This is a genomic window from bacterium (assembly GCA_016789445.1).
Taxonomy (GTDB): Bacteria; Patescibacteriota; Minisyncoccia; order Phycocordibacterales; family UBA2100; genus UBA10103.
The window spans coordinates 94,204-146,362 of sequence record JAEUQT010000003.1 but is presented as its reverse complement, the minus strand read 5'-3'; the positions used below and the strand labels follow the sequence as shown (position 1 = coordinate 146,362).

Annotated in this window: 72 protein-coding genes (2 of these 72 running past the window's edge); 51 read left to right on the top strand and 21 right to left on the bottom strand. The window is 55.4% G+C overall.

What is annotated here, in order from left to right; genetic code table 11:
* Together obgE and JNK62_04520 are read left to right on the top strand one after the other, a co-directional pair.
* A protein-coding gene (gene obgE / locus JNK62_04525) for a GTPase ObgE (GenBank protein MBL8158771.1) crosses the window boundary here: on the top strand, window positions 1-342 show its end. It extends 621 nt beyond the left edge of the window; 342 of the gene's 963 nt are visible here — the last part of the coding sequence; its start codon lies off the left edge, out of view; it ends in the stop codon at window positions 340-342.
* A 57-nt stretch (window positions 343-399) separates the two neighbouring features.
* Complete coding sequence (locus JNK62_04520; protein MBL8158770.1) at window positions 400-696, top strand: hypothetical protein; 297 nt, start codon at window positions 400-402, stop codon at window positions 694-696.
* A 371-nt stretch (window positions 697-1,067) separates the two neighbouring features.
* On the opposite strand, the gene JNK62_04515 is transcribed toward JNK62_04520, so the two are convergent.
* A complete protein-coding gene (locus JNK62_04515) occupies window positions 1,068-1,343 on the bottom strand; it encodes a hypothetical protein (protein ID MBL8158769.1) in 276 nt (91 codons plus the stop codon).
* Between the two features lie 99 nt (window positions 1,344-1,442).
* On the opposite strand from JNK62_04515, the gene JNK62_04510 reads away from it, so the two are divergent.
* A complete protein-coding gene (locus tag JNK62_04510; GenBank protein ID MBL8158768.1) occupies window positions 1,443-2,126 on the top strand; it encodes an RNA pseudouridine synthase in 684 nt (227 codons plus the stop codon).
* 40 nt (window positions 2,127-2,166) lie between these two features.
* Here JNK62_04510 and JNK62_04505 read toward each other — a convergent pair whose 3' ends face one another.
* The 3 genes from JNK62_04505 to JNK62_04495 form a co-directional block, all read right to left on the bottom strand.
* The gene (locus JNK62_04505; GenBank protein ID MBL8158767.1) at window positions 2,167-3,132 is read right to left on the bottom strand and encodes a hypothetical protein; all 966 of its coding nucleotides are present in this window, start codon (window positions 3,130-3,132) and stop codon (window positions 2,167-2,169) included.
* Window positions 3,133-3,421: 289 nt separating this feature from the next.
* Window positions 3,422-4,042 carry a DUF4189 domain-containing protein gene (locus tag JNK62_04500; protein MBL8158766.1) on the bottom strand — a complete coding sequence of 207 codons (621 nt, stop codon included), beginning with the start codon at window positions 4,040-4,042 and terminating at the stop codon, window positions 3,422-3,424.
* Between the two features lie 112 nt (window positions 4,043-4,154).
* A complete protein-coding gene (locus JNK62_04495; protein ID MBL8158765.1) occupies window positions 4,155-4,388 on the bottom strand; it encodes a hypothetical protein in 234 nt (77 codons plus the stop codon).
* Between the two features lie 128 nt (window positions 4,389-4,516).
* Between JNK62_04495 and JNK62_04490 the strand changes: the two genes are divergently transcribed.
* The 4 genes from JNK62_04490 (at window position 4,517) to JNK62_04475 (ending at window position 7,977) form a co-directional block, all read left to right on the top strand.
* On the top strand, window positions 4,517-5,869 hold the full coding sequence (locus JNK62_04490) for a hypothetical protein (GenBank protein MBL8158764.1): 1,353 nt from the start codon (window positions 4,517-4,519) through the stop codon (window positions 5,867-5,869).
* Window positions 5,870-5,939: 70 nt separating this feature from the next.
* A complete protein-coding gene (locus JNK62_04485) occupies window positions 5,940-6,584 on the top strand; it encodes a hypothetical protein (protein MBL8158763.1) in 645 nt (214 codons plus the stop codon).
* A 92-nt stretch (window positions 6,585-6,676) separates the two neighbouring features.
* Window positions 6,677-7,243, top strand: coding sequence for a sigma-70 family RNA polymerase sigma factor (locus JNK62_04480; GenBank protein ID MBL8158762.1), 567 nt, complete (start codon window positions 6,677-6,679; stop codon window positions 7,241-7,243).
* The gene (locus JNK62_04475; protein MBL8158761.1) at window positions 7,240-7,977 is read left to right on the top strand and encodes a hypothetical protein; all 738 of its coding nucleotides are present in this window, start codon (window positions 7,240-7,242) and stop codon (window positions 7,975-7,977) included. Before JNK62_04480 ends, JNK62_04475 begins: the two co-directional genes overlap by 4 nt.
* On the opposite strand, the gene JNK62_04470 is transcribed toward JNK62_04475, so the two are convergent.
* The gene (locus JNK62_04470) at window positions 7,966-8,583 is read right to left on the bottom strand and encodes a lactate utilization protein (GenBank protein MBL8158760.1); all 618 of its coding nucleotides are present in this window, start codon (window positions 8,581-8,583) and stop codon (window positions 7,966-7,968) included. The genes JNK62_04475 and JNK62_04470 overlap by 12 nt on opposite strands.
* 122 nt (window positions 8,584-8,705) lie before the next feature.
* Between JNK62_04470 and JNK62_04465 the strand changes: the two genes are divergently transcribed.
* Window positions 8,706-9,035 carry a helix-turn-helix transcriptional regulator gene (locus JNK62_04465; GenBank protein MBL8158759.1) on the top strand — a complete coding sequence of 110 codons (330 nt, stop codon included), beginning with the start codon at window positions 8,706-8,708 and terminating at the stop codon, window positions 9,033-9,035.
* Window positions 9,036-9,068: 33 nt separating this feature from the next.
* Here the strand turns inward: JNK62_04465 and JNK62_04460 are convergent, their stop codons facing one another.
* Together JNK62_04460 and JNK62_04455 are read right to left on the bottom strand one after the other, a co-directional pair.
* Entirely contained in the window at window positions 9,069-9,428 is a 360-nt protein-coding gene (locus tag JNK62_04460; protein MBL8158758.1) for a hypothetical protein, read from the bottom strand.
* 98 nt (window positions 9,429-9,526) lie between these two features.
* On the bottom strand, window positions 9,527-9,883 hold the full coding sequence (locus JNK62_04455; GenBank protein ID MBL8158757.1) for a hypothetical protein: 357 nt from the start codon (window positions 9,881-9,883) through the stop codon (window positions 9,527-9,529).
* Window positions 9,884-9,978: 95 nt separating this feature from the next.
* On the opposite strand from JNK62_04455, the gene JNK62_04450 reads away from it, so the two are divergent.
* Together JNK62_04450 and JNK62_04445 are read left to right on the top strand one after the other, a co-directional pair.
* Window positions 9,979-10,653: a hypothetical protein gene (locus tag JNK62_04450; GenBank protein ID MBL8158756.1), complete on the top strand. Its 675-nt coding sequence runs from the start codon at window positions 9,979-9,981 to the stop codon at window positions 10,651-10,653.
* 9 nt (window positions 10,654-10,662) lie between these two features.
* Entirely contained in the window at window positions 10,663-11,073 is a 411-nt protein-coding gene (locus JNK62_04445; GenBank protein MBL8158755.1) for an SRPBCC domain-containing protein, read from the top strand.
* Between the two features lie 36 nt (window positions 11,074-11,109).
* On the opposite strand, the gene JNK62_04440 is transcribed toward JNK62_04445, so the two are convergent.
* Window positions 11,110-11,637, bottom strand: a complete 528-nt coding sequence (locus JNK62_04440) for a hypothetical protein (GenBank protein MBL8158754.1) — start codon at window positions 11,635-11,637, stop codon at window positions 11,110-11,112.
* Between the two features lie 123 nt (window positions 11,638-11,760).
* Between JNK62_04440 and JNK62_04435 the strand changes: the two genes are divergently transcribed.
* The 12 genes from JNK62_04435 to JNK62_04380 all read left to right on the top strand — a co-directional run bounded on the left by JNK62_04435 (window position 11,761) and on the right by JNK62_04380 (window position 21,691).
* A complete protein-coding gene (locus JNK62_04435; GenBank protein ID MBL8158753.1) occupies window positions 11,761-12,033 on the top strand; it encodes a hypothetical protein in 273 nt (90 codons plus the stop codon).
* A 64-nt stretch (window positions 12,034-12,097) separates the two neighbouring features.
* Window positions 12,098-12,676 carry a hypothetical protein gene (locus JNK62_04430; GenBank protein ID MBL8158752.1) on the top strand — a complete coding sequence of 193 codons (579 nt, stop codon included), beginning with the start codon at window positions 12,098-12,100 and terminating at the stop codon, window positions 12,674-12,676.
* A gap of 101 nt (window positions 12,677-12,777) precedes the next feature.
* Window positions 12,778-13,263: an NYN domain-containing protein gene (locus JNK62_04425; protein ID MBL8158751.1), complete on the top strand. Its 486-nt coding sequence runs from the start codon at window positions 12,778-12,780 to the stop codon at window positions 13,261-13,263.
* Between the two features lie 362 nt (window positions 13,264-13,625).
* A complete protein-coding gene (locus JNK62_04420) occupies window positions 13,626-15,209 on the top strand; it encodes a type I restriction-modification system subunit M (GenBank protein MBL8158750.1) in 1,584 nt (527 codons plus the stop codon).
* Window positions 15,210-15,211: 2 nt separating this feature from the next.
* Window positions 15,212-16,420 carry a restriction endonuclease subunit S gene (locus tag JNK62_04415; protein MBL8158749.1) on the top strand — a complete coding sequence of 403 codons (1,209 nt, stop codon included), beginning with the start codon at window positions 15,212-15,214 and terminating at the stop codon, window positions 16,418-16,420.
* Entirely contained in the window at window positions 16,410-19,472 is a 3,063-nt protein-coding gene (locus JNK62_04410) for a type I restriction endonuclease subunit R (protein MBL8158748.1), read from the top strand. The genes JNK62_04415 and JNK62_04410 overlap by 11 nt, the downstream gene beginning before the upstream one ends.
* A 95-nt stretch (window positions 19,473-19,567) precedes the next feature.
* The gene (locus tag JNK62_04405) at window positions 19,568-19,837 is read left to right on the top strand and encodes a hypothetical protein (protein MBL8158747.1); all 270 of its coding nucleotides are present in this window, start codon (window positions 19,568-19,570) and stop codon (window positions 19,835-19,837) included.
* Between the two features lie 33 nt (window positions 19,838-19,870).
* Complete coding sequence (locus JNK62_04400; GenBank protein MBL8158746.1) at window positions 19,871-20,122, top strand: hypothetical protein; 252 nt, start codon at window positions 19,871-19,873, stop codon at window positions 20,120-20,122.
* A 12-nt stretch (window positions 20,123-20,134) separates the two neighbouring features.
* A complete protein-coding gene (locus tag JNK62_04395; protein ID MBL8158745.1) occupies window positions 20,135-20,596 on the top strand; it encodes a hypothetical protein in 462 nt (153 codons plus the stop codon).
* 58 nt (window positions 20,597-20,654) lie between these two features.
* Window positions 20,655-20,903 carry a type II toxin-antitoxin system RelB/DinJ family antitoxin gene (locus JNK62_04390; protein ID MBL8158744.1) on the top strand — a complete coding sequence of 83 codons (249 nt, stop codon included), beginning with the start codon at window positions 20,655-20,657 and terminating at the stop codon, window positions 20,901-20,903.
* A 7-nt stretch (window positions 20,904-20,910) separates the two neighbouring features.
* Window positions 20,911-21,198 (top strand): type II toxin-antitoxin system YafQ family toxin, encoded by a 288-nt coding sequence (locus JNK62_04385; GenBank protein MBL8158743.1) that lies wholly within the window; start codon window positions 20,911-20,913, stop codon window positions 21,196-21,198.
* Window positions 21,199-21,208: 10 nt separating this feature from the next.
* Window positions 21,209-21,691, top strand: coding sequence for a VOC family protein (locus JNK62_04380; GenBank protein ID MBL8158742.1), 483 nt, complete (start codon window positions 21,209-21,211; stop codon window positions 21,689-21,691).
* Between the two features lie 14 nt (window positions 21,692-21,705).
* On the opposite strand, the gene JNK62_04375 is transcribed toward JNK62_04380, so the two are convergent.
* On the bottom strand, window positions 21,706-22,344 hold the full coding sequence (locus tag JNK62_04375; GenBank protein ID MBL8158741.1) for a hypothetical protein: 639 nt from the start codon (window positions 22,342-22,344) through the stop codon (window positions 21,706-21,708).
* 81 nt (window positions 22,345-22,425) lie between these two features.
* On the opposite strand from JNK62_04375, the gene JNK62_04370 reads away from it, so the two are divergent.
* Window positions 22,426-23,115 (top strand): hypothetical protein, encoded by a 690-nt coding sequence (locus tag JNK62_04370; protein ID MBL8158740.1) that lies wholly within the window; start codon window positions 22,426-22,428, stop codon window positions 23,113-23,115.
* Window positions 23,116-23,530: 415 nt separating this feature from the next.
* On the opposite strand, the gene JNK62_04365 is transcribed toward JNK62_04370, so the two are convergent.
* A complete protein-coding gene (locus tag JNK62_04365) occupies window positions 23,531-23,773 on the bottom strand; it encodes a hypothetical protein (protein ID MBL8158739.1) in 243 nt (80 codons plus the stop codon).
* Window positions 23,774-23,875: 102 nt separating this feature from the next.
* Between JNK62_04365 and JNK62_04360 the strand changes: the two genes are divergently transcribed.
* The 8 genes from JNK62_04360 (at window position 23,876) to JNK62_04325 (ending at window position 28,804) form a co-directional block, all read left to right on the top strand.
* A complete protein-coding gene (locus JNK62_04360; GenBank protein ID MBL8158738.1) occupies window positions 23,876-24,274 on the top strand; it encodes a response regulator in 399 nt (132 codons plus the stop codon).
* Window positions 24,275-24,335: 61 nt separating this feature from the next.
* Window positions 24,336-24,710, top strand: coding sequence for a hypothetical protein (locus tag JNK62_04355; GenBank protein MBL8158737.1), 375 nt, complete (start codon window positions 24,336-24,338; stop codon window positions 24,708-24,710).
* Window positions 24,711-24,818: 108 nt separating this feature from the next.
* The gene (locus JNK62_04350; protein MBL8158736.1) at window positions 24,819-25,676 is read left to right on the top strand and encodes a hypothetical protein; all 858 of its coding nucleotides are present in this window, start codon (window positions 24,819-24,821) and stop codon (window positions 25,674-25,676) included.
* 105 nt (window positions 25,677-25,781) lie between these two features.
* Window positions 25,782-26,822, top strand: coding sequence for a ParB/RepB/Spo0J family partition protein (locus JNK62_04345; GenBank protein MBL8158735.1), 1,041 nt, complete (start codon window positions 25,782-25,784; stop codon window positions 26,820-26,822).
* A 66-nt stretch (window positions 26,823-26,888) separates the two neighbouring features.
* On the top strand, window positions 26,889-27,380 hold the full coding sequence (locus JNK62_04340) for an MgtC/SapB family protein (GenBank protein MBL8158734.1): 492 nt from the start codon (window positions 26,889-26,891) through the stop codon (window positions 27,378-27,380).
* 34 nt (window positions 27,381-27,414) lie between these two features.
* A complete protein-coding gene (locus JNK62_04335) occupies window positions 27,415-27,921 on the top strand; it encodes a hypothetical protein (protein MBL8158733.1) in 507 nt (168 codons plus the stop codon).
* 58 nt (window positions 27,922-27,979) lie between these two features.
* The gene (locus JNK62_04330) at window positions 27,980-28,249 is read left to right on the top strand and encodes a hypothetical protein (protein MBL8158732.1); all 270 of its coding nucleotides are present in this window, start codon (window positions 27,980-27,982) and stop codon (window positions 28,247-28,249) included.
* 96 nt (window positions 28,250-28,345) lie between these two features.
* The gene (locus JNK62_04325; protein ID MBL8158731.1) at window positions 28,346-28,804 is read left to right on the top strand and encodes an SRPBCC domain-containing protein; all 459 of its coding nucleotides are present in this window, start codon (window positions 28,346-28,348) and stop codon (window positions 28,802-28,804) included.
* A gap of 36 nt (window positions 28,805-28,840) precedes the next feature.
* Here JNK62_04325 and JNK62_04320 read toward each other — a convergent pair whose 3' ends face one another.
* The 3 genes from JNK62_04320 to JNK62_04310 all read right to left on the bottom strand — a co-directional run bounded on the left by JNK62_04320 (window position 28,841) and on the right by JNK62_04310 (window position 29,718).
* A complete protein-coding gene (locus tag JNK62_04320; GenBank protein ID MBL8158730.1) occupies window positions 28,841-29,038 on the bottom strand; it encodes a hypothetical protein in 198 nt (65 codons plus the stop codon).
* A gap of 101 nt (window positions 29,039-29,139) precedes the next feature.
* Window positions 29,140-29,331, bottom strand: coding sequence for a hypothetical protein (locus JNK62_04315; GenBank protein MBL8158729.1), 192 nt, complete (start codon window positions 29,329-29,331; stop codon window positions 29,140-29,142).
* A gap of 99 nt (window positions 29,332-29,430) precedes the next feature.
* A complete protein-coding gene (locus tag JNK62_04310; protein MBL8158728.1) occupies window positions 29,431-29,718 on the bottom strand; it encodes a hypothetical protein in 288 nt (95 codons plus the stop codon).
* A 374-nt stretch (window positions 29,719-30,092) separates the two neighbouring features.
* On the opposite strand from JNK62_04310, the gene JNK62_04305 reads away from it, so the two are divergent.
* From JNK62_04305 to JNK62_04290, 4 genes are all read left to right on the top strand, one after another.
* Window positions 30,093-30,935, top strand: a complete 843-nt coding sequence (locus tag JNK62_04305; protein ID MBL8158727.1) for a hypothetical protein — start codon at window positions 30,093-30,095, stop codon at window positions 30,933-30,935.
* Window positions 30,936-30,970: 35 nt separating this feature from the next.
* A complete protein-coding gene (locus JNK62_04300; GenBank protein ID MBL8158726.1) occupies window positions 30,971-31,135 on the top strand; it encodes a hypothetical protein in 165 nt (54 codons plus the stop codon).
* 150 nt (window positions 31,136-31,285) lie between these two features.
* Window positions 31,286-31,864, top strand: coding sequence for a peptidylprolyl isomerase (locus tag JNK62_04295; protein ID MBL8158725.1), 579 nt, complete (start codon window positions 31,286-31,288; stop codon window positions 31,862-31,864).
* A 14-nt stretch (window positions 31,865-31,878) separates the two neighbouring features.
* A complete protein-coding gene (locus JNK62_04290; protein ID MBL8158724.1) occupies window positions 31,879-32,217 on the top strand; it encodes a TfoX/Sxy family protein in 339 nt (112 codons plus the stop codon).
* 19 nt (window positions 32,218-32,236) lie between these two features.
* Here the strand turns inward: JNK62_04290 and purB are convergent, their stop codons facing one another.
* Window positions 32,237-33,637 (bottom strand): adenylosuccinate lyase, encoded by a 1,401-nt coding sequence (gene purB, locus JNK62_04285; GenBank protein ID MBL8158723.1) that lies wholly within the window; start codon window positions 33,635-33,637, stop codon window positions 32,237-32,239.
* 74 nt (window positions 33,638-33,711) lie between these two features.
* On the opposite strand from purB, the gene JNK62_04280 reads away from it, so the two are divergent.
* The 4 genes from JNK62_04280 to JNK62_04265 all read left to right on the top strand — a co-directional run bounded on the left by JNK62_04280 (window position 33,712) and on the right by JNK62_04265 (window position 37,829).
* Entirely contained in the window at window positions 33,712-34,236 is a 525-nt protein-coding gene (locus JNK62_04280; GenBank protein MBL8158722.1) for a M48 family metallopeptidase, read from the top strand.
* 154 nt (window positions 34,237-34,390) lie between these two features.
* A complete protein-coding gene (locus JNK62_04275; protein MBL8158721.1) occupies window positions 34,391-35,020 on the top strand; it encodes a DUF1211 domain-containing protein in 630 nt (209 codons plus the stop codon).
* Window positions 35,021-35,539: 519 nt separating this feature from the next.
* Entirely contained in the window at window positions 35,540-36,376 is an 837-nt protein-coding gene (locus JNK62_04270; GenBank protein ID MBL8158720.1) for a hypothetical protein, read from the top strand.
* A gap of 235 nt (window positions 36,377-36,611) precedes the next feature.
* Window positions 36,612-37,829 (top strand): MFS transporter, encoded by a 1,218-nt coding sequence (locus tag JNK62_04265; GenBank protein ID MBL8158719.1) that lies wholly within the window; start codon window positions 36,612-36,614, stop codon window positions 37,827-37,829.
* Here JNK62_04265 and JNK62_04260 read toward each other — a convergent pair.
* Both JNK62_04260 and JNK62_04255 read right to left on the bottom strand, forming a co-directional pair.
* The gene (locus tag JNK62_04260; GenBank protein MBL8158718.1) at window positions 37,807-38,358 is read right to left on the bottom strand and encodes a phosphatase PAP2 family protein; all 552 of its coding nucleotides are present in this window, start codon (window positions 38,356-38,358) and stop codon (window positions 37,807-37,809) included. The genes JNK62_04265 and JNK62_04260 overlap by 23 nt on opposite strands.
* Window positions 38,345-38,710: a diacylglycerol kinase family protein gene (locus JNK62_04255; GenBank protein ID MBL8158717.1), complete on the bottom strand. Its 366-nt coding sequence runs from the start codon at window positions 38,708-38,710 to the stop codon at window positions 38,345-38,347. Before JNK62_04255 ends, JNK62_04260 begins: the two co-directional genes overlap by 14 nt.
* Before the next feature lie 110 nt (window positions 38,711-38,820).
* On the opposite strand from JNK62_04255, the gene JNK62_04250 reads away from it, so the two are divergent.
* From JNK62_04250 to JNK62_04240, 3 genes are all read left to right on the top strand, one after another.
* Window positions 38,821-40,017: a hypothetical protein gene (locus JNK62_04250; protein ID MBL8158716.1), complete on the top strand. Its 1,197-nt coding sequence runs from the start codon at window positions 38,821-38,823 to the stop codon at window positions 40,015-40,017.
* A gap of 108 nt (window positions 40,018-40,125) precedes the next feature.
* On the top strand, window positions 40,126-41,175 hold the full coding sequence (locus tag JNK62_04245; GenBank protein ID MBL8158715.1) for an AI-2E family transporter: 1,050 nt from the start codon (window positions 40,126-40,128) through the stop codon (window positions 41,173-41,175).
* Between the two features lie 41 nt (window positions 41,176-41,216).
* Window positions 41,217-42,443 (top strand): aminopeptidase, encoded by a 1,227-nt coding sequence (locus JNK62_04240; protein ID MBL8158714.1) that lies wholly within the window; start codon window positions 41,217-41,219, stop codon window positions 42,441-42,443.
* Between the two features lie 123 nt (window positions 42,444-42,566).
* Here the strand turns inward: JNK62_04240 and JNK62_04235 are convergent, their stop codons facing one another.
* The 3 genes from JNK62_04235 to JNK62_04225 all read right to left on the bottom strand — a co-directional run bounded on the left by JNK62_04235 (window position 42,567) and on the right by JNK62_04225 (window position 43,698).
* Complete coding sequence (locus JNK62_04235; protein MBL8158713.1) at window positions 42,567-42,779, bottom strand: hypothetical protein; 213 nt, start codon at window positions 42,777-42,779, stop codon at window positions 42,567-42,569.
* Window positions 42,780-42,957: 178 nt separating this feature from the next.
* Window positions 42,958-43,302, bottom strand: coding sequence for a hypothetical protein (locus tag JNK62_04230; protein ID MBL8158712.1), 345 nt, complete (start codon window positions 43,300-43,302; stop codon window positions 42,958-42,960).
* A 105-nt stretch (window positions 43,303-43,407) separates the two neighbouring features.
* The gene (locus JNK62_04225) at window positions 43,408-43,698 is read right to left on the bottom strand and encodes a hypothetical protein (GenBank protein MBL8158711.1); all 291 of its coding nucleotides are present in this window, start codon (window positions 43,696-43,698) and stop codon (window positions 43,408-43,410) included.
* 138 nt (window positions 43,699-43,836) lie between these two features.
* On the opposite strand from JNK62_04225, the gene msrB reads away from it, so the two are divergent.
* Window positions 43,837-44,226 carry a peptide-methionine (R)-S-oxide reductase MsrB gene (gene msrB / locus JNK62_04220; GenBank protein MBL8158710.1) on the top strand — a complete coding sequence of 130 codons (390 nt, stop codon included), beginning with the start codon at window positions 43,837-43,839 and terminating at the stop codon, window positions 44,224-44,226.
* On the opposite strand, the gene JNK62_04215 is transcribed toward msrB, so the two are convergent.
* On the bottom strand, window positions 44,189-45,016 hold the full coding sequence (locus JNK62_04215) for a ZIP family metal transporter (protein MBL8158709.1): 828 nt from the start codon (window positions 45,014-45,016) through the stop codon (window positions 44,189-44,191). The genes msrB and JNK62_04215 overlap by 38 nt on opposite strands.
* A gap of 61 nt (window positions 45,017-45,077) precedes the next feature.
* Here JNK62_04215 and JNK62_04210 point away from each other — a divergent pair, with 61 nt between their 5' ends.
* From JNK62_04210 to JNK62_04175, 8 genes are all read left to right on the top strand, one after another.
* Window positions 45,078-45,476 carry a transcriptional repressor gene (locus JNK62_04210; GenBank protein MBL8158708.1) on the top strand — a complete coding sequence of 133 codons (399 nt, stop codon included), beginning with the start codon at window positions 45,078-45,080 and terminating at the stop codon, window positions 45,474-45,476.
* 15 nt (window positions 45,477-45,491) lie between these two features.
* A complete protein-coding gene (locus JNK62_04205) occupies window positions 45,492-46,571 on the top strand; it encodes a YibE/F family protein (GenBank protein ID MBL8158707.1) in 1,080 nt (359 codons plus the stop codon).
* A 7-nt stretch (window positions 46,572-46,578) separates the two neighbouring features.
* Window positions 46,579-47,004: an MliC family protein gene (locus JNK62_04200; GenBank protein MBL8158706.1), complete on the top strand. Its 426-nt coding sequence runs from the start codon at window positions 46,579-46,581 to the stop codon at window positions 47,002-47,004.
* Between the two features lie 18 nt (window positions 47,005-47,022).
* Window positions 47,023-48,483 (top strand): lysine--tRNA ligase, encoded by a 1,461-nt coding sequence (lysS, locus tag JNK62_04195; GenBank protein MBL8158705.1) that lies wholly within the window; start codon window positions 47,023-47,025, stop codon window positions 48,481-48,483.
* A 26-nt stretch (window positions 48,484-48,509) separates the two neighbouring features.
* Complete coding sequence (locus tag JNK62_04190; GenBank protein ID MBL8158704.1) at window positions 48,510-49,427, top strand: DMT family transporter; 918 nt, start codon at window positions 48,510-48,512, stop codon at window positions 49,425-49,427.
* Entirely contained in the window at window positions 49,424-49,960 is a 537-nt protein-coding gene (gene msrA, locus JNK62_04185; GenBank protein MBL8158703.1) for a peptide-methionine (S)-S-oxide reductase MsrA, read from the top strand. The genes JNK62_04190 and msrA overlap by 4 nt, the downstream gene beginning before the upstream one ends.
* Before the next feature lie 15 nt (window positions 49,961-49,975).
* Window positions 49,976-50,368 carry a metallopeptidase family protein gene (locus JNK62_04180; GenBank protein MBL8158702.1) on the top strand — a complete coding sequence of 131 codons (393 nt, stop codon included), beginning with the start codon at window positions 49,976-49,978 and terminating at the stop codon, window positions 50,366-50,368.
* Between the two features lie 511 nt (window positions 50,369-50,879).
* Window positions 50,880-52,127, top strand: a complete 1,248-nt coding sequence (locus JNK62_04175) for a tyrosine--tRNA ligase (GenBank protein ID MBL8158701.1) — start codon at window positions 50,880-50,882, stop codon at window positions 52,125-52,127.
* Window positions 52,128-52,142: 15 nt separating this feature from the next.
* On the opposite strand, the gene JNK62_04170 is transcribed toward JNK62_04175, so the two are convergent.
* A protein-coding gene (locus JNK62_04170) for a hypothetical protein (protein ID MBL8158700.1) crosses the window boundary here: on the bottom strand, window positions 52,143-52,159 show its 3' end. 190 nt of this gene lie beyond the right edge of the window; the window shows 17 of its 207 coding nt (coding positions 191-207); its start codon lies beyond the right edge, outside the window; the stop codon is at window positions 52,143-52,145.

Below are 52,159 nucleotides of genomic sequence, written 5' to 3'. Positions count from 1 at the left end.
CTTATCGAAGGCGCTTCGGAAGGAAAAGGGTTGGGAGACAAGTTCCTCCGCCACATCGAGCGCACCAAGAGCATCTTCCATCTCGTATCCGCGGAGAGCGATGATGTGGTGCGCGACTACGACATCGTCCGCAAAGAACTCGAAGCGTTCAATCCCGAGCTTCTGGATAAGCCGGAGCAGCTCTTCCTCTCGAAGATGGACATGGTCTCCGAAGCGGATCTCAAGGATCAGCTGAAGAAGCTCAAGAAAAAGAACACAAACGTGATCGCGATTTCGGTCATCGATGACGCGAAGATGGAGGAAGTGAAAAAGATACTCAATGCGATCAAGGACGGGAAGTAGTTTGACGCAGGCCTTCGGGGCAGGCAGAATGGCCGTCTCGTTCTTTTGGAGGGTGTAATGGCAAGTTACTCACGCGTGATCGTCTCGGCGATGTTCGCTGCGGCGATCCTTGTCTACGTCGACATGCCGAAGATCGAAGCCGGATGTCTGGAGACCATCAATGGTCAGCTGGCGCTGGTGGCGTTCAACCTCTACGCACTCGGTTTCCTCATCGCCTTCGTGACCAATGATCCGATGCAGGGTCTGGCCGCGGGATTCTTCGCGACCGTCATCAGTCTGGTGTTGGCGTACAACATCGGCGTTACGGAGAGCGTGATCCAGGTGTGGAGGATGATAACCATGGCGGGCCCGTAGGGCCCGCCTTTTTTGTGCTCATGCAGGATTCATGCACCGGGGATAGCTTGATTGACGGGCTCGGACGGGCAGAGTATGCTCGTGGCGTTTGACGTGAGGCTGCATTCAGGGAGGAATTCATGCAGCATGAAGGGAAGTCTGATCTTTCGGCACCGCAGATGCAACAGGGAATGGATGAGCCGGTGATGCTACCGTGCATCAAGGTCCGTTCAGATGACGATGATGACGGCTATGCCGTACATCACGCCAGCCAACAGCGTCGGCGGAGGGACGAAGACTAGCGTCAACACGTTTCTATGCTCGAAAGGCCGCAGCTTGCTGCGGCCTTGTTTTTTACGAAAAATCGCCCGCCGGTTTGCACCGGCGGGCATTCAGCCTATTTCCCAGTTCTCGATCGTCGCGAGTTCCCGTATCTGAGCGGCGGTCACGAAGAATTCGATTTCCGCCAACGGGGCTTCGGGGCCGTAGTCTCCTCGCGGATAGCGAAGCGATGCGACCCGTACGAACTCACGGATTTCCGGAATCCAGGTCAGCGTCCTCTCCTTCGGTATCCAATTCCAGAGCACTTCTGAATACACGCACAGAGGAACCGCTTCGTCCGGGGTCTCGTCCGGCGCAAGTATCGCGAACAGCATGATCGTATCCATGGGCACCTGCCTTTCTGGGCACAATGATGCGCCTCTCCTGGTTGAGCGTCAAGAACGCCTCGCATCGCGTTCGACGGCATCTTTGTATATGCTCAGGTCATGGAACCGCGCATCATCGAGGAGAATGAATTGCTGATCGCGCTGGATAAACCGGCGGGCCTGATCGTTCATTCCGATGGGCGCACCGACGAGCCGACGCTCGTCGATTGGTTGCTTGAACGATGGCCGCAGCTCAAAGACGTGGGCGAGCCGTGGCTCTCGCCGCAGGGCGAATCGATCCCGCGGCCGGGAATTGTACATCGATTGGATCGGACTACTTCGGGGGTTATGATCGTTGCGAAGACAGAGGAGGCGTGGGAATACCTGCGGGCTGAATTCAGGGCGCGCAGGGTCGAGAAGAAGTATCTCGCGCTGGTGCACGGAAAACTCGAGGGCGAGGGACGCATCAGTGCAGAGATAGATAAAGGAGGGAATCCTAAAAAGTGGTTTGCGAAGGAGTGCCCGCCTGATTCGAAGCGAGCGGCGATTACGGATTGGAAATCACTTGAAGTGCGTGACGGCATGACGCTCATCGAAGCCATGCCGCGTACCGGACGCACGCATCAGCTGCGTGTGCACTTCGCGCACATCGGCCACCCGATCGTGGGAGACAGTATCTACGGCGCCGGAATGCCGACGCATGGATTCGATCGCGTCATGCTGCATGCGCATTCGATTGCACTCACGTTGCCATCCGGGGTGCGCCTGATGTTCGAAGCGCCGCCGCCCGCAGTGTTTGGATAAAAAGAAGAAGCCCCGGGGTTGAATCCGGGGCTTCATGGAGTCACTGCTCACTGGCTTCGATCGATTGCTTGATCTCCTTCGGCATGAACGGTATCTGAACCGCCATCATGCCGCTGAGGAAGATCACCAAGGCGATCCATGCCGCAGCCCATCGCGTTCTGTCCTGCGACGTTATCGTGCGTTCATCCTCATAGGTCTGAGGCGTGAACAGCCCGGGGTTTCGCGCACGGAAGTAGAATCCGGCGGTGAACGAAAGAGCAAGCACGATATCGATGCAGTCCAGCCACCACGGCTGGTGGCCGAATCCGGCGAGCATCAGTCCGCTCATGGTCACGAGAAGGATCGAAGCGATGATCGGGCGTGTATGCCCGGGCATGCGATCGAATCCATCCAAGACCAGGATCCAGATGAGAAGCAGCGCAGGCTGCGCCGCCATCAGGGTGAACGCGAAGAGAGCGATAAAGCCCACCGCTTTGAACCATGGTCCGCAGATCTGCGTGATCCTTCCTCCATCCAACGGACTGAGGGGGATCATATTGAACAGATTCAGCACCATGCCGACGTAGCTCGTCAAAAGCAGCATCGGGTTTTCGCCCGGGAGAATCGCCCAGAGCGCGAACGCGGCGACGGCTCCCGCGGTCCCCAAGAGGGGGCCGCCGATGCCGACGACCGCTTCGGTGTGTCGCGTCTTCAGGGGCGGGACGAAGATCGCCGCGCCCAAGAAGGGGATGAAGACCATCGGTGCCGGCGGCAGACCCTGCTGTCGGATCGCGATGACATGCCCGAACTCGTGGATCAGGATCATGATGACGAGACCCGCGGCGAAATACCACGAGCCATACGCCCAGCCGTACGCGAGTACGGAGAGGAGTACCGTTATCACCGTCACCAACGGCTTCGCGACCTTCATCATCTTGACCGTCTTCGCGGCGACGGCGATGTATTTGGACTTCGCCATGAGGATGAGGAACGTCGTCAGCCATCGAGATGACTTCTGATTTTCCATCGTTGTGCCTTTCCAGTTAAGGTTCTCAGTCCGGATGGATTAAAACATTTCCACACCATATGTCAAACCCGCGAAAAAGAAGCGGCCGGAAGCTTTCGCTTCCGGCCGCTCATTCCTCGATAATCTCGACCTCTTCTTCGGAATCGAAATCAACGACGTAGTCGATCGGTGTCCAGAATGTGGTCCTGCCGTAGCGCTCCGCCTTCGCATGGCGCGTCAAATACACCGCTCCGATGCCCAAGGGGTTTTCAAAATAAAAACCCCGCGGAATAGTTCCGCGGGGCCTCTGTCACTGGTTTACACAGCCACCGACTACATCGCTGCACGAAAGTCCTTGGCTTTGGCACTTGGATATTGCTGCTGCACGAGTGCTGGAACCACCATACCCGGCACCCGTATTGGAAGTGCCGCCGGCGATGTACGCGCAACCGTTGTTGAACGTAGAGACTTCGCAGTTCTTGCCGCCTTTGCTCCGGCAGCCTTGTAGTGCTGCTGCAGAAGCTTCAGATTCCGAGTTGTAGTTTAACGAGGAAGCAATCGAGTATCTGACGCCGCCGTTTGTTTGGCGATCGACTGATCCCGCTATCGCACCCCAGAGTCTTTTTTTCGTGGTTTGCCGTTGCGGACTCGAGTACTGCGGTTGGCGGGGACTCTCCCGCTTTCCGTAATCCGCATCGCGGGGCGATGGGAAATTCGGAGTACCTCCGCCGACGCAGATGCCGCCATCTCCTCGTTGGTCGAATTGCTTGCCCTGTGCTTCGCACGCGAGGCATGCTTCCTTGTAGGGTGTTCCCGTCGTGATGTAGGAACAATCCCAACCCGGACCATGCTTGCGGTGAAGATTCACACTCTGCGCAGGGGTTACTGAAAGTGTGCTGACGATAAGCGCCAGCAGGAACAGCCGATGCATGCCTACCTCCTTTGCAAGATCAAGCTGGCATTAAAATGCCATTGTAATAGAAAAGTGTCAAAGTATGAGAAAAAACCGCCCGCGGAAACAGTTGTTTCCGGGGCGGCCGCGTTCAAACGGGATGGAATTCGATGTCCTTGATCTGCGGGCCGAACAGGAGAATCCGGTTCTCCGGCCCGCCGCTATCAGGTGTGCCGCGTACCCACATGGCATCGCGACCGTCGACCCGTCCGTCGTAGATCACTTCCTTGTACCACTTGAAGCTCGACTGTACCGGCTTTGAAAGCCGATAGCGAAGACCTTTCTTCAGGGGAGGTAAGGGAAGCGGAATCGTTCTGACTGTCACAGTCGTTCCTTTCGGTTGTTGCAGTCGCTGCGTATTAAAACGTCTCACGAGGAAAAGTCAACGAGATGTGCGAAGGCATGCCTTGATAACCCGGCTGGCGTGCATGAAGCGGCGCTATACTTCCCGTAATGATGACGCCCTCGAACGTCCGCACGATGCCGTTCCTGCCCTACCTCTCTATCATGGCGGTGCTGCTTATCATCGGCGCGGCCGGCGGCTTCTACGTGTATGAACGCGTCGATCAGAACCTCCAGAAGCACATCCTTGATCGCACCAACACCATCGCGCTCATGGTGGATTACGAGAACCTGAAGCAATTGAGCGGAACCGAAGCGGATCTCTACGACACGCGCTATCGCGCGATGAAGGCCACGCTCCAGCTGGTGCGCCTCGCGAACCCTGATGTGCGGTTCATCTATATCGTCGGGCAGCGGCCGGACGGCATGCTCTTCTTCTATATGGATTCCGAACGTTCCGATTCGGAGGATTACTCGCCGCCCGGACAGACCTACGACGAAGCGTCGGAGATGATGCATCGCGTCTTCCAGACGGGGAAGAGTTACTCGGAACAGACCACCGATCGCTGGGGCACGTGGGTCTCGGGCTCGGCGCCTATCTATGATCAGTACGGGCAGGTGGTCGGGCTCTTGGGCGTCGATGTGCCGGCCGACGAATATCTGCGCAATGCGCTCTTCTACGCGAGCATCCCGTTCATCGTCTCGTTCCTCATCGCGCTCCTCATCGGCTTCGCGTGGTATACGCGTGAGCAGGAATTGAAATACGTCCGCAAGAAGGGGGAATTCCTCGCCATCGCCTCGCATGAGATCCGCTCGCCGCTCACCGGCATCCGTTGGGCGCTCGGCAGCGTCCTCACCTCGAAGAATCCGATACCGGAAGAAGAGAAAGGGATGGTGCTCAAATCCTACGCGAACACCGTCGATCTCATCTACCGCATCTCCAACTTCCTCTCGGTGAATGCGCTCGAAGGGAAGGCGAATGAACTGCGCCGCGATGAAGTGCCGCTGCGCAAGGCAGTGAAGGAGGTTTTCGACGATCTCGCGCTCACGGCCGCCGCGCGCAACGTGCGGCTGGAAATGGATGCACAGCTCCACGAAGGCATCACGGTGCATGCGAATCAGGAGTACCTGCGCCAGATCCTCTTCAATATCATCGTCAACGCGGTGAAATACACGAAAGAGAACACCCGCGTCTTGGTGGCGTACATGCTCAAAGACGGCATGCACGAGATCAGCATCAGTGATCAAGGCAACGGCATTGCGAAGGAGGATCAGGAACGCATTTTCAAGGGATACGAGCGCACTGCTGCCGCTGCGGCTTCCAAGAAGGAGGGGACGGGTCTCGGCCTTTTCCTCACCAAGGAGGCACTGAAAGCCCACAACGGCACCATCCGCGTCGAATCGATCCTTGGCGCGGGGACGACGTTCGTCATCGTCTTGCCGGCGGTGGCTCAGGTGAAATAAACCGGCGAGAAGGGGTGTACTAGATACGTGCGGGGGACGCCTCCACATTAGAAAACTAGTACATTCGATTATGACGAACTCTCAGAAATTCATCACGCTCCCCATCCTTGGCGGTCTCATGCTCCTCGGTGGCGGTATCGCGGGATACGTCGGCATGGTTTCCGCCGACACTTCTACCAACACGAATCAGGAACGCCACATGTTCGATGAATCGACGCCGCACGTCGGCGGCGAGGTCACGGCGGTGAGTGGCACCACGATCACGGTGAACGATATGCGCAAAGGCGGCACCTACACCATTGATGCCAGCGGTGCGACGTTCATAAAAGATGGCGCTTCGTCGGACATCTCGAGCGTCACGGTCGGCGGTCATGTGATGGCAGAAGGCACGCTTGATGGCACGACACTCACCGCGACGAAAGTCATGAGTGGCATGCCGAAAGGCGGACATGGCTTCGGCGGCCCAGGCGGGCGCGGACATGGCGTCATGGGCCAGGTCACGGCGGTCGATGGGAATACCATCACGGTGACGGGCAAGGACGGCCAGAGCTACACGGTGAACGCCGGTAGCGCGACGGTCCAGAAAATGGTTGCGGGCAGCATCTCAGACATCGCGGTCGGGGATCGCATCGGCGTCCAGGGAACGGTCTCGGGCAATTCGGTGACGGCGACACAGATCATGGATGATCTTCCGGAGCCACCGGCACAACAGTAAGGGTTCTCTCATGCGAAAAGCCCCCGATCGGGGGCTTTTCCCTTTGAAAGATAGGTGAAAGAAAAATGAAGGTTCGCGTGTACTATAGCGTGGTGGACCAGACACCCCTCACCGACGAAGAGATAGCGATCCGCGTGCAGCGCGGGGATATCGACGCGTTCGGCGAGTTGGTCGACCGCTACGAGAAGAAATTGCACCGTTATGGCACCAAATTCATCGCACGCGCCGACGACATCACCGACGTCGTCCAAGATGTCTTCATCAGTGTCTACCGCAGTATCCAGGGCTTCGATGCGTCACTACGATTCTCTCCGTGGATATATCGCATCGCACACAATGCATTTGCTAATCATCTGCGAAAGAATCAGCATGGCCCAGTTGATATCGATTTCGATACATTTCTTGCACATCACGTGGTCGACGAATCGGCGGAGACGGAACGCGAATTGAAGGAAATACGCGCTATGATTGATACCGGACTGGAGAAGTTGAGCCCGAAGTACCGCGAGGTATTGGTGCTGCATTACTACGAAGAGCTGTCCTACAAGGACATGGCGGATGTGCTGCAGATCCCGATGGGAACGGTGGGAATCCGCATGCGCCGCGCGAAGGAGGCATTGCGGGAGGCATTACGAGAACCGCTACGAGACATCATATGAGCGATCTAAAAGACAGGCTTCTCAAAGAGATCCATGCGGGCAACGTGGGGATGACGCCGCGTGTATATTTCTCGCTCAAAGTCGCCGCTCTCGCCGTGGTGTCGGTCGCGATCGTCGCGGTCACGGTATTCATCTTCAATTTCATATTCTTCTCGATCCGCATCGGCAACGAGACGGCGCTACTCTCATTCGGGCCGCAGGGCGTACGTGCGTTCCTTACCTTCTTCCCGTGGTTGCTCTTGATCCTGGATATCGCGTTCATCGCCGTATTGCAGTGGCTCTTGCGATACTTCCGCTTCGGCTATCGTGTGCCGATACTCCACCTGCTTGCGGTGCTTCTGGTAGCATCACTCGCCTTCGGATTCGTGCTCGACCGTGCCCAATTCAATGAGGCGCTCCAGGAGCGTCGCGAACACCTGCCGCCGCCGATGCGCGGATTCTATGATGATGCGCATCGGCCGCATCCGCGCGGAAGCGGGATCTGTCGCTGCACTATCCTGGCTATCGAGGGAAACGTGATTACCGTCGAAGATACCCGCAACGCGACGACGACCCTCGAAATCATTCTGCCAATGGATGATCGCCGCGCGACGACCACGGGCCTCAGGGTGGGAGACATCGTATTCATTGCTGGCAGGGAAGATGACGGCGTCATTGAAGCGTTCGGGGTGCGCAAAGAAGGAGGTGGCCCGCCGCGCGGACCGATGCCGGAAATGATGGAGCTAGAACCCTAGCTTTTCCTTCACGATCACGACGTGGATCTGGCGCTGGTTGAAGGCCGGCTCCTTGCTGAAGACGAAGGTCTTGGACCACTGGGTATGGGCGTTCATCGCCTGCATCATGCGCTCGTCTTCAAGCGGGACGACGTGTTTCTCGATGCGGTCAAAGGCATGCGCCCTGTCGGGGACAATCTTTTGTGCGCCAATCACCAGAATGACGTTCGGGGAGTTGAAGACCACATTCGGCAGCTGGCTGCCGGTATTCGAGGCGATGTAGATCTCGCCGTCTTCCGTGAGTGCGTGTGCGCTGCCGAGGTAGAAATCGCTCATCGTCGCTTCCTTGCGAAGCCTTGTCTGCGTAGCAGGGTCCTTCTCGTTGGCGACTGTACCCTTGAGATTGTCCCATCCATGTTCACCGTCTTTCAAATAATCGATGAAGCCGATCTCCTCGAGCGTGCGCGAGGTGCCGGTCTGCACCGATGCACCCTGAGGGATCAGTTCCTTGATGAGGGTAAGTGCTGCCGCGCGATCGGCGACGACATGAGGGATGAAATTTCGCGGCGTGATGTTCTCAGCCGTCTTCGTGATAGTTGCCTCAGAGGCGAGCGTTGCATAATCCATGGTGCGTAGGGTTAGTGATAGAAGGTAAGTATGCGCGTATGCTTTACAATGTAAAGTGTATATCGCGTTCGGCGTCATTTACTGTACTTTGTAAAGCACCTTCGACGTGCTATATTCTCTCCATGACGACGAAAGCCCCGATGAAAAAGCGCGCCGACGATTGCAGCACCTCGCGCAGCGATTGTCCCACGACGAAAGTCGCCGAGATCCTCTCGGATACCTGGACGATGCTCATCATGCGCTCTCTCACGGAGGGTCCGAAGCGCTTTTCCGAGCTTGAAAAGTGGCTCAACGGCATCTCCTCGCGCACGCTGACCCTCAAATTAGACACGCTCAAGAAACGCGGGCTTATCGCGAAGTCAGACGAAGGGGTGTATGAAGCCACCGAAAAAGGCGCAGGGTTGCGCATCATCGAGAAGGCGATGATCGAATACGCGAAGCAGTATCTCTAAAAAAAGCCCGCCGTCGAAGACGGCGGGCGGTGGCTATCGAGTCGGCGGCTTGCATTCATCCATCTCGTGTTCGACCTGTTCGAGCCGGCGCATGAGCGCGCCGATCCGGGTGAGCCGCCACGAACCGCTGATCTTCTCGACTTCGCCGCGATCGCGCAGCGTGTCGAGTGCTTTCTGCAGATGATCTTCGCTCGGGATGCCGACCCACGCGAGGGCGGCGTCTTCGCCGAAAAGCTTCTCGACGATGGAGGCCGACAGCGGCCACGTGTTACAGCTTTTCCTGCATTCCGCCATCCATTGCCGCAATTCTGCGATAGTGGTCGAGCGGAACCGGTGAAGATGCGGCAGGATGAATCTCTCCAACTCGCTCTCAAGAACTTCGGCTTCTGACATCGGATGTCCTTTCTCAAAGTCCTCTGCCAAGAGTAGGGTGCGACGGGTGATTGTCAAATGAAAAAGAAATGCCCGCCGTCTTCGACGGCGGGCAGTATTCATTGGACGACCGAGTAGCGCGGCGGCGTCTCGAGCACCATCCGCTTCTGGCAGACGCGCTGGAGCTTCCATTCCCGCACGTATCCCACCGGCAGATTCAGCCGGTAACGGGTGGTCCGGCGCGATACTACGAGCCCTTCCTTCTGCATCCGCCGCAATTCCCGCCAGATCTTCCAGATCGACGGGACATCGAGCGCGGCGAGCCGGGCACGGTCGTTCATCAGGGAAAAGATCGAGAGCGGCACGTCGTCGGTATCGAGTTCGTGCGCGATATACGCACGCAGTTCGGTCGCGCGCATCCAGCTTCCTACCGGCAGATGCGCGATAATCGCCTTACGGCACTCAGAACGATTCATGTTCGTCTCCTTTCTCCGGCTAGCGTACAACGCCGAGATGAAGCGTCAAGACTCAAAAGGGTTGCGGCCCGGAGTGGGAGTGAGATACTGAAGCCATGCCAGATGAATTCGGACAGGAACGCAACCCGCGCCGCGGCCGCAACATGTCGCCGATCGCCGCCGGTGCCATCCTTCTTGTATTAGTAGTGGGCGGTTTCCTCGCCTGGAAGGCGATTTCCAACAGTGCTCCCGCGGAAGAACCGGCTCCCGCGCCGGTAGAACAGGCTCCCGTCGTCACCGACGAGCGCGGTGAATTCGCTTCTACGACCATGGGTATCTCGATCAAGTATCCGCAGGGCTACACCGTCGATGACAAATTCGCCAACACCTCGGTCTCGCCGACCAAGCCGATCCTCGGCGTGAAGTTCACCATTCCGGCGCAGGTTGCCACGGGTACGAATCTCTCCGCCGATAGCTTTATTTCCGTCGAACAGCTTCCGCGCGCGAATGCATGCACGGGAGACATCTTCCTTGCGGCCAACGTGAAGGCGGTACCGGTCACTGATGGTGCCGTTTCGTACTCCGTCGCGACTTCGAGCGATGCCGGTGCAGGCAATCGCTACGACGAGTACGTCTTCGCCCTCACGGGCAGCAAGCCGTGCACCGCGGTGCGCTACCACATCCATTCGACGGCGATCGGCAATTACCCAGAAGGCACGGTGCGTGAGTTCAATATGCCAGCGCTTCTCGGCGAATTCGACTCGATCCGCCAGTCGCTCGTGAAGCAGTAAGATCGCACTATGGCGCAGCTTACGGTAGAAGCGATCGTGAATAACGAGCGCGAGAAGGTGTGGGAGGCCTACACGAATCCGAAGTTCATCACGAAGTGGGCGCATGCTGACGATACCTGGCACGCGCCGCGCGCCGAGAATGATCTTAAAGAAGGAGGGAAGTTCCTCACCCGCATGGAAGCCAAGGATGGCTCCGAGGGCTTTGATTTCACCGGTGTGTATGACGAAGTTGTTGCGCCGGAGCGCATCGCGTACACCATGAGCGACGGCCGCAAAGCGCTGGTCGTGTTTGAAGAGCTCGGCAATAGCACCCATGTCCGCGTTTCCTTTGATCCGGAGAGCGAGAATCCGCACGAATTCCAGATCGGTGGCTGGCAGGCGATTTTAAATAACTTCAAGACGCTCGCTGAAAGTTTGTAAAAAAGAAGCGGCCGCGCTGGAGCGCGGCCGCATGCCTTATCGTACGTTCGTGATCGTCCCGGCTTCGGCGTTGAGCAATTGCTCATACGGCGTCCGGATACGTTGCGCGTATCCCTTGCCGAATTTCCCCGGAAGCCAAGTGCCGGCGTAATCGGCGCCGCTCTCGGCACAGCTGGTGCGCCCGCACCCGACGATCGTTGGTCGCGTGCGACCCTGTGTCGGTTGATACACGACGGCCGTCTCCGGCAGCCGTAATCCGGTCGCGGCATCCTCGACGAGCGTGAAGGGAAGATCCTCCTTCCATCGGGCATTGAACTCCTCGGTGGTTGTCGGCGAGTAGAGCGTGACGACGTCGGCGATGAATATCGGCTTGCCGCACCATCCGCACCGGATGGACATCTTCGCGAGGCAATCGAGGCAGTACGGCGTCGAGCCGTCCTCCCTCAGATTGATCTTCATCTTGATGGTCTCGCCGAATGCCGAGAGCGTTCCTTTGAGCTTCGTCGGATGTCCGCAGATGCTCCCGAGCGCGCTACGACGTAGGAATAATGGAAACCAGCCCATGTCCTCATCCTTTCCTAAGGTTCAGGCTGGGGGCACTAAACCACAGCTACCACACGGGAGCAATGCGGGGGTGGCTTTTATTCTATTTGAAGATAGGATGCTCCAGGAAAACAGGAGGTTGTTATGGCTGATTACTTTGTTCCCGTTCCTGATCCTCGATGCGACGAATGTAGTAAACCGGTCGAGGAAAGCCAGGTCGCGAAGTCCGTTCGCAACGGCGTCGCGCTCGGGCCATGGCTTTGCCGTAGCTGCGAACACGCAAACAGCGTCCATTTCGCACAGCAGGTCGTTTTGCACCAGCATCAGAACATGGTGCAGAACAATTACTTCGACAGCATCTGCAACGAGGCTGATCCGAAGCTCGCCGAAGCCATCCATCGCGCGAAACTAGCCTAACCGCTCTTTCCCCGTCGCAGAGAATATCTGCGGCGGTTTTTTATATGAGGCGTATAATCCATATATGAGCGACGTCGCGGATGCAGGCGTAAGCGTAGAGACTCCGACTTCGACCGCGCCTGTTGTCGAGAGCCCGGCGGCGGCTTCGCCGCCGCCTCCCGTTCCCGAAGCTGTCCAGCCATCTCCCGAAATCCCACCGGTGGAAACTCCCGCACCAGAAGTGCCGCAACCCTCACGGCCGCCGTCTAACCCGGTCACAGATAAATCGTCGGAACGATTTTCCGCGACCCCGCCTCCCAGCCAAGCTGGTCCGGCCTTGCGACAGGGGCCCGACCCTGTCTCACCGCCAACCAATCCGACAGCAATCACCCCCGATACGATAGCCGCTCCCGCGGCATCCTACGGGGTAAACATCAAAGATCGCCTCTACGCCGCCCTCGAGAAAGTGCAGTTCCGAAAGCGAGCCAAATTGGAGAAAATCATTGTCCTCGCCAAAGCCAAGCGCTCCATCAAAAACGACGACGTCGAAAAGCTGCTCCGGGTGAGCGATGCGACTGCGACTAACTACCTAAGCCAGCTCGTGCGCGAAGGAAAGCTCAAAAGGTCAGGAATCCGTGCGGGGACAGTCTACGAGCTAGTTTAGGGCGCCCTTGGCTAAAATGGCGCCATTTTAGCCAAGTCTTGGCTCGGGCTTTAGCCTGAAAACAGTGGATTTTCTTCATTTTGAGCGTAGGATTAATTCGTATGGCGAATTACGCCTTTATCGACAGTCAGAACCTCAATCTTGCCGTCCAGGGTCTTGGGTGGAAGATTGATTGGTTGAGGTTCCGACGGTATTTGAAGGACAAATATAAGGTCGAAAAGGCATATCTTTTCATCGGTTTTGTCGAGAAACATGCCGACTTGTATAAATCGCTACAAGAGAAGGGCTATATTCTCATTTTCAAACCCACATTACGTTATAAGGACGGGACTACAAAGGGTAATTGTGACGCAGAGCTTGTGCTACAGGCAATGATCGATCGTGATGAGTATTCTAAAGCGGTCATCGTCACTGGCGACGGGGATTTTTATTGTCTTGTCGACTACCTGGTCAAGCAGCAGAAGTTTGAGAAATTACTTATCCCGAACCAAGCAAAATATTCTGCTTTGCTTAAGAAGTTCGATTCGGGTTATCTGGCCTTTGTGTCAGATTTGCGTAAGAAACTCGAATATACCAAGCGGGGCTGAAAGAAAAAACCCCGCAAGGACGAGCCTTGAAGGGCGTTTTCCGTGGTGATCTTGCATGTATTATAACCGAGCGCCTCGTTAAAATCAAGTGAATTCAAGGGGTGTGCACAAGCCCACAAGCAGTGGCGTTTCTTCATTTTGGGCGTAGGATTCCCCAATGTACAGACAGCGATGGTGGGAATATTTGCTCAATGCAGTTCTGAGGGCAGCTTTCTTTTTGCTATATCCGTTGTGGCGCTTGGCGAGTGCTGTTGTACATGGGGCATATGGGCATTTTGTGCAATTTCTCAGCTGGGTTCTTTTTCTCAGCATTCTGGGGTGGGGAATCAGTCTTGTGCGTTAGAATGATCAAGATCGACTATATGGTGAACAAACAAGGTTCAGCAGTCACGAAAGACCAAGAGCGGTCAGAATTGCATCGTGCCATTTGGCAGATTGCCAACGATCTTCGTGGCAGTGTGGACGGGTGGGATTTTAAGCAGTACGTGCTTGGAATGCTCTTCTATCGCTTCATTAGCGAGAACCTCGAGAGCTACATCAATGAAGAGGAGCAGCGTGCTGGAAAAAAGGATTTTGATTACGCATCACTTTCAGATAAACAAGCTGAATTTGGTCGCGCCGATACGGTAAAAGAGAAAGGTTTTTACATACTGCCAAGCGAGCTGTTCGTAAACGTCACAAAAAACGCTCGGAATGACGCGAACCTCAACGAAACACTTGAGCGCGTCTTCAACAACATAGAGAGCTCCGCGAAGGGCGCAGATAGCGAGGATGACCTCAAGGGACTTTTCGACGACCTCGACGTTAACTCCGGCAAGCTGGGCAACACCGTAGAAAGACGCAATCAGAAGCTCGCAAAGCTCCTTGAGGCAATAGGGGGTTTGCGCTTTGGCGACTATGCCGACAACTCAATAGATGCTTTCGGCGATGCATACGAGTTCCTCATGACCATGTACGCCTCCAACGCCGGTAAGTCCGGCGGCGAGTTCTTTACGCCACAGGAAGTAAGCGAGCTACTGGCAGAGATAACTACGGTAGGCAAAAAGGAAGTCAATAAAGTGTATGACCCTGCGTGCGGCTCCGGTTCGCTGTTGCTCAAATTCGCCAAGGTACTGAGTAAAGACAAAGTACGTCAGGGGTTTTTCGGACAGGAAATCAATCTCACCACGTTCAATCTATGCCGCATCAACATGTTCTTGCACGATATCAACTACGAGAAGTTCAATATCGCGCATGGTGATACTCTCACAGACCCTAAGCACTGGGACGATGAGCCATTTGAGGCCATCGTATCGAACCCTCCCTACTCAATCCGATGGGAGGGTGACGCTAATCCCATTCTCATCAACGACCCCCGTTTCTCTCCGGCAGGTGTACTCGCGCCTAAGAGCAAAGCGGATCTCGCATTCACAATGCACATGCTCTCGTGGCTTGCGACGAACGGCACGGCAGCCATCGTCGAGTTCCCTGGCGTGCTCTATCGCGGTGGTGCAGAGCAGAAGATCCGCAAGTATCTCATAGACAACAACTACATCGACTCTGTAATCCAGCTGCCGCCGGATCTCTTCTTCGGCACAACTATTGCGACCTGCGTAATTGTTCTGAAAAAGAGTAAGAAAGACAATAAGACGTTTTTCATTGACGCATCGACCGAGTTCGTTCGCAGTGGCAATAAGAACAAACTCAGCGAAACAAATCGCAAAAAGATCCTCGATGCCTTTATTGACCGAGAAGACGTTGAGCACTTTGCCGCGCTGGTGAACAACAATGATATTGCGGAGAACGACTACAATATCTCGGTCTCAAGCTATGTGGACGGAAAAGACACTCGTGAGGTAGTTGATATCAAGGAGCTGAACGAGAGTATTGCGAACATTGTCGCTCGCCAAAACGAACTCCGTAACGCTATCGACGCTATCGTTGCTGATATTGAAGGTAAAAAATAACCATGACCAAACACCAGAGTCAAATTGAAAAGTTGATTGCTGAAAAATGCTCGAAAGGTGTGGAGTTTAGGGAGTTGGGAGTTATCACAAAATCAATTAAGACAGGATTGAATCCGCGCCAGAATTTCAGATTGAATACGCCCGACGCAACCAATTTTTATGTAACGGTCAAGGAGATTACTTCTGGTAAGGTTCAGTTCAGTGACAAGACAGATAAGATTAATGATGAAGCTGTAAGAATAATTCAGAACCGCTCTGACTTGGAATTGAACGACGTGCTGTTTTCTGGTATTGGAACTATTGGAAAAGTTGCATTGGCAGATATTCCGACAAACAACTGGAATTGCAGTGAAAGTGTCTTCATCATAAAACCCAAGCAAGAAACAATATTGCCAAGGTATTTGATGTATATCCTTGGTTCAGACATCGCAAAGGACCAGTATCAAAGTCAATCGGTCGGCAGTACGCTTAAAGGAGTACGAATGGCAACATTGGCATCAATCAAAATTCCCGTTCCGCCACTTGAAATCCAGCAGGAGATTGCAAGCATCCTCGATGCTTTTACAGAGTTAGAAGCAGAGTTAGAAGCAGAGTTAGAAGCGAGAGGGAAGCAATACGAGCATTATCGTTCTGAGCTCTTGACGTTTAACGAGAGTGAGAGAGTAAGATGGACGACGCTCGATAGAATTTCCATCAACTTAGACTCAAAGCGTAAACCAGTCACGCGATCAGCACGGACGGCTGGAAACGTTCCTTACTATGGGGCGTCCGGCATTGTTGACTATGTTAGCGACTACATATTTGAGGGTGACTACTTACTTGTTTCAGAAGATGGAGCCAATCTTCTTGCAAGAACGACGCCAATCGCTTTTTCGATTTCAGGAAAGACCTGGGTCAATAACCACGCTCATGTTCTTAAGTTTGAGAGTTATGCAATGCGACGTCTGATTGAGATCTATTTGAATTCTATCGATTTACGATCTTATGTCAGCGGAGGAGCACAACCAAAGCTCAACAAAACAAACCTCAACAAGATACCCGTACCAGTTCCGTCAGAGGAAGAGCAAGAACATATTGTGTCAATTCTGGACAAGTTTGATGCGCTTGTGAATGACAAATCCGAAGGTCTCCCGGCGGAAATCTCGGCACGGCGCAAACAGTACGAATACTATCGAGGCAAGCTCTTAACCTTCCCCGAATATGTCAGTTAATAACAAATACAATTTAGTTGCCGAGAACGCGCAGAGCACCGTCGTAGCTGAATACACGCCGGACAAGAACCGCGCGGAACACTATCAGAGCGAAGCGGAGCTTGAACGTGCGTTTATCGAGCAGCTCGAATCCCAGGCCTATGGTTGCCTCCCCATCACAAGCGAAGACGACCTCATTGCAAACCTCCGCACCCAGCTTGAGAAGCTCAACGATTACATCTTTACCGACAAGGAGTGGGAACGGTTCTTTAAGGGTGAAATAGCCAACCCTAACCAGAGCATTGAAGAAAAGACAGCAACCATTCAAGAGGACTACATAAAAAATCTCACACGGGATGATGGCTCCACAAAGAACATCTACCTACTCCGTAAAGACAACGTGCATGACAACACGTTACAGGTCATAAATCAGTACGCGACCGAGGATGGTGCGCGCGCGAATCGCTATGACGTGACCATCCTCGTGAACGGCTTGCCGTTAGTCCACATTGAACTCAAACGTCGTGGGGTGGCTATTCAAGAAGCATTCAACCAAATTAATCGCTATCAGCGCGAGAGCTTCTGGGCGGCTTCGGGGCTTTATGAATACATCCAGCTTTTTGTTATCTCGAATGGCACGCATACGAAGTATTACAGCAATACGACTCGCTGGCAGCATATCAAGGAAGCAAACGAAGGCGCAGCAAAGCGTGGTAAGCGTTCGAGCAGCAGCTTTGAGTTTACCAGTTGGTGGGCAGATGCGACCAACAAGCCGATTGCTGACCTCATGGACTTTGCTAAGACGTTTTTTGCCAAGCATACGCTCCTCAATGTCCTCACACGCTATTGCGTGTTCACGACCGACCACCAACTGCTGGTTATGCGCCCGTATCAAATAGTGGCTACAGAGCGCATTTTGAACCGCATCGAGGTAAGTACCAACTATAAAAAGCTAGGCACGGTAGAGGCAGGTGGATACATCTGGCATACCACTGGATCGGGTAAAACGCTCACCAGCTTCAAGGCAGCACAACTTGCCAGCAAATTGTCGTACATCGACAAGGTCCTTTTCATCGTAGACCGCAAGGATCTCGACTATCAGACAATGCGTGAGTATGACAAGTTTGAGAAAGGAGCGGCGAACAGCAACACCTCGACATCAATATTGAAAAAGCAGCTTGAAGACTCTAAGGCTCGCATCATCGTTACCACCATCCAAAAGCTCGACCGCTTCATAGCGCGCAACAGCGGACACACCATATTTGATGGGCATGTAGCGCTTATTTTTGATGAGTGTCATCGTTCGCAGTTCGGCGACATGCATGCCGCTATCACCAAGGCATTTAATAACTACCACCTATTTGGCTTCACGGGTACGCCAATATTTGCCGCAAACGCCTCGTCTGGTGGTCGTCCAGACCTAAAGACCACCGAGCAGGCATTCGGCACCAAGCTCCATACGTATACGATTGTGGACGCGATTGCGGACAAGAACGTGTTGCCCTTCAAGGTTGATTACGTCTCCACAATCCGCGAAGCGGAAGACATCGAGGACAAGCAAGTGAGCGGTATAGATCGTGAGGCAGCTCTCGCTTCGCCTGAACGACTCGAGAATATCGTGCGTTATATACGCGAACACTTCGACCAAAAGACAAAGCGCAATAGCTTTTACAAGCTGAAAGACAGACGCCTTGCCGGTTTCAATTCAATATTCGCGGTGTCTTCCATTGATGTCGCAAAGAAGTATTATGCCGAGTTCAAAAAACAGCTCGCGGACGTTCCCAGTGACAAAAAATTGAAGGTCGCCACAATCTTCAGTTTTGGCGTCAACGACGAGGATGCCGACGGGATGGTTGATGAAAACTCGGAAGACACTAGCGGACTTGATGCTAGTTCGCGTGAGTTCTTAGAGAGTGCTATCGCCGACTACAATGCGATGTTCGGCACATCGTACGATACTTCGTCAGATAAGTTCCAAAACTACTATAAAGACGTGAGTGAGCGCGTAAAGAGTCGCGAGATTGATATTCTCATTGTGGTCAATATGTTTCTGACCGGTTTTGATGCCACCACACTCAACACGCTGTGGGTGGACAAGAATCTCCGACTCCACGGGCTACTGCAGGCATATTCCCGTACGAATCGCATCCTTAACAGCGTGAAGACCTTCGGCAATATCGTCTGCTTCCGCAATTTAGAGAAAGCTACCAACGAAGCAATCGCTCTTTTCGGAGACAAGGAAGCGAGCGGCATCGTGCTTCTCAAAGCATACGAGGACTACTACAACGGCTACACGGAACGTAACAAGGAGGTGCGGGGCTACAAGAGCTTGGTAGACGAACTTCTGGAAAAGTTTCCTGTGGGCGAGCGCATTATGGGTGAACAGAGCCAAAAGGACTTCATAAAGCTGTACGGCGCTGTATTGCGGTTGCGCAATATCTTGGTGACCTTCGACCAGTTCACGGGAAACGAAATACTTTCTGCGCGAGATCTGCAGGACTACCACAGCATGTACATTGATCTGTACAACGAGTTCCGTACCAGCATCGACAAGGAGAAAGAGAACATCAACGACGATCTGGTGTTTGAGATGGAGCTCATTAAGCAGATCGAGATCAATATCGATTACATCCTTGCCCTCATCAAGAAGTACCACGAAGACCATACTAAGAACAAAGAGCTCTTGATTGACATCAACAAGGCAATCGATTCGAGCGTTGAATTGCGCAACAAGAAAGACCTCATCAACAAATTCATTTCATCGCTCGATGCGAATTCGGTCGTGGACGAGGATTGGCAGAAGTATGTGGAGGAAAAGAAAGTGGAAGAATTGGACCAAATCATCAAGGATGAAAATCTGGATCCTGATGCCACCTATAATTTCGTTCAAAATGCCTTTCGCGACGGCGCAGTCGCCATAACGGGGACAGCACTCACAAAGGTGCTGCCACCAGTTTCTCGCTTCTCCCCAAGTGGAGAGCGCTCGCGGAAACGTGATAGTGTCTTGAATAAATTGACGAGCTTCTTCGAGAGATTCATTGGCATTTCTGAAGGTTCAATACTTCGACGTTAAGGTTCTATATTTGCAACTGAGCGGAAAAATTGGCAGGTTTATTGCCGCAATCTGAGCATACAATACTTTCCAAGCATTTGTGCCAGCATGAACTTATGAAATTCTATGCCGAAATCATTCACCCGACTGAAGGAACGGTGCTATGGCACTATTTTCTCGAAGCTCCCGACAAAAAGACGGCATCTGATGCTGTAGGTAAGAGAGTAATCGAGGAGCACATGAATGGTTTTCTTCTCGATACCGGAGGCCTCTTTCTCCTAACTGTAGAAGAGGATAAAGATCCAACGTCCGTTTTTAAGAATCCACGTACGAGACCAATTTTTGGGGATCATTTATTCGGCGAAGATGGAGGGGAGCAAAAATAAGACTTTAAATTATAAAAGGTACATACTATAGCCATGTTCGATAATCCCGAGATCAAGAAGCTCCGTCAGGATGTTGACGCGCTCTCCGAGCTCATGGAAAAGCTGATTGACGCGCAAGAATCGCAACATGCGGATGTGATGGAAAAGCTCGAATTGATTGAAGCTAAGATCGAACAGGAGGAGGGTGAGCTAAGCAGCCAGATGGAGGATATACGTTCGGAATTGGAAGACGTTAAGGAGGCCGCGACCAGCATCGATGAGCAGCTTGGTGAGAAAGGTGATTAAATGAGCCTCCATATGCCCACAGCACTCAGATACCTCCTCGCATTCGTGGTTGCTGCAGTTGTCGTGATTGCGGGATATAACGCGTTCTGGCCTGTGGTGGATGTGGCGGTTGAGCCGGTGATTCAGGGAGAGGAAGTGCCGCACGGGGAGCCGACATTCAGTTGGAGCTACTCGACCGACGAGAGCGGGGAGATCCCGCGCACGAAGATCACGCTGCGCGCCATGTATTTCGACGGCACTTCGCGCACGAAGGAGATCGACACCGTCGATGGCACCTGCAATACGTATCCATCACCGGACGACGACGTGTATCCGAAATCCGATCAGATCATCTGCTACTACGCAGGTCTCGGGCACTATTTTAAGATCGTCGCGCAGGATGGGAAGTATCTCGTCCAAAAGCGCACCTTCGAAGAAACCTCTCCCGATTACACGCCGCCCGTCACCAATTTTGAAACGATAGTGGTATTCTAGTCGTATGTAATATGTGAGTGTATTGACAATGTGTATACAATGTATATACTTTCTACATATGACTACGCTTAACATTCGGATCGAAGAGAAAACCAAGAAAGCGGCAAGCAAGGTATTGCGTGATGTCGGTCTCGATTTGTCATCGGGTGTGAAAATATTTCTCCATCAGGTCGCTCTTGAAAAAGGATTGCCATTCACTCCTACGAAAAACATGGCTTCGATAGCAGCGAAATGGGACAAGGAAGTTGCTGATGCTCTGAAGAAGGGGAAAGTGTATAGCGCGCGCGATGCGTTGAAGGGGCTATAATGCTCGCATGTACGGCGTCGTCAGAACGCAACAGTTCGAACGATCGTTCCGGAAACTGAAGAAATCCGGGACATTGAAACCTGCCCTGATGAAAAAGCTCGAAGATGTGATTCTGTCTCTCGCTGCGCGCAAGTCGCTGCCGGCATCGTATCGAGACCATCAGCTGACTGGGGATGTAAAGCGATATCGCGAATGTCATATCAAAGGTGATCTCTTGTTGGTGTACGAAGTGAGAAACGAAGTCTTGATATTGGTGCTCATAGACATTGGCAGCCATTCAGAACTTTTCGGATAATCTTAAGAATATGAGCACCCACCCCATCGTCGGACACATCCATCTCACGGTCGCCGACCTCGAACGCTCGGTAGCGTTCTATCGCGACCTCTTGGGGTTCGCGGTTACGGCGAAGTATGGCACGAGCGCCGTCTTCCTCTCCGCCGGCGGCTACCACCATCACATCGGACTGAACACGTGGAACGGAGAAGGCGTGAAGCCGGCGCCGCCGGGATACGCGGGCATGTATCACGTCGCGTTCCTGTATCCCGACCGGAAATCCCTCGCGAACACGCTGAAGCGCATCGCCAATGCGGGCTATCCGATCGAAGGCGCAGCCGACCACGGCGTCTCCGAAGCCATCTATCTGCGTGATCCGGACAATAACGGCGTGGAGATATATGCCGACCGCCCGAAAGGTGAGTGGAAGGTATCCAACGACGGTATGGTGGAGATGACCTCGCTCCCCTTGGATCTGGATGCACTTTTGGCCGAAGCCGACGCAGAGTTTTAAAGAAAACAGGCTGCCTATTCGGCAGCCTGTCGAGTGATCGGTCTTCCTTTTCGGAGGACCTTTTTATGAGAGATAGCGTAGCGCTTGAAGTCCTGAATGCCGTTCAATGCCTTAAGTGAGATCTGGTATTGCACGAATCCGTGGAGCTTGTCGCGATTCTCTTCAGTGATGCTAGCAAGCGTCGACAATTCTTTCCAGATTGCTTTGATGCATTCTTTCTTGAATGTGCCTTGAGAACGCGTGATTTCACCGGCAGCGTGCGAATAGACAGTCTTGGCCTCGACTACGACATCGATCGTTGCCGAATAATAAGGCAGACCTTCCGCCGTTTGCTGTCTTTCACCGATACGGCGGAACGTGAATGCTTGATAGAGTTTCTTGGCCTTGTAACGGTCGCGTTCGGTCGGCACAAGTATCCCTTCAGGTAGATCGAAATCTTCGTCCCAAACAGACACGATATTTCCCCAATCATGACTCACAACCGCGATCTTGCAGCAGAGGTCGAAAGGGGAGAAAAAGAGCAGGTATTCGAAGATTTCACCTTTGCCCAAACTGATTGCGGCACTGTCATTGATTAGCTGCAATACATTCTCAGGCTTCAATTCCGTACGAAGCAGGATGCGCTCACGCGCGTGTTTCGTAAGATGACGCATAGGAACCTCCTTTCATCTGTAATCATTATACAATGAAAGATTGTTTTAGCAACATGCTTACATGAGTGATACGCTGTGCCGATGTCCAATTTCTTAGGCGATGTGCACATGCCACAACGCGCGACGTCTATCCTCTCGGCCAACGAGCTGATGGAGCGCGAGGGCATCATGCTGCAGAAGAGCATGAACTTCCGCCATCAGGGAGAACTCCTGAGCGTCTTCCTCGTCCTGCAGAAAGACGATGGCGAGTTCCGCGACGAATGGAATCCGAAAAAGCAGATCTATTCCTTCGAGGGACACGATTCGACGACGAAAGAAACGCAAGGGAAATCGAACGACCAGCTCCTCATGTATGGCGGCGACAAGCTGACCGAGAACGGGAAATTCTATAAAGCGGCGAACGCCTTCAAGGACGGCGTACGCAAAGAGCCGCTCCAGATACAGGTGTATGAGAAGCTCGATCCAGGCGTGTGGTTCGACAAAGGCATCTTTGATCTCGTGGATGCGGCGGGTGTGACCGAAAACGGCCGCAAGATTTTCAAATTCTCTCTACTGCCCGCCGACCGAGCGCGCCGCGACAAAGACGCGGCGCTTGAAGAAGAACGCTACCTCGGGGCCGCCGCCAAAGCGGCGGCATGGGAGAAGGCCAAAGGCCGCTGCGCGAAGTGCAAAATCCAAAGCGGCCTCCGATTTGTAAAGGAAGGGAGGACCCTCAAGCTCCTCTGCGCGAAAGATCGAGGCGAATCAACTGGCTGGGGACTTCTTGGATAAGAAAAAAGCCAGCTTCGATTGAAGCTGGCTGAAGAAGTGGGTTAACGATCCTTGCGTTCCTTCCACTGATTCCATGCGCTGATTAGCGCAGGGGTCACAAACATCAGAAGAACGCCAATTGTTCCGACCGTAACCGCAAAGATCTCATGCGATTTCATCATGAACCTCCTTTCAAGGCGACGAATGCAAGAGTTATAAACACTATAGCACCAGCAGACCACCCAACAACGAATATTACCGAGATCCGTTCAAGTCGTCTTTGCAGACGTTCACGCGAACCTGAAAGATTATGGTATTCCGGTGCTGTAAACACCGTAATTCCTCCATCGATTCCGTTCAGTCGTTCGTGCTCTTCAAATTTCCGATTCCAGAAATCGAAGAGACGGCCGTTTCTTCGCACCACGCTATACCACTCCTAATCGAGTGATGCGACGCCTATACAGCCTATAGCAAGTACGATTATCTCTGCAATATCGGGCTTAGCTAAAAGGCGATAGAGAAGAGCGACGAATGCCGAGAGATTGAGTGCAATAACCCACTGTGCTCCTTGCCAGCGCAAATATGCTTCTGCATTGCGAATTGAAGCTAAAGCGATGGCCATTGATCCCGATGCGATAGGAGTCGCTTTCCGTTCGGGATCCACCGATTGCTGTGTCATTTGTTCACTCCGTGCAACCTGTATATTTTATACTTCGATTTATAGCATATGTCAATTCCGGACTGTATCGAAAAAAGCATCTGACAATATATAATTTGGTACATGAATGGAGAAATGAAGCCCAAAGTCCTGATGCTCGACGATGAAGCGTTCCTCCTCGAGATGTACAAACTCGCATTCGAGAAGCGCGGGTATGAAGTGGCCACCTACTACAAAGCTGACAACGCGCTCGACTTGCTGCGCAGCGGCCAGTACGAACCAGATGTGATTCTTTTCGACGTCACCATGCCGGATAGTCGCAGTGGCTACGAATTCGTCGAAGCCGTCACCAAAGAGGGCCTGGCCAAGCGAGCGATCAAAGTCGCGCTCACCAACGAAGGCCGCGAAGGTGCGAAAGAACGTCTCGCCGAGTTGGGTATGGATGCGTATCTGCAGAAAGCGCAGTACATCCCCTCGGAGATCGTCGCGGCGGTCGACGAACTCATCGCCAAGCGCGGATAGCTTGCTCCGCCTATGCAGGCGTGGTTGAATCACCTCGGTTCAACCACACGGAGGTACGGACATGATTCGCATGGCAGTAGCGGCGGCGGTCTCGCTCATGATCACGACCGCATGGGCCGACGATTGTACGGATGCGATCGCGCGCGTACATGATGCGCAGGACCAAGAGCGGCACTGGTTTGCCGCGGAAGTGAAGACGGTGCTCGGCGCGGATGCGACGAGCTTCGACTTCAACTACTTCGTCGAATGCACGAAGATGCTGCCGATCGCCCGCAAACGACTGACGCTGGTCGAAGGCATCATCGCGAAGAACGACAGGGCAGCGCGCGTCTGCAAAAGCGACGATGGATCGACCAAGGTCGGCGGCTATCCGGCCACCGAGATGCGCGCCATCCTCAAGGAGTACATCGCGATCTGCGGCGTTGAAGAAGAATGAATACCTGCGGGCATCCTCCGGATGCCCGCTTTTTTCATGTTTTGACGTCCATCTCGAATCGTTGTATTGTCCGATCAGAGGCGAAAGCCAAAAGAAAGGAGGTAGGAAATGACACGACGAATCACGCGTCGGGTCGCGATGAATCGCATTCGGCGACGAATCGAGACAGGGCTCTCCATGCGGTATCTGGATGTGCTCAATAGCGATCCTGCACTGCTGAAGACCGTACAGCGATTCTTTCCGGAAGGATGGAAGAAAGCTGTGCGTATTACGCGTGCCACTGATCTTCCTCGACGAAGAAAAGTCAAAAGGCCAATCGATCGTCGAGCTGAAGTCATCCGACGCATCCAAGATCGACACGCAAGCGGCAAGTCGATCAGTTCGAAAGACCTGCGTCGAGAGGAGCCTGCGCTGTTATCGATGGCGCTTCGTCAGTTCGAAGGCAGTTTGGAAAAGGCAATCGAGGCGAGCGGCTTTTCGTATGCGGAGGTACGAAAAAGACTTCCAAAACCGAAGCCGTACTGGTCGAAAGCCCTTGTCGTCGAGCGTATGCGTGAGCGCGCAGCGTCAGGTCGTGATCTCAACATCGGCGCGGTACGCAAAGATGACGAGGCGCTCTATCTGGCGGGGATGCGGCATTTCAAAGGCAGTTGGAAGGCGGTGATCGAAGCTACTGGATTTACGTATGATCGCGTCAAGAAAGGATGGATCGTGCGGTATTGGTCTAAGAAGCTCGTTATCGTTTCCATTCGTGCGCGTGCGCGTGCGGGCTATTCTCTGAGTCATGGAGACATGGAGATAGAGGATAGTCCCTTGCTGGAGGCCGGGTATCGTTATTTCGGGACCTGGGAGAATGCCGTCGAGAAAGCGGGCATACCCTACGATACCGTCATCAAAGTCTGGCAGACCAAGCGTCGCATCAAGCACCTTCGACCCTTCCTGAGGAGCTCGGATCAGGAGAATTAGACCGCACCTTTCGAGGTGCGGTCTTTTGTTTGACACGCCTATAGTGTAATGGTTGTATGCAAACAGAAGGTCTTTGGTCACCTTCAGCACAGAAAGGAGGAACTAATGGCGGAAATCGTGCCGTTCGTCGGCAGGAACTTACGTGACATCGCGCTCGATCGGATCATCGAAGATCCGTACCTGCCGCGCAAGAAGTACTCGGAAGAGGCGCTTCTCGAGCTGGCAGGATCGATGCGCGACGGCCTCATGCAGGCCGTGATCGTGTCGGAGCGTGGTGACGGGTACTACACCCTCGTTGCAGGTTCTCGACGCCTTCGGGCTGCGAGAGCCGGCGGCTTCACCGTGATCCCGTGCGTGATCGTCGACGTCTCAAGTCCGTGCGATATCGTCGTTCTCGCGCTTGCGGAAAACGTGCAGCGTGAAGAACTCGATCCTCTCGAAGAAGCGAATGCGTACCTCTGGCTCTTCCAGGAGTACGGGTTGCAGCCGTCGGATATCGCGAAGCGGTTAAGTAAAAACGTCTCGCATATTCGGAATCGGCTCAAGCTTCTCGATCTCGCTCCGAGTGTCCAGCATCTTGTCGCGGAAGGTTCTCTTGCGCCAAGTACGGCGGTCGTTCTCGCGAACATCATCGTCGGCGAAGAGCAGGTCGCGGTCGCACAGGAAGTCGTGCGACAAGGGCTTGCTGCCGGTGAGACAACGCAGCTTATCCGTGAACGGCAGGCTCGCTATGTCGGCCAGGCAGGGAAGCCGCGCGAGATGACGGTGCAGAAGTACCGTCTGCGTGTTGCAGGCATCCGCCAAAGCGTCGAGCAGGCGTTCGCTCTCATCGAGAGTGCAGAGATGACGCCTGAAGAACGTGGACGGCTGATGCAGGTGCATCTCGAACTGGAAGAAGCCTCGCGGCGAATCCGCGATCGGATTTCTGCCGGTGGACGTGTCTCGCTCGGTATCAACATCCGCAAGAGCAGCGGCAACGTGCCGACGGCACGAAGCCACGGTACTGAGTGGCCGGCTGGTCACGTGAAGCTCCTCGAGGACAAATCCCTCAGCGATGAGGACATCGCGGAGCAGATCGGGCGGAACGTCTCGGCAGTAGCCGCGATGCGGAAGGAACTCAGGCGCAAAAAGACGCGTCGGAGGTAGGAAACTCACGCGGGCATGCGAAGCATGCCCGCTTTTCTTTTGCGTGAGCGTCATATGCTATAAAAGATGGATATGTTTTCAGCGCTTATCGGCCCGACGGAGATCCAATTCCTCTTCAATCTCGCTGTGGCGGTCACAATGGGATTCATCATTGGCGCTGAACGTGAATCACGCGGTAAAGATGCTGGTATCAGCACGCACACGTTCGTCATCTGCGGGGCGATGCTCTTCACCTTCCTCTCGATGATGGTGGATCCTGCATCGAAATCCCGCATCGCGGCGCAGATCGTCTCGGGCATCGGCTTCCTCGGGGCAGGTCTCATCCTCAAAGACGGTGCCAACGTGAAGAACCTCACCACTGCCGCGAGCATCTGGTTTGCGGGAGCCATTGGCATGTCGCTCGGCTTCGGCTATCACGTGATCGCGATCATCGCAGGCCTCGCCTCCATCGCCATCCCGCGTATCCCGCATTTCCACCCGAAAAAGCGCAAGGAATTCAAACAGGAAGCCGCACAGAACGGGGAAGATCCGGTGCAATTCATCGATGCCGACGACTGATAGTCAAAACAAAGCGAGGTGCTAGGATGAATGCATGAACTCCCGACCGGCGTTCACGATCGAGAAGCCATCGTTCTGGAATCCACGCCGCGAACTTCGTGACGCGTCGCACGGGAAGGCGGGCAATCTCGTGATGGTAAGCGCATGGTCCAACAAGGCGGAAGGCGAGGTGTACGGAAAGAAATACCTTTTCGCGCCGAAAAGCATGTGGGATCTGCGCCGCGCCGTCATGACGGACGCCTCAGGGCAGAGCGTCGGCAGCGCCGAGCCGAAAGATTGGTGGGGCAACACCACGCTTTCCTACGGTGGTGCTGAATACGCATGGAAGCCACAGACATGGTATTCCGGATTCACGCTCTCAAAAGGAGAGAGGAAAATCGCGCACGTCCGCCTCGGCGGCTACTTCAAGCCGGGCACGATCGAGATATTCGAAGGCAGCGAAAAAGAATTACTACCGCTTCTCATCTTTGCGATGTACTACTTGCAGCTCTATATCAATCAGGCAGCGGCATCGGGAAGCGGCGGCGTGTATACATCGTAAGCGTTGACACCGGTCCCGCTTGGCCGTCTAATCAATGCGGCAGAAAGCGAGGTGCTACATGCCGATCTATCTCTGCAGCGGATCGGTATGCCGTATGCGCAGCCGCCGCTCGTTCTATATCTTCACGGTGCCCGCACTGCATACCATCTCACTCGCACGCCTTATCGGCGCCAAGAGTGAATCTGCGGCTAAGGATATTTTCTGGAACCAACATATCCGTCCGCGGATCAGAGGATTCAGATGGCCGGCGCAGCACATGGAGATACGCGAAGTTTCCCCCGAGGAGCTCCAGAAGCTCCTGGTGGATACGCTCGTCGAACACGCGTAACCGACACCCTTCCGCCCGTGCGGAAGGGTGTTCTTCATACGGCTTTGCTACATTGTACGTATCCTTAAAAAATAACCGCTCATCATTTTTTAGCGTATGCAAAAACTGCAACAATCCATTCACATCAACGCACCGCGCGAAAAGGTGTGGGAGGTAATGAGTACCCCGGCGACCTATACCGCATGGACGAAGCCGTTTAACGAGGGTGGCTCACGATATGAGGGAGATTGGAACGCGGTCGGTTCCGTCGTGAAATTCACCGGTCCTGATCCGGAGACCGGCAAGGAAGGCGGCATGCTCTCGCATGTGAAGGAAAGCCGCAAGCCGGAACACATCGCGTTCGAACACTTCGGCATGATCAAAGACGGTGTCGAAGATACGACGAGCGAAGAGGTAAAAAAATGGACTCCCGCAATCGAGGCATACACGCTCACCGAGAAAGACGGGGGTACCGAGTTCGAGGTATCGATGGATATCGCGGAAGAATACGCGGCGATGTTCGCGGAGATGTGGCAGAAGGCACTCGCGGAACTCAAACGCATTTCAGAGCAATAAAAAAGGCGGCGGCCCGGAGGGCCGCCGCTCGGTCTTTCATTCATATCGCCGCAGGAGGTTCGAGATCGAATGCACCTGCATCCGACGGTAGGGGACGCCGTCCCGACACAACTCAACCGTCCATAAGTTGCCGCTCACCCCGAGGATGTGCGACGTGTACTCCGATCCGATCGTGCGGGGCGTATTCCGGTAGTCTTCGAGGCGCTTCCAGAGATTGCGTATACGCGTGAACATGCGTTCCTCCTCCATTTCACGTCTGGCTGTAGATTGGCCTATGTCTCCAGTATCTGCAAGTCAAAAGAAAAGCGGCCTCGCGAAAGCGAGGCCGCAGCGCGTCAGCGACGCGAGAGACGAGAGATTATCTTTTCAGGATTGCCTCGATGGATCCAGCGGTGCTCCCTGCTGTCTTTCATCTCGAGACTGCTGATCGTGCCGTCATCATAGGTCTCGCGACGATAGATGCCGATATAGGTGGCGTGAGGATAGATCTTCACGCCGACTAATGCCGATTCCTGTATCTTTTCCATGGATACCTCCTTCGTCTGCATTCATTTGAACCGAAGCAGCAGAAGAACACAAGCGGATCCGAAAAAAAGCGGCCGCGTCCCAACGGGCGCGGCCGCGATTCAGTGATGCTTCTTGTTGGTCGGTCGGGACGACGGTCGTTGCAGGGGGCCGATCTCTTGCTTCATCTGATCCATGATCGAATCGATCTTCTTGAGGGTCTCCATAGGACTGGGGCTCTCGAGCGCGATGAGTTGCATGTCCGCGAGGATGATGAGGTTGCGAGCGATCTGTCTCACGACTGCTTCTCGTACGGGCTCGGGAAGGGAGTCGATGACGACTCCGCGGCGTTTCTCGTACTGAAGAAGGAGGGAGCCGACATTCTCCGCGCCCGTCTTGATTTCTGCCATTTCACACCTACTGAGTTGTTCACACTGGCATCATTATACCACATGTACTATCCAATAGCAATAATGCTACACTTCCGCTATGGCCCTCATCCAGATGATCATCGACTTCCTGATGCAGCTTCTTACGCTCACCATCAATTTCTTCATCACCATCCTGAATCTCATTCTTTCGTTCGCGAATTCCATCGTCAGCCTCGTGCGGTAGGTAGCCTTGCATCCCACAGCGGCCAGAGCTAGAGTGGGCGTCCCTCCGCGAGTTTGCGTCTAGCCCACGTATGTGGAGGAGCACGGGCCCCTTGGCGTAGCGACACCCCGTACGCGCGCCAAGGGGTATTTCTTTTTACTCCCGCCAAATAGTGCTAGTCTGAAATCCCATGCATACGGTCATCCTTTTCTATAGCTTCGTCGACATCGCGAATCCGGAAGTGGTTCGCGATGCACAGCGATCTCTCTGCGAACAGCTCGGCCTCAAGGGCCGCATCCTCATTGCCACCGAAGGTATCAACGGCACGCTCGAAGGCACCAACGATGCTATCAGCGCCTACAAGAAGGCGATGGGCGAGAGCGAACTTTTCAAAAACATGCCGTTCAAGGAAAGCGCTGGTACAGGCCAGGCATTCCGTTCGCTCGACATCCGCGTCCGCAACGAGATCGTCACCCTCGGTGCCGGAAAATTCGACGTCGCCAAGGAAACCGCCGCGCAGATGTCCGCCGACGAACTGCACCAGCTCTACGAGAGCGGCGAAGATTTCGTCGTCTTGGATCTGCGCAACGACTACGAGATCGAAGCAGGATATTTCGAGAAGACCGAACACCCGAACCTGCGCAACTTCCGCGACCTGCCGGAGAAGATCGACGCGATCAAGCATCTCAAGAAAAAGAAAGTCGTCGCCGTCTGCACCGGTGGCATCCGCTGCGAGAAGGCGACCTGTCTTCTCAAGAAAGAAGGCTTCGAGGACATCCATCAATTGAAAGACGGTATCCACACCTACATGCAGAAGTATCCTGGGGCACGCTTCAAGGGCACGCTTTTCGTTTTCGACAACCGCATGACGACCGACGTCGTCTCCGTCGCCAAGCGCGAAGTCGTCGGGAAGTGCACCTACTGCGGCACAGCGAGCGAGGATTTCTACAGCGACGACAGCCAGAAGCCGTCACTTAAAGTCATCTGCTGCAGAGACTGCATTCCACAGCATAGCGAGTTACGCACCGCGTAGTCTTGCTCGCCTGCAGGCAGGCGTATACTTGATAGATGGAAAAGATAAAGATCGAGAATCACACGTTCTCGGGCGGCGTCTGGTTCGCGGGTTGGCTGTTTACCATCGGCTACCTCCAGCTTTCGTTCTGGAAGGGAGTCTTGGCGCTTATCGTGTGGCCCTATTATCTGGGCGTACACGTGAGTCCGCTTTTGGGCTAGTCCGTTCACGTTTGATATACTCCCGCAATGCAGAATGCGATCGTAGCGGGCGTCTTCGTCGTCGCTCTCGCGGCAGGCGGCGTCTGGCTCTTTTCGGGCTCGGATGCCACGGCCACGGGCGGGAACGTCGATTCGATGACTGCGAGTTTTATGGATCAGTTCGCAGCCGCACGCGGCGCGCAGACGGGCGCAGCGGCTGGAACGCAGCCGGTTACCAGCACATCTACTACTAGTACTAATATCCAGAAAGCTATGCAGGCAACGCTTCACACGAATCAGGGCGACATTACCATCGAATTCCTCGGTACCGACGCACCGAACACGGTCGCGAACTTCACCAAGCTCGCGCAGGAAGGTTTTTATAACGGCACTAAGTTCCACCGCGTCATCAAAGGGTTCATGATCCAGGGCGGCGATCCGCTTTCAAAGGATGAGGCGATGCAGGCACGCTGGGGAACCGGCGGCCCAGGCTACCAGTTCGCGGATGAGATCCATGCCAACAACAAGAACGAAATCGGCACCATCTCGATGGCGAACGCGGGCCCGAACACCAACGGCAGCCAGTTCTTCATCAACGTGGCCGCCAACAACTTCCTCGACGGCAAACACACCGTCTTCGGCAAAGTGACGGCCGGCATGGACGTCGTCGCGAAGATCGAAGCAGCGCAGACGGGTGCCAACGACCGCCCGGTCCAGCCGATGATCATCGAAAGCATCTCGGTGAAGTAGCGAAGCAGGCCGGTATGGCTACCAAACAATCCACCGTAGATTATATTCTCGACCAAGTCGGCGAGAATGTAACCGCGCGTAAGATGTTCGGTGAATATGCACTCTATGCAAAAGGCAAAGTCATCGCCCTTGTGTGTGATGACACGCTGTTCGTGAAGATCACCGTCGAAGGGAAGAAATTCGTCGGCACCTACTATGAAGAAGACGCCGCGTATCCCGGCGCGAAACCCTCGATGCGCATCGATGAAGACCTTCTTGATGACCGCGAGTGGCTTTCCGATCTCATCCGCATCACTGCCGAACACGTCCCCACACCGAAGAAGAAAGCGAAAAAGAAAACCCGCAGCCGATAGTCTGGCCGCGGGTCATTTTCTAGGTGAACAACTTCTGTCTCGCCAGTTCGGGTGCGATCCCGAGATATGTTTCGGGCGTCAGCGCAAGCATTTGCTGCTTCACGAATTGCGGTACATCCAGTGAATGCACGAAAGCATGCAGATCCTCGAGTGTGATCTTCTTTCCGCGGGCGAGTCCTTTGAGGGCATCGTACGCATTCGGATAGTTCACGCTCCGTAGGATCGTCTGGTAGGCCTCGGTCAGCACCTCCGGATGTTCCGCAAGCGCCGCACCAATCTTCGCCTCGTTGGGAGATAGTTTACGTAACCCCCGCAGGATAGCTTCGTATCCCAGGAGGCAGTAGCCCAACGCCATACCGAAGTTCCGCTCCACCGTCGAGTCCGAGAGATCGCGCTGGAGGCGCGATATCGGAAGCTTGCGCGCCATGTGTCCCAAGAGCGCGTTCGCGATACCGAGGTTACCCTCGGCATTCTCGAAGTCGATGGGGTTCACCTTGTGTGGCATCGCCGATGATCCCACTTCGCCCTCGACTGCTTTCTGCACGAGCCAGTCATCGCTTACATACCGCCAGATGTCCTGGTTGAAACCGATGAGGACCGTGTTGAGTTGCGTCAGGAGATCGAACAACTCCGCATAGCTGTCATGCGGTTCGATCTGCGTCGTGTGAGTATTGAAGTCGATGCGCTCATTTTTCTCGACGATCATCGTGCAGAAGCCTTCCGCGAGCGTCTGCCACGCGATATGTGGAAGTGCAGCGTTCGCCGCATTGTAATTGCCGCTGGCGCCGTTCCATTTGACGCTGATACGCACGTCCATGAGGCGGGTGATAAGGAGGTCGATACGTCGTTCGAAGACGCTCATCTCCTTGCCGAAAGTAGTCGGCGTCGCCGGTTGCCCATGCGTCCGGGCGAGCATTGCCAGCCCTGCATGGTCCGAACTCATGATCGTGATTTCCTCGCTGATAGCCGTTGTGCTATCCACAAGGATACTGACGCCGCGGTGCAGCATAAGCATGTACGCGACGTTGTTCACGTCTTCCGACGTACAGCTGAAGTGCACCCATTCGCAGAGCATACCGAGCCCTGCATCTTCCAAGAGGATTCGAAGGTAGAACTCGCATGCTTTCACGTCGTGGTTCGTGCGCTTGTAGGCGCCGTAGCCTTCGGTCTCGATCTTCTTCACGATCACGCAGTCCGCGGCCTCGAACGAGTTGCCGAGGTCTGTCAGTTTCTCGTGCTGTTCGGCGGTAAGTTCCGGCGTTGGAACGCCTCTCTGTCCGACGAGCGTTACGAGCCAGCGATGCATCACCCGTAGGCGATACAAGATGAGCGCCTGCTCACTGAAGTATTTCGCGAGCTTCGCGCCAGTCTTCTGATAGCGCCCGTCCAACGGACAGAGCGCCGTGAGTGCGTCTGACATGTTTTCCTCCTGTGTACAGACTGCAGGAAACCTAGCAAGAAAGCCCCTGAGGGGCAATCAGCTACAATAGAGAGGTGGAAATCACGCTGAAGCGATCAAACAGGGCCCGCACCATGCGCCTCCAGGTCCAACCAGGCGGCGTTGTCATCCTGACAGCGCCGCTGTGGATGTCGCAGAGTTCCATCAACCGCTTTCTCAGCGGCCATCGATCATGGATCGAGCGTAGCGTTGCGCGGATGCGTGATTTCAAATCTCTTCCCGTGAGCGGCCGCAGGGCATATCTCAAACACAAAGAAGAAGCGCGCGCCTTCATCCATGAGCGTCTCGAATATTGGAACCAGTTCTACGATCACCCGTATCAGCGGGTCTCGATAAAGAACACGAAGCGCTTGTGGGGCAGCTGCTCAAGAAAGGGGAATCTCAATTTCTCGTACACGCTTCTCTTTCTGCCTCGCGAACTGGCCGATTACGTCGTCGTCCACGAGCTCTGTCATCTCAAGGAACACAACCACGGACCGCAATTCTGGGCGCTCGTCGAGAGAGCTCTTCCTAACTACAAAAAACAGCGGCTTGAGTTACGGAAGTATCTACCTAGGTAAATCGCGAAGGAGGAGGTAGCTCCGCATGCATGTGCCGTCTCTCGCAGGCCGACGGGCCGAGAGTGAGCGCTGTGCCAGCAGGCACGGACAGCGACGGCACAGGCATGTGGGGATACCGACTGGTCCTGGAGCAACATCACGGTACGATATCCGCATGACGAAAAGCCGCATCGAAGCCCTCTCCGACGGAACATTTGCCATCATCCTCACGCTTCTCGTCATCGAATTGCTCGTTCCCGACAAGATCAGCTCTAACACCGAAGCGGAACTCATCCACATCCTTTCCGATTTCGGACCGCTGCTTATCGGTTACGCGATCTCGTTCGCGGTCATCATCATGTTCTGGATCACGCATAGCGTCTTTTTTGGCACACTCGTGAAGACGGTGAATCGTCCGCTCGCCCTTATCAACGCGCTCTTTCTCGGATTCCTCGCGCTCATTCCGTTTTCCGCCCACATGCTCGGCCGCTACATGGAATTCCCGATAGCTGCGCAGCTCTACGGTCTTAATGTGCTCGTTCTCGGTATCATCGTGGTCGCGCTCTTCGAGTACGCGCTCTCATCAAATGAGGTGAAGACCGGACACAACGATGCACACACGATCGCGCTCGTGCGCGCCCGCATCTATCTCACGCCGATGATTACCTTTTTCGGGCTTCTTCTCACGACCATCTCCATTCCTGCGGCGCTCTTCTTCTTCGCCTTTCCGATCGTGTTCAACTCAACGCCGGGCCTCATGACGAAGCTCGAGCAGGTCTCCGGTATCAAGCTCGCGGGCAAATAAGAGGATTCCAAAGAGCACAAAAAAAGCGTGAGAAGCGAGCGAAGCGTTGCTTCGCAAGGCCGGAGGCGCTCGGCGCCGAGGCGGGTGAGAAAGCGCAGTGCGCTTTCGCAAGGGCGCAGGGCTGGCCCGAGCCGGGATCGCACGAAATCGCAGCAGCGATTTACGTGCGATCGCGCACATTTCCAGCAGGAAATGATGTGTGACCACAAGTCCGCCTACAAAAAGAAAAGCGGACACGTGGAAGTGTCCGCTTTTGTCAGTGGGAAATAAACCCGCTGATCAATCTCAACCGTGCCGTCGCAGTGTGGATGCGAGCGGCGAAAGACCAAGACTCCCTACAGTGTACCAAAAGAAAAAGGGCACCGGATATTAGATATACCGGTGCCCCTCGGAGACGCCCCTTATGATCAACGTCACCTTCGCAGGGAATACGAAGGTGGCGCAAGTATATAACCAGCGCGACAGGAGACGCAACTACGTGTGGTTGTGCCGGAAGCGGCTTTATCCTAGGATGCCCCTATGTATCGATTTCTGGGCTTTGTCGGCCTTCTTATCATAGGAATCAGCCTCTGGTGGGGCTTCGTCGTCGTCCCGCAATCCCGTGATTCCAACGTGGACGCCGAAAACGTCTTCGCGACCACCACCGATAGCAGCGCACAGTGGCAGTGGCAATTCGACCCGATGGGGGAGAGTGACGGCATCCCGAAGACGAACGTCACCCTCAATAATGGCGGCACCTCCTACGTCATCGGCACCATGGACGGCAGCTGCTTCGACATCACGGCGTCCGAATGGCAACTCCTCAGCGATCAGGGCGAATTCGCGGGAGCGATCTGCTGGTGGGCAGGCGCTGGCACGGAGATCGGTGTCTTCAGCGACGGGGGGCGTGCACTCATCAAAGTAGGTGAGATCGAAGAGGGAACTGCTGAAGGCGGAGGATCCCGCGGCAACTTCCAGACCCTTTTCGCCATCGACTTCGGCTACATCCGTTCGTTCGATACCGCGTCCAGCACACTCCAGTTCGATGATGCGCAGTGGATGACGGGAGCTGCAGGGGAAGATGCAGCGATCGCCGCAGGTATTTGCACCGAGGAGACGCGCAGCGAGTGTCTCCCGAACGATTTCTACATCGGCAACGCTGATGCGAAGCCGGTAACCATCCCGCTCGCACCGAACCTCACGATCTACATGCTCACGTGGAATGCGGGGGAAAGCGGCATCAAACGACAGTCGATCCGCACGAATGAATTCGCCGCACTCATCAACGACCATTCCCAGCACTGGAACAAGCTTCCCTACAACGTGACAGTGAAAAACAACCAGGTGATCATGATCGAAGAAGTGTACACGCCGTAGTCCTCGATTTGACTTCATCTGCTGAGAGGCAGACAATTGATACGGTCGTCATTAGCAGAGCGTAATTTGCATAATGAGTATGAGTGACGATCCGGAAGTGAAGCCGACGCCGTCGGAAGACGCGGAGGAAAAGGCGGCTGAATAAGCCGAAGAAGCGGCCGAGGCGAAAGCCTCGGCCGCTTCGCGTAGGGCGGTTTGCTATACTGCACTCTCGCCGGCGCTGCCGGCTTTGTATATGCGACGCAAATACGTACTCCCGATCCTTTTCTTCACCTTGCTGCTCGACATGATCGGGACCAGTATGGTCTTTCCGATCATCCCAATCCTCTTTACCGATCCGGCATCGCACTCGTTCATGCTGCATGGCTATTCGCAGGGCATGCAGTTCCTCATCGCCGGCCTCGTCACGTCGCTTTTCGGCCTCATGCAATTCATCGCGGCACCGGTCTTGGGCGAACTCTCCGACGTCTATGGTCGTAAGAGATTGCTCATGCTCGGCGTGGGCGTCCTCGCGATCTCCCAAGTCGTCTTCGGGTTCGGTATCGCGATCGCCAGCGTCGGCCTCATCCTCTTCGCGCGTGCCATCGCCGGTCTCGCGGCGGCGAATTTCTCGATCGCACAGGCGACCATCGCCGACGTGACGGAACCACAGGACCGCGCAAAGAATTTCGGTCTCATGGGCGCGGCATTCGGCACGGGATTCATCTTGGGACCCGTTCTCGGCGGCTGGATCGCCGGCGTCACGCAGGATGCCGCCTCGCCGTTCTGGCTCGCCGGAGCGCTCGGTATCATCAATCTGCTTTTCGTCGCCTACATGCTGCCGGAGACGCGTCAGGTGAGCGCGGAAGTGCGCCACAGATTCTCCCTCCTCAAAGGCATCCGCAACCTCCGCGCGGCATTCAATGACGTCGATGCGCGACCGGTCTACCTCACGGTCCTTCTCTATATGTCCGGCTTCGCGTTCATGACCTCCTTCACCGGCGTCCTTCTCGTGCAGCGGTTCGGTGTCTCGGAAGCCGCAGTAGGGACATACTTCGGTGCCATCGGCGCATGGATGGTCTTCACACAGCTCGTCCTGTTGCGACTCATAGCTCCCCGCTTCAACGAGCGTTCGATCCTGCGCGTGACCTTCATCGCCATCGCCGCGGTCCTAGCGGCATACCCGTTCCTGCCTTCGCTCCTTGCGTTCTATTTCATCATGCCGTTCATCGCGATTCCGGTCGGCTTCACGATGGCGAATCTCCAGTCACTCGTCTCCAAGAGCGTCTCGGTCGACCGGCAAGGCGCCGCACTCGGCATCAGCGGCTCTTTGCAGGCATTCGCGCAGGGCTCCATCCCGCTTATCGCCGGCGTCGCATCCGGAGTCATCGGTATCGCCGCACCGTTCATCGCCGGAAGCATCCTCGTCCTCTCGGCGTGGTTCGTACTCTTTAACGCGCGAAAAACCGCGTAAACTTCTTCGATCGGGCGAGTGAGACGCCGATCATGACCCACACGAATCCGATCACATATCCGGCGATGACATCGCTGAGATAATGCACGCCCAGATACATACGAGAGAAACCGACGAGTACGATGATCATGAAGAAGATACCGGCAGCGAGCGTACGCACGCGATCCGTCGTTCCCGTGCCAAGCATCATCCACAAGAGAAATCCGTAGAGCGTAGCCGCTGCAGCTGCGTGTCCGCTCGGGAATGAGAACGAATCGATCGTCATGAGCGCGATAGGATCAGATGGGCGCGGAAGCGCGAAGAAGATCTTGAGTGCCCACACCGTCGCCGCGCTTCCAAGCGATATGACCAACAGCTCCGGCACGAATTTCTGCTGCCGCGCCGCATACAGGAAGAGGCAGATCAGCGATGCGGCAAAGATGCAGAACCACACCTCGCCGAGATTCGTTATCGTCGCGAAGAACGCGGTCAGCCCGTCAGTCCGCGCCGCTGCAAGGGAAGCCGCAACGGAGAGATCAACGGGAAACATAGTGGATGATGTACGGGAGGAAGATCACCGCCTGTGCGATTGCCGCGAAGATCGATGAAATCAAAACCGCCGCCGCCGCCAGATCCTTGATACGCGCGATATGCGGATCGTGTTCCTTCGTATGCTTGTCGCAGAGTTCCTCCAGCGCGGTATTCAACACCTCGATCGCGATCACGAATCCGCACGAGAGCACGATGACCGCGAATTCCAACGCTGAGATGTTCAAGATGAAGGAAAGAACGATGAGCGCGGCGCTTGCGATTACGTGCGAGCGGAAGTGCGGCTCGTTCCGCCACGCGATCTCCATCCCCAAAACGGCATACCGCAGATTCGGCCACCATTTGTACAGCATTAGAGCGATTATATCGCCGTTTTCCACGTTCTTCCTTGTTCATCTGGGAATATCCGGTAATGTAAATGAATCTCCTGCGTCTTTTGAAGTGTAGGGTAAAGATTTCAACTATGAAGAACACCGCACTCGCCTCGGTTCCCATGCTCCTTATCGGGGCACTCTTTGTTGTACTTCCAACACCGGCCTCCGCCGCCACGTGGTCCTCGAAATTCGAGATCTCCGGCTGGCTCCCATACTGGCGTGCAGCCACCTCCACCCGCGAGACACTCGCTCATCTTGATACGTTCAAAGAGGTGAATCCCTTCGGCTATACCGTCCAGAACGACGGCACGCTCTGGGATGCTGCCGCTATCTCAGTGGAACCATGGACGACGCTCCAGGCTGAGGCCAAGAAGAAGAACATCCGCTACATCCCGACGGTGATGTGGTCCAACGCCGATGCGATGCATACCGTCCTTTCCGATCCGACGCTCCGCAAGAAGCACATCGCCATGATCGTCGACGAGGTGAAGGTCAATAATTTCGACGGCATCGACATCGACTACGAGGGTAAGTACGAGAAGACGCGTCCGTATTTCTCGCAATTCCTCAAAGAGCTCTACGCGGCAATGGGCAACAAGTGGGTGCAGTGCACCGTCGAGAGCCGCACGCCGCTCAGCGATCGTTACTACGGCACCGACACGCCGGCCGACGCAGGCAAATACGCCAACGACTTCGAGGCGCTCAAGAAATACTGCGATCGCGTCCGCTTCATGACCTACGACCAGCAGACCATCGACCAGAAACGCGAGGCAGAAGTCACCGAGCCCTACGGTCCGGTTTCCGACACCGTGTGGGTAGAGAAAGCCATCAAGGAAGCGATGAAGACCATTCCAGCGAATAAGATCATGCTCGGCATCCCGACCTACGGCTACGAATGGAGCGTCACTACCTACGCGAACAACGAGCACATGTACGACCTCCTCTGGACCTTCAATCCGCAGTACGGCTGGGATCTCGCCAACGAATACAACATCACGCCGGGCCGCAATGCCGGAGGGGAATTAGGCTTCACGTACTTCCCGAAGGACAGCGCGCTGAACGTCCCGCGTCCGCAGTCCGCGCAGGCGTACAACTCCGTCGCCTCCGCAGCAGCCGCGCTCACCACTTCCAACAACACCAACCTGACCTATCGCATGGTGACGTGGCAGGACTCCCAAGCGATCGCCGACAAAGTCGCGCTCGCCAAGAAGCTCGGCATCCGCGGCGTCTCCGTCTTCAAGATCGATGGCGGCCAGGATCCGAAGATTTGGGATGTCTTGAAGTAATGCTCCTGAAACAAGATCGGGACCAAGACCCGAAGATCTGGGACGTCTTGAAATAACATCCATGATGAAAACCCCGCGTCGAGCGGGGTTTTTTGCTATACTTCCGGCATGCACACCCAGCATCTGGGCATGTACTTCCTTCTGGCGCTCCTTGTCGGCGCGCTCGTCCTCACGTATTTCATCTTCCAGCCGTTCCTCGCGCCCTTGGTCCTCGCCCTCGTCTTCGCGGTCATCCTGAATCCGCTCTATCGCCGCATTTTGCATACCATCCCGCGCTGGCCCTCGCTCGCTTCGCTCATCACGGTCCTCATCAGCGTCATCATCATTCTCGTTCCCGTCACCATCATCGGAACGCAGGTCGGCATCGAAGCACGCAGTCTCTACACGCAGATCTCCGATAGGGATACTCGTGCAGAAATCCAGACCGCGGCCAACGATCTCGAAAGAGTCGTCGCACGCTACGTGCCTGCCGCAAGCGGATTCACGCAGGATATCCCTGCGAATATCTCACAGTACGCGGAGGGCGCACTCCAATGGATCATCCAGCACATCGGTACGGCGGCATCCGGCGTCGCGAGCATCCTCCTCAAAGCATTCCTCTTCTTCATCGCGCTCTACTACCTTCTTCGTGATGGCCGCAAACTGAAAAATACGCTCGTCCATCTCTCACCGCTCAAAGACACCTACGATGAAAGCATCGCCGACAAGCTCGAGCTCGCGGTGAATTCCATCATCAAGGGGAACCTCACCATCGCGCTCATCCAAGGCTCGCTCACGGCAATCGGCTTCACCATCTTCGGCGTTCCCAACAGCATCCTCTGGGGCACGGTGACGGCCATCGCCGCCTTGATCCCGGGTCTTGGCACCGGATTGGTATTCATACCGACCGTCCTCTTTATGTACTTCACCGGACACACGGGTTCTGCGCTCGGCCTCACCATCTGGGGTATCGTAGCGGTCGGCATGATCGACAACTTCTTGGGTCCCCAGCTTATCGGCAGGGGAGTGAATCTCCACCCGCTCCTCGTCCTGCTTTCAGTCCTCGGCGGCCTCGCATTTTTCGGTCCGATCGGCCTGTTCCTCGGCCCCCTTTCCATCAGCCTTCTCTTCGCATTCCTTTCCATCTATAGCGAAATCGCACAGCGACGAAACGTGTAGGCTTTCTCGACAAATTCACTATTCAGAAGTACGCTCTGGAAATGGCCTACACACCCGACAAGAAAATCCTTGATAAGTACGCAGATGTCCTCGTGAATTTCGCCCTCGGCGGCGGCAAAGGCATCAAGAAGAACGAAGTCGTCCAGATCACGGCACCGGAGAGCGCGAAGCCGCTCCTCCTTGCCGTCCGCAACGCGGTCCTGAAGAGCGGCGGTCACTGCATCGTGAACTACATCCCCGATGCGCATCCGGGCGAGGATTCCTTCTCGCGCGACTACTACAAGCTCGCGAAGGATCATCAGCTCGACTGGTTCCCGGAGAAGTACGTCCGCGGCATCGTGGATACCATCACCCATGCGGTCCACATCATCGCGGAGAACGATAAGAAGGAACTCGAAGGCATCGATCCGAAGAAGATCATGCGTCGCGGCGTCGCGTGGAAGCCGTTCCGCGATTGGGAAAACGCGAAGGAGATGCAGGGCAAGTTCTTCTGGACCATCGCGCTCTACGGCACGCCCGCAATGGCAAAAGAAGCGGGACTGACCGAAGAAGAATACTGGGGAGAAATCATCAAGGCCTGCTTCCTCGACAAGGCAGATCCGATCAAGGAATGGAAGAACGTCTACAAGGACATCGAGAAGTACCGCAGCCGTCTCAACAAGCTCTCACCGAAGATCGATAAGCTCCACGTACAAGGCGAGGACGCTGATCTCTGGATCACGCTCGGCGAGAAGCGTCAGTGGCTCGCAGGCTCAGGCCGCAACATCCCGTCTTTCGAGATCTTCACCTCGCCGGATTGGCGCGGCACCAACGGTTGGATCCGTTTCAACCAGCCGCTCTATCGCTATGGCGCGAAGATCACCGGGATACAACTCTGGTGGAAGAACGGCAAGGTCGTCAAAGCGACCGCCGAGACCAATGAGAAGCTTCTCAAGCAGATGATCGCGACGAAAGACGCCGACAAGATGGGCGAATACTCGCTCACCGATCGACGCCACTCGCGCATCACCAAGTTCATGGCGGAGACGCTCTTCGACGAGAACATGGGCGGCCGTCAGGGCAACACGCACCTCGCGGTCGGCATGAGCTACAAGGATACCTACGCCGGCAACCACAAGACCTTCACCAAGAAGATGGCGGAAAAACTCGGCTACAACGATTCATCCGTCCACACCGACATCATCTCGACGACGAAGCGCACCGTAACGGCACATCTGAAGGATGGCTCCACGAAAGTCATCTACGACGACGGCCAGTTTGTCTTATAGTCGTTCTCTAGTCTGAAATAAGAAAACCGCCAGAAGGCGGGATTCAATCCAAAGGGCCGTGGCGTCGTTGCGTCGCGGCCCTTTAGTCGTAAGTCGTTGTTTCCTCCATGGTAGGCCTCCAGCCTAGATCTTCGCGACTTGTCCCGCCGGACGGCAGAGCCAACGACGCTGCACCCACTTGGGATGCTCGTCGATCCATTGCGCGATGACCATCGGTGCGACCATCAAGCACTGCATCTGGGTCATGTTCTCATCGGCTCCGATAAGAGAGACCTCGCGTTCTCTGCAGCGAATCTGGCGGGCATGATCGTTGATGCGATCAGTCGGTCCACACATGGCAACAATAAGCAGGAGTTCCAACATTGTTTACTCCTTTCGTATCAAAAAAGTACAAGCGACCTCCGGAGAGATTCCGAACGTCGCTTTCCTAAAAGTACACCCGCATCTTCATTTGTAAAGAATGCGACTTATCCACAACATAAAAACAAGCGGCCGTCCTCTCGGGCGGCCGCTCTCAGACGGTGTGCGGGAAGAGTCTCAGTATCTGCGCGGCGGTATCCTCGGTGAATCCGAAGAACCATTCGCCACATACTTGGATCGCGGGCATCTGTCCGCGTCCGGGCCCGTCCCGTAGGCGTTTCCACACATCGGGATCGCCGGCATCGAAATCCCGGAACGGGATGCCTTCGCGATAGAAGAACACCCGTGCCTCGATGCATTCGGGACAACTGACGTCGACACCGAAGATCTTCGCATCAAGCTTCCGTTTCGGATTCGCGCACGTGAAGTCCGCGTATGCCGGAGCAGTGAACACGAGCAGGGCGATCGCCATGCTCGTCCCCATCAGGCGTATGGGCATATCTGCCTCCTTTCTCCCTGACTGCCGCAAGTCTGCCACTTCCATACCGGAACGCAATGAGCCCGTTCTGACAAGAAAAAGCCGCCCCTTGCGGAGCGGCTGCAGTCAATCCCAATCCCCGTAGTCGTAGTCATCGGGATGGATTTCTTTCTTCTCCTGCGCGATCTGATCCATGATCGCTTTCGGTTTGTTACCGAATATCGGCGTATTGCACACGAAGGTGAGCGGCATAGCATCGCCTTCCTTCCATGTCTCGTACACCGACCGGCATTCGGCATCGGTGGTTATATTGCATACGTCGGGCTTCAGCCGAAGCGCTCGAAGTGAGAAGAGAAGCTGTTCACATTCGTCGCACTCATCAGCCACATACACCTGCGGCTCTGAAAGCCGTGCCATACAGCGGGCTTCAGCGGCAGAGCTCAGCATAAGCACCGCCACCACACAAAGGATCAATCGCATTCATTCTTCCTCTAAAGAACGAGAGGACCGCAGTCTCTCACTGGAGCGTCATCTAGGCAAGGGTATACTGCTTACATGGATACGCAGCCCACCGAAGAGGATTTCAAGCAGAAGCTCACCCCTGAGCAATACGCGGTGCTGCGCGAAAAGGGGACCGAAGCTCCGTTCACGGGGAAACTCCTCAATGAGAAGCGCGAAGGGATGTTCAGATGCGCCGCCTGCGGCAACCAGCTCTTCGAATCGTCGAAGAAATTCGATTCCGGCACCGGCTGGCCGTCCTTCGATGAGGCGCTTCCGGGCGCCGTCGAATTCGTCGAGGATTCCTCGCATGGGATGCACCGCACCGAAGTCGTCTGCGCGAAGTGCAAGTCTCACTTAGGCCACGTCTTCAACGACGGTCCTACGCAGACGGGCAAGCGTCATTGCATCAACTCAGTGTGTCTGGAGTTCGAACCGCAGTCGTAGCGCCCACGTCTTCAAGGCCCGACTCCTCGTGTTCCTGATGCGGGAGCGCGATCTGCACGCCCACCATAAGTGCGATACCTGCCACGACCGCAAAAAGATGCACGATGCCACCGCCGCGGGTACGTATCGAGGAGATGGTGTGTGGGATGATGTCGCGAAGGATGACTGCAAGGAATCCACCTGCGGCAAGTCCGGCGAAAAGGAGCGCTATTTCCGCAGCAGAAGCCAAGTAGAGCGCGATAACAACGCCGATGAGGATGGTCGAAGACGCGAGGAAATTCCGCAGCAAAGCATCCCGAGTCGAATATCCTGCCTCTTTCAAGACGAAGAACTCGGAGATCTCCTGCACGAATTCGTGGATGAGGATGCCGATCGTCGCGGCGATACCGACACGGAAGTCCGCCGCAAACGATGCGACGATGAGTACGCCGTCACCGACATTGTGTAAGGCATCAGAGAGCAGTACGCGTCGTCCATCGATGGAGGTATACGCGTGCCCATGATCGACGCCGTGGTGATGGTGCGAATCCGGCAGGATGTGATGCAGTGCTTCCATCAATGCCGCACCGAAGAGTATGGCGCCCGCCGCAACCGCGACAGATCCCTCATGCAGCGATTCCTCCAAGAGGTGATAGACGACGATAAGGAAGACACCGCCCGCGAACGATGCGAGATAGGGGAGGCGTCGCTGTGCGAAACGATGCAAGGGGCCCGCGGCAAACAGCACGCCCGATAACGAGATCAGCATGACCGCGAACGCGGCGGCAAATGATATGAAAGTGATGCTCATGCGGGCAGCATACACGCCTTTTAGCTATTTGCAAATCATTTGCATGTAGTATACTGGGGATATGTCGGATCACGCCATCATATTGCGAGGTGCAGGACTGCGCGCGACGCCCCAGCGCCTCGCGCTTCTGCATGCGCTCGGCAAGGCAAGAGGTCCGCAGACCGCGGAAGAATTGCACGCGAAAGCCGATGCCGATCTGGTCACGATCTACCGCAATCTCCAATCGCTCGTGAAGGCGGGTATCGTCCACGAAGTGCGCTTCAAGGACACCGCGGTGCGCTTCGAGCTCTCTCACGGCCATCATCACCACATCGTCTGCACGAGCTGCGGTCTCATCGAGGAGCTGGAAGGGTGCAGGAATTCTCCACTCGAGCATCAAGCGCTCCATGCCTCATCGCGATTCTCGCGCATCAACGATCATGCGCTCGAATTCTTCGGTATATGCCGCTCCTGCGCCTAGGGCTATACTGAATCCATGAAAGCACTTCTCTTCACCATCCTTCTCATCCCGAGTCTCGCTGGCGCCCAAGAACTCGTCGCTGACACCGTCGTAACGATGAAAGCGGAGGTGATCCAGGTCGTTACCGAGGAAATCCGTCAGATCCCCGGCATGGATCTCACGGCGAAGCATCAGACTATCCGTGCCGTCATCCTCGAAGCACCCGAAGAGGGCAAAGAGGTTATCATCGAGAATGATTATCTCGAGCTCGAAGAAGGAGATGTCTTTTTCCTCAACCACACGACCAGCGCGTACGACGGCACCGACTATTATTCGGTCCTCGAGCGCGATCGCACGCCCGCACTGCTCGGGCTTCTCATCCTCTTTATCGTCGTCACGCTGGTTTTCGGCGGCAAACAAGGCGCGCGCGGTCTTCTTGCCCTCATCGGCAGCCTCGTATTCATCGGCGCATTCCTTCTGCCGGGCATCCTCAACGGCTATTCGCCGATCCTCGTCTCCATCGGCGTCGCCGCGATCATCGTCACGCTCGGCTCCTACGTGACCCACGGCTTCAATAGGATGACGTCTGCGGCGGTCGTCGGCATGATCTTCACCATCATTCTCACCGGCCTGCTTGCGTACGCAGCGATCTATCTCACGCATCTCGAAGGCTGGAGCGGCGAAGAGGTGACCTATCTCAACCTGAATGCGCGCGGCGCCATCGATCTCGCCGGTCTTCTCTTGGGAGGAATCCTTATCGGACTCCTTGGCGTCCTCTACGACGGAGCGATCGGTCAGGCAGTCGCCGTGGAAGAACTCGGCCGTGCCGGCAAGGACCTTTCCCGCAAGGAGATCTACCAGCGAGCCATCCGCATCGGCCGCGAGCATGTCGGCGCACTCGTAAACACGCTTGCGATCGCCTATCTCGGCGCGGGCCTCCCGCTCCTCCTTCTTTTCTACCAGACGGGCGATCTCAACCTCGGTCTCACCATCAACCGCGAGATGTTTGCGACGGAAATCGTCCGTATCCTCGTCGGATCCATCGGATTGGTCCTTGCGGTCCCTATCACGACGGCCGTCGCGGTACGCATGCTCATCAAGCGGGAAGGGGTATAATTCCGGTATGAATAAGATGTACGCACTCATCGCTGCAGCCATCGTCATCCTCTCGGGCAGTCTGTGGTACTACACGTCGCTCAATATCGAGACCGCGCACAACGACGCGCTTCCGCCGAAACCGCAGCAGCAACGCGGCCATGAGGAATCCCCGCCACCGGAGAGCAGCGAGGTAAGCGCGCATGGCGGCGAAGAGGCCTTGGCGACCTTCACCTGCAGCGGCGGCAAGACGATGACCGCGGTCTTCGTACGCGACCTCGTCGATCTCACGCTCTCCGACGGCCGACAACTCACGCTCAATCAGGCCATCTCCGGCAGCGGCATCCGCTACACCAACAGTTCGGAGACCATCGAATTCCGCGGCAAGGGTAACGACGCGTATCTGCAGGAGGGTGAGAGCATCACCTACGCCGACTGCGTAGCGGCCGAGTAGCGTGCTATATTCTCACTCATGGCAAGCGGCGACGACCTCAAGCAGGATCGGTTGAAGAAATTGGAGCTCCTCCAGCTCGCAGGAATGGAGCCGTATCCGGCACAAACCGAAAAAGACACCGACGCTGCAGATTTTCTCCTACGTTTCGATGATCTCGAAGCATCCGCGACACCCGTCACCCTCGCGGGCCGTGTCATGTCCAAGCGCGGCCAAGGCGGCATCATGTTCGTCGATCTCTTCGACGGTACCGGCAAGGCGCAGGCCGTCTTCCAGAAAGGGGAATTCGATGATGCGCTGTTCGATCTTTTCGCCTCGGCCGCGGATATCGGTGATTTCATACAGGTAAGCGGCATCGCGTTCAAGACGCAGCGCGGTCACCAATCGCTCAAGGTAAAGGAATGGAAGATGCTCGCGAAGAGCCTCATGCCGATCCCCGATCAGTGGTTCGGCCTCAAAGACGAGGAAGCGATATTGCGCCAGCGATACCTCGACATCCTCCTCAACGAAGATGTCCGCGCCATGTTCGAGCGCCGCGCCGCATTCTGGCGATCGATCCGCGAATTCCTCACGCTGAAAGGTTTCGTCGAAGTCGAGACGCCGGTCCTTGAGAATTCCCCCGGCGGCGCCGATGCGCGTCCGTTCATCACGAAGCACAACTCGCTGGATATGGATGTGTACCTCCGTATCTCGCTGGAATTGTGGCAGAAGCGTCTTCTCGTCGCGGGGTTCCCGAAGGTCTTCGAGATCGGCCGCATCTTCCGCAACGAAGGCCAGTCACGCGAACACCTGCAGGATTACGTCCAGCTCGAGACGTACGAGGCCTACAGCGACATGAAAAAGGGGATGGAGTTCACGAAGGATCTCTATCGTCACATCGTGAATGCGGTCTATGCGAAATACACGTTCGAAATAGGGGAGCACACCGTCGATTTTGCTGAAGAATGGCCGCTCGTCGATTTCTGCGAGGAGATCGAGAAGGCATTCGGCGTGAATCCGATCAGCTGCACCGAAGAGGAGGCCATCCAGGCCGCACGCGACGCGAAAGTGGACCTCGGCGATTCGCCCAACAAAGCACGCGCCATCGATAATCTCTGGAAGCAGCTCCGCAAGAAGATTTCAGGCCCGGCATTCCTCGTCGGTGTTCCGGTCTATCTCGAACCGCTCGCGAAACGCTCGAAGACGAATCCGAATGTCGTCGAACGATTCCAGGTTCTTATCGCCGGCTCCGAAGTCGGCAAGGGCTTCAGCGAACTCAACGACCCGCAGGATCAGCGCGCACGCTTTGAAGAACAACAACAACTCCGCGATGCAGGCGATGACGAAGCGCAGCGCCTCGACGAGGATTACGTGAAAGCGATGGAATACGGCATGCCGCCGGCCTTCGGCTTCGGCGTCTCGGAGAGATTATTCGCGTTTCTCGAGAATCGCCCCGCCCACGAATCCCAGATCTTCCCGCTCCTTCGCCCGAAGTCGGAATAGGCGTCGTTTCGCGGTATACTGCCGCTATGCAGTACGGGCCTCTGCTTATCTTCATCGCCGCTGTCTTGTGGGGCCTGGATGGCATCCTGCGACGCTCGCTCTACGGTCTCCCGCCGGCAACGATCGTGTTCTATGAACACCTCATCGGCGCCATCCTCATCGCGCCGTTCCTCTGGAAAGCATGGAAGGAGGAAGTGCTCAGCAAGAACGAACTCACCGCGCTCGGCCTCGTCTCGCTTCTTTCAGGCGTCCTCGGGACGCTTTTTTTCACGACGGCACTGATGAAGGTCAATTACATCTCCTTCAGCGTCGTCTTCCTCCTCCAGAAGCTGCAGCCGATCTTCACCATCATCACGGCGTGGTTCGTGCTCGGGGAAAAGGTGAGTACCAAGTATCTGCCGTGGGCCGCACTCGCCTTGGTCGCCGGATACTTCATGACCTTCCCGAACGGCGTCGTGAATATGTCGGGAGATGGTGCACACGTCAGCGCCGCGCTTCTGGCGCTCGCTGCGGCGATCGCGTGGGGTTCCTCCACCGCCTTCTCGCGCTACGTGCTCATCGGACACAGCAATACCTTGGTAACCGGTATGCGGTTCCTCCTCACCGTTCCCTTGGCATTCGGATTCGTGATCGGTTTCGGCCAGCTTGATTCCGTCACCGCGGTCACGGGGATCCAACTTCTCACACTCTTCGGCATCGCGCTCTCCACCGGCATGCTCGCGCTGTGGATCTATTATCGCGGCCTGAAAACGACTCCTGCGCGTATCTCGGCGATCGTGGAGCTCGCGTTCCCGATGACCGCCATCATCATCGACTACTTCCTCTACGGCACGACGCTCATCTGGACCCAATACCTCGCCGCCGCGATCCTGCTTTTTGCCATGTACAAGGTCGCGCAGCTCAATTCACCCAAACTGCCTGAAGCGGTTGCCCAAGCGGTATGAAGCAGGTGGTCTTCGGCAACGGTTGCTTCTGGTGCACGGAGGCGGTATTCCTGATGCTGAAGGGCGTGACGAAAGTCGAACCGGGATACGCCGGTGGCCACGTCGTGAATCCGACGTACGCCGAAGTGAGTGCCGGAACTACCGGTCACGCGGAAGTGATCCGTATCACGTACGATCCTTCGCTCGTCAGCTACGAAGACCTCATCACGGTCTTTTTCGGCTCGCACGATCCGACGACGCCGAACCGGCAGGGGAACGACATCGGCGAACAGTACCGCTCCATCATTTTCTACGCCGACGAGGAAGAGAAGAAGACCGCCGAACGCATCATCAAGGAAGTGGATGAGTCCCTCAACGACGGCACGCGCGTCGTTACGCAGCTCGTTCCCGCAACGGACTTTTATCCCGCAGAGGATTACCACCGGAACTACTACGCCAACCACACATCAGCGCCGTATTGCATGCTCGTCATCGAGCCGAAGATCGAGAAAGTCCGCAAACGATTCGCCGAGCTTGTGAATCCCGGTGTGTGATACTAGGATGCGCTGATGTCACGGGAGGAATTCGAGAAGCTGATCGAAGAAGGCTACGAGAAGCTGCCGGAATGGGTGCGCGCGAAGATCAAGAACGTCGCCATTCTCATCGAAGATGAACCGTCTGAGGAAGTGAGAGTGCGCGAAGGTCTCGAAGAAGACGAAACGCTCCTCGGCTACTACCAAGGCATCCCGCTTACCGCGCGCGGCGATCACTACGGCGTCGGGATCACCATGCCGGATACCATCACGCTCTACCAGCTGCCCATCGAGCATGCTGCTCAAGAAGATGAGCTCTCAGTAGCGCAGGTGGTCGCGGAAACAATCTGGCATGAAGTCGGGCACTACATGGGCCTCGATGAGCACGAAGTAAGGCATCGCGAAAATATCCGCGACGGCCGCATTTGACGCATTAGCGGGGCTTGCTACAGTGTATGTAGTTGCGCTTCTCCGAAGTTCGGAAACGGCGCTGCGTTTGCAAGTGCACAGCCACGTGACTTGGGCCATCCTCCGATGGCCCTTTTTCATGGACACATCATGAATCTGTGGTATATTCACGGGACGAATCGGGGGACTGTCTCTGAAGTCAACTGCCACCACTATGGAGGCATTCGCCGCATTCGCACCTTACAGGCCTCGCGTCAGCGAGGCCTTTTCTTTTCATCCCACCCACACCGGCTGGCCGCATGATGCAATGAACACGGAACAGAGGTGCGCCCTGCCCATCTCCCGTATCCGCGAATGCAGCCTCGGGTGTCCTACCGGACACCCGCTTTTTGAATCCGTGCTATATTCTGCTGCATGTATCCCGTTAGAAATCGCGGACGCGCGAAATCTGAACTTCTCATACAGGTCGGTTTTATATGCCGTAATGAAGTAGAGTGCGGAACTTTGTAGTCCGTGTTCTATTTCTAATGGGATGAAGCTTTCAGAACTCCTGCGCCAGCGTGGCTATGTCCACCAGCATTCGTCTGAAACCCTCGAAGAGATCACCGACGGTGAGAAGCGCACGCTCTACCTCGGCATCGATCCGAGTGCGGACTCCTTGCATGTCGGTAACCTGATGGGGCTCATCGTCCTTCGTCGGTTCCTCGAAGCAGGACACCGCATCGTCATCCTTACCGGCGGTGGCACCGGCATGATCGGCGATCCGGGAGGAAAGAGCGCCGAGCGCAATCTTCTCGACGAAGCGACGATCGAACACAACACGAAGGCGGTCGCGAAGCAGATCCGTCAGGTCTTCGGCTCCTCGGATTTCATCGAAGTGAACAACGCCGAGTGGCTCTCGAAACTGAAGCTCCTCGAATTCCTCCGCGATGTCGGCAAACACTTCACGGTGAATGCGATGATCAAGAAGGATATCGTGAAGAACCGTCTTGATGCCGAATCCCCGATCTCGTTCACGGAATTCAGCTACTCCTTGTTGCAGGGCTACGATTATTTCCATCTCAACGACACCTACGGCGTCGATCTGCAGGTCGGCGGCTCCGATCAGTGGTCCAATCTTCTCGCGGGCGTCGAATTCATCCGCCGCAGGAGCGAGAAGGAAGTCCATGCGCTTACGTGGCCGCTCATCGTGAATAAATCCACCGGTAAGAAGTTCGGCAAGAGCGAACAGGGCGCGATCTGGCTCGATCCGAAAAAGACCTCCCCCTATGCCTTCTACCAGTTCTTCCTCAATGTCGACGACGAAGCGGTCGAGGAGCTTCTCCTCAAGCTCACGCTCCTGCATTTCCACGAAGTGGAGAGCATCATGAATGCCCACAAAGGGGAGCCGGGCTCGCGTCTCGCGCAGAAGGAGCTCGCACGCGCCGTCACCACGATCGTGCATGGCGCCGAGGCAGCAGAGAATGCAGAAAACGTCTCGGCAGTCCTCTTCGGAGAGAAAACCCTCGCAGAAGTCTCGCGCGATGCGAGACAACTCCTCGCGCAGGAAGCGCCGAATGCCGGCATCCAGCTCGGTCTTCCGGTCGTTGATGCGCTGATCGCAGCCAATCTTGCGGCCTCGAAGCGTGAGGCCCGTCAATTCATCGAAGACGGAGCCATCTCCCTCGGCGATGAAAAGGTGACCGATGTCGCGCGTGTCCTCCAAGAATCGGATTTCCAGAACAATCTCGCGATATTGAAGCGAGGGAAGCGCCAGAGCGCCGTCTTGGTGCTCGATTAAAAAAGAAACGGCAGCCTAGCGGCTGCCGTTGA

What these genes read in the sequence shown, in the direction of transcription:
- JNK62_04520 (MBL8158770.1), top strand. Translation starts at nt 400, where the DNA reads ATGGCAAGTTACTCACGCGTGATCGTCTCGGCGATGTTCGCTGCGGCG.
- JNK62_04515 (MBL8158769.1), bottom strand. Translation starts at nt 1,343, where the DNA reads ATGGATACGATCATGCTGTTCGCGATACTTGCGCCGGACGAGACCCCG.
- JNK62_04510 (MBL8158768.1), top strand. Translation starts at nt 1,443, where the DNA reads ATGGAACCGCGCATCATCGAGGAGAATGAATTGCTGATCGCGCTGGAT.
- JNK62_04505 (MBL8158767.1), bottom strand. Translation starts at nt 3,132, where the DNA reads ATGGAAAATCAGAAGTCATCTCGATGGCTGACGACGTTCCTCATCCTC.
- JNK62_04500 (MBL8158766.1), bottom strand. Translation starts at nt 4,042, where the DNA reads ATGCATCGGCTGTTCCTGCTGGCGCTTATCGTCAGCACACTTTCAGTA.
- JNK62_04490 (MBL8158764.1), top strand. Translation starts at nt 4,517, where the DNA reads ATGATGACGCCCTCGAACGTCCGCACGATGCCGTTCCTGCCCTACCTC.
- JNK62_04485 (MBL8158763.1), top strand. Translation starts at nt 5,940, where the DNA reads ATGACGAACTCTCAGAAATTCATCACGCTCCCCATCCTTGGCGGTCTC.
- JNK62_04475 (MBL8158761.1), top strand. Translation starts at nt 7,240, where the DNA reads ATGAGCGATCTAAAAGACAGGCTTCTCAAAGAGATCCATGCGGGCAAC.
- JNK62_04470 (MBL8158760.1), bottom strand. Translation starts at nt 8,583, where the DNA reads ATGGATTATGCAACGCTCGCCTCTGAGGCAACTATCACGAAGACGGCT.
- JNK62_04465 (MBL8158759.1), top strand. Translation starts at nt 8,706, where the DNA reads ATGACGACGAAAGCCCCGATGAAAAAGCGCGCCGACGATTGCAGCACC.
- JNK62_04460 (MBL8158758.1), bottom strand. Translation starts at nt 9,428, where the DNA reads ATGTCAGAAGCCGAAGTTCTTGAGAGCGAGTTGGAGAGATTCATCCTG.
- JNK62_04455 (MBL8158757.1), bottom strand. Translation starts at nt 9,883, where the DNA reads ATGAATCGTTCTGAGTGCCGTAAGGCGATTATCGCGCATCTGCCGGTA.
- JNK62_04450 (MBL8158756.1), top strand. Translation starts at nt 9,979, where the DNA reads ATGCCAGATGAATTCGGACAGGAACGCAACCCGCGCCGCGGCCGCAAC.
- JNK62_04445 (MBL8158755.1), top strand. Translation starts at nt 10,663, where the DNA reads ATGGCGCAGCTTACGGTAGAAGCGATCGTGAATAACGAGCGCGAGAAG.
- JNK62_04440 (MBL8158754.1), bottom strand. Translation starts at nt 11,637, where the DNA reads ATGGGCTGGTTTCCATTATTCCTACGTCGTAGCGCGCTCGGGAGCATC.
- JNK62_04435 (MBL8158753.1), top strand. Translation starts at nt 11,761, where the DNA reads ATGGCTGATTACTTTGTTCCCGTTCCTGATCCTCGATGCGACGAATGT.
- JNK62_04430 (MBL8158752.1), top strand. Translation starts at nt 12,098, where the DNA reads ATGAGCGACGTCGCGGATGCAGGCGTAAGCGTAGAGACTCCGACTTCG.
- JNK62_04425 (MBL8158751.1), top strand. Translation starts at nt 12,778, where the DNA reads ATGGCGAATTACGCCTTTATCGACAGTCAGAACCTCAATCTTGCCGTC.
- JNK62_04420 (MBL8158750.1), top strand. Translation starts at nt 13,626, where the DNA reads ATGGTGAACAAACAAGGTTCAGCAGTCACGAAAGACCAAGAGCGGTCA.
- JNK62_04415 (MBL8158749.1), top strand. Translation starts at nt 15,212, where the DNA reads ATGACCAAACACCAGAGTCAAATTGAAAAGTTGATTGCTGAAAAATGC.
- JNK62_04410 (MBL8158748.1), top strand. Translation starts at nt 16,410, where the DNA reads ATGTCAGTTAATAACAAATACAATTTAGTTGCCGAGAACGCGCAGAGC.
- JNK62_04405 (MBL8158747.1), top strand. Translation starts at nt 19,568, where the DNA reads ATGAAATTCTATGCCGAAATCATTCACCCGACTGAAGGAACGGTGCTA.
- JNK62_04400 (MBL8158746.1), top strand. Translation starts at nt 19,871, where the DNA reads ATGTTCGATAATCCCGAGATCAAGAAGCTCCGTCAGGATGTTGACGCG.
- JNK62_04395 (MBL8158745.1), top strand. Translation starts at nt 20,135, where the DNA reads ATGCCCACAGCACTCAGATACCTCCTCGCATTCGTGGTTGCTGCAGTT.
- JNK62_04390 (MBL8158744.1), top strand. Translation starts at nt 20,655, where the DNA reads ATGACTACGCTTAACATTCGGATCGAAGAGAAAACCAAGAAAGCGGCA.
- JNK62_04385 (MBL8158743.1), top strand. Translation starts at nt 20,911, where the DNA reads ATGTACGGCGTCGTCAGAACGCAACAGTTCGAACGATCGTTCCGGAAA.
- JNK62_04380 (MBL8158742.1), top strand. Translation starts at nt 21,209, where the DNA reads ATGAGCACCCACCCCATCGTCGGACACATCCATCTCACGGTCGCCGAC.
- JNK62_04375 (MBL8158741.1), bottom strand. Translation starts at nt 22,344, where the DNA reads ATGCGTCATCTTACGAAACACGCGCGTGAGCGCATCCTGCTTCGTACG.
- JNK62_04370 (MBL8158740.1), top strand. Translation starts at nt 22,426, where the DNA reads ATGTCCAATTTCTTAGGCGATGTGCACATGCCACAACGCGCGACGTCT.
- JNK62_04365 (MBL8158739.1), bottom strand. Translation starts at nt 23,773, where the DNA reads ATGACACAGCAATCGGTGGATCCCGAACGGAAAGCGACTCCTATCGCA.
- JNK62_04360 (MBL8158738.1), top strand. Translation starts at nt 23,876, where the DNA reads ATGAATGGAGAAATGAAGCCCAAAGTCCTGATGCTCGACGATGAAGCG.
- JNK62_04355 (MBL8158737.1), top strand. Translation starts at nt 24,336, where the DNA reads ATGATTCGCATGGCAGTAGCGGCGGCGGTCTCGCTCATGATCACGACC.
- JNK62_04350 (MBL8158736.1), top strand. Translation starts at nt 24,819, where the DNA reads ATGACACGACGAATCACGCGTCGGGTCGCGATGAATCGCATTCGGCGA.
- JNK62_04345 (MBL8158735.1), top strand. Translation starts at nt 25,782, where the DNA reads ATGGCGGAAATCGTGCCGTTCGTCGGCAGGAACTTACGTGACATCGCG.
- JNK62_04340 (MBL8158734.1), top strand. Translation starts at nt 26,889, where the DNA reads ATGGATATGTTTTCAGCGCTTATCGGCCCGACGGAGATCCAATTCCTC.
- JNK62_04335 (MBL8158733.1), top strand. Translation starts at nt 27,415, where the DNA reads ATGAACTCCCGACCGGCGTTCACGATCGAGAAGCCATCGTTCTGGAAT.
- JNK62_04330 (MBL8158732.1), top strand. Translation starts at nt 27,980, where the DNA reads ATGCCGATCTATCTCTGCAGCGGATCGGTATGCCGTATGCGCAGCCGC.
- JNK62_04325 (MBL8158731.1), top strand. Translation starts at nt 28,346, where the DNA reads ATGCAAAAACTGCAACAATCCATTCACATCAACGCACCGCGCGAAAAG.
- JNK62_04320 (MBL8158730.1), bottom strand. Translation starts at nt 29,038, where the DNA reads ATGTTCACGCGTATACGCAATCTCTGGAAGCGCCTCGAAGACTACCGG.
- JNK62_04315 (MBL8158729.1), bottom strand. Translation starts at nt 29,331, where the DNA reads ATGGAAAAGATACAGGAATCGGCATTAGTCGGCGTGAAGATCTATCCT.
- JNK62_04310 (MBL8158728.1), bottom strand. Translation starts at nt 29,718, where the DNA reads ATGGCAGAAATCAAGACGGGCGCGGAGAATGTCGGCTCCCTCCTTCTT.
- JNK62_04305 (MBL8158727.1), top strand. Translation starts at nt 30,093, where the DNA reads ATGCATACGGTCATCCTTTTCTATAGCTTCGTCGACATCGCGAATCCG.
- JNK62_04300 (MBL8158726.1), top strand. Translation starts at nt 30,971, where the DNA reads ATGGAAAAGATAAAGATCGAGAATCACACGTTCTCGGGCGGCGTCTGG.
- JNK62_04295 (MBL8158725.1), top strand. Translation starts at nt 31,286, where the DNA reads ATGGATCAGTTCGCAGCCGCACGCGGCGCGCAGACGGGCGCAGCGGCT.
- JNK62_04290 (MBL8158724.1), top strand. Translation starts at nt 31,879, where the DNA reads ATGGCTACCAAACAATCCACCGTAGATTATATTCTCGACCAAGTCGGC.
- purB (MBL8158723.1), bottom strand. Translation starts at nt 33,637, where the DNA reads ATGTCAGACGCACTCACGGCGCTCTGTCCGTTGGACGGGCGCTATCAG.
- JNK62_04275 (MBL8158721.1), top strand. Translation starts at nt 34,391, where the DNA reads ATGACGAAAAGCCGCATCGAAGCCCTCTCCGACGGAACATTTGCCATC.
- JNK62_04270 (MBL8158720.1), top strand. Translation starts at nt 35,540, where the DNA reads ATGTATCGATTTCTGGGCTTTGTCGGCCTTCTTATCATAGGAATCAGC.
- JNK62_04265 (MBL8158719.1), top strand. Translation starts at nt 36,612, where the DNA reads ATGCGACGCAAATACGTACTCCCGATCCTTTTCTTCACCTTGCTGCTC.
- JNK62_04260 (MBL8158718.1), bottom strand. Translation starts at nt 38,358, where the DNA reads ATGTTTCCCGTTGATCTCTCCGTTGCGGCTTCCCTTGCAGCGGCGCGG.
- JNK62_04255 (MBL8158717.1), bottom strand. Translation starts at nt 38,710, where the DNA reads ATGCTGTACAAATGGTGGCCGAATCTGCGGTATGCCGTTTTGGGGATG.
- JNK62_04250 (MBL8158716.1), top strand. Translation starts at nt 38,821, where the DNA reads ATGAAGAACACCGCACTCGCCTCGGTTCCCATGCTCCTTATCGGGGCA.
- JNK62_04245 (MBL8158715.1), top strand. Translation starts at nt 40,126, where the DNA reads ATGCACACCCAGCATCTGGGCATGTACTTCCTTCTGGCGCTCCTTGTC.
- JNK62_04240 (MBL8158714.1), top strand. Translation starts at nt 41,217, where the DNA reads ATGGCCTACACACCCGACAAGAAAATCCTTGATAAGTACGCAGATGTC.
- JNK62_04235 (MBL8158713.1), bottom strand. Translation starts at nt 42,779, where the DNA reads ATGTGTGGACCGACTGATCGCATCAACGATCATGCCCGCCAGATTCGC.
- JNK62_04230 (MBL8158712.1), bottom strand. Translation starts at nt 43,302, where the DNA reads ATGCCCATACGCCTGATGGGGACGAGCATGGCGATCGCCCTGCTCGTG.
- JNK62_04225 (MBL8158711.1), bottom strand. Translation starts at nt 43,698, where the DNA reads ATGGCACGGCTTTCAGAGCCGCAGGTGTATGTGGCTGATGAGTGCGAC.
- msrB (MBL8158710.1), top strand. Translation starts at nt 43,837, where the DNA reads ATGGATACGCAGCCCACCGAAGAGGATTTCAAGCAGAAGCTCACCCCT.
- JNK62_04215 (MBL8158709.1), bottom strand. Translation starts at nt 45,016, where the DNA reads ATGAGCATCACTTTCATATCATTTGCCGCCGCGTTCGCGGTCATGCTG.
- JNK62_04210 (MBL8158708.1), top strand. Translation starts at nt 45,078, where the DNA reads ATGTCGGATCACGCCATCATATTGCGAGGTGCAGGACTGCGCGCGACG.
- JNK62_04205 (MBL8158707.1), top strand. Translation starts at nt 45,492, where the DNA reads ATGAAAGCACTTCTCTTCACCATCCTTCTCATCCCGAGTCTCGCTGGC.
- JNK62_04200 (MBL8158706.1), top strand. Translation starts at nt 46,579, where the DNA reads ATGAATAAGATGTACGCACTCATCGCTGCAGCCATCGTCATCCTCTCG.
- lysS (MBL8158705.1), top strand. Translation starts at nt 47,023, where the DNA reads ATGGCAAGCGGCGACGACCTCAAGCAGGATCGGTTGAAGAAATTGGAG.
- JNK62_04190 (MBL8158704.1), top strand. Translation starts at nt 48,510, where the DNA reads ATGCAGTACGGGCCTCTGCTTATCTTCATCGCCGCTGTCTTGTGGGGC.
- msrA (MBL8158703.1), top strand. Translation starts at nt 49,424, where the DNA reads ATGAAGCAGGTGGTCTTCGGCAACGGTTGCTTCTGGTGCACGGAGGCG.
- JNK62_04180 (MBL8158702.1), top strand. Translation starts at nt 49,976, where the DNA reads ATGTCACGGGAGGAATTCGAGAAGCTGATCGAAGAAGGCTACGAGAAG.
- JNK62_04175 (MBL8158701.1), top strand. Translation starts at nt 50,880, where the DNA reads ATGAAGCTTTCAGAACTCCTGCGCCAGCGTGGCTATGTCCACCAGCAT.